47 protein-coding genes (1 of these 47 running past the window's edge) are annotated in these 57,671 nt (G+C 58.8%); 23 read left to right on the forward strand and 24 right to left on the reverse strand.

Annotated elements, in window-relative coordinates; all coding sequences use genetic code 11:
• Positions 1 to 106 precede the first annotated feature (106 nt).
• On the reverse strand, positions 107 to 4,108 hold the full coding sequence (locus SH664x_RS17575) for a hypothetical protein (RefSeq protein ID WP_437203095.1): 4,002 nt from the start codon (positions 4,106 to 4,108) through the stop codon (positions 107 to 109).
• Positions 4,109 to 4,553: 445 nt separating this feature from the next.
• On the opposite strand from SH664x_RS17575, the gene SH664x_RS17580 reads away from it, so the two are divergent.
• Complete coding sequence (locus SH664x_RS17580) at positions 4,554 to 5,978, forward strand: hypothetical protein (RefSeq protein WP_437203096.1); 1,425 nt, start codon at positions 4,554 to 4,556, stop codon at positions 5,976 to 5,978.
• A 282-nt stretch (positions 5,979 to 6,260) separates the two neighbouring features.
• On the opposite strand, the gene SH664x_RS17585 is transcribed toward SH664x_RS17580, so the two are convergent.
• The 5 genes from SH664x_RS17585 to SH664x_RS17605 form a co-directional block, all read right to left on the reverse strand.
• Complete coding sequence (locus SH664x_RS17585; RefSeq protein ID WP_437203097.1) at positions 6,261 to 7,076, reverse strand: hypothetical protein; 816 nt, start codon at positions 7,074 to 7,076, stop codon at positions 6,261 to 6,263.
• 433 nt (positions 7,077 to 7,509) lie between these two features.
• Positions 7,510 to 8,901 (reverse strand): sensor histidine kinase, encoded by a 1,392-nt coding sequence (locus SH664x_RS17590; RefSeq protein ID WP_437203099.1) that lies wholly within the window; start codon positions 8,899 to 8,901, stop codon positions 7,510 to 7,512.
• Between the two features lie 145 nt (positions 8,902 to 9,046).
• Positions 9,047 to 9,718 (reverse strand): response regulator transcription factor, encoded by a 672-nt coding sequence (locus SH664x_RS17595; protein WP_437203101.1) that lies wholly within the window; start codon positions 9,716 to 9,718, stop codon positions 9,047 to 9,049.
• Between the two features lie 357 nt (positions 9,719 to 10,075).
• Positions 10,076 to 11,101, reverse strand: a complete 1,026-nt coding sequence (locus SH664x_RS17600) for a C-terminal binding protein (RefSeq protein ID WP_437203103.1) — start codon at positions 11,099 to 11,101, stop codon at positions 10,076 to 10,078.
• A 218-nt stretch (positions 11,102 to 11,319) separates the two neighbouring features.
• Positions 11,320 to 12,096, reverse strand: a complete 777-nt coding sequence (locus SH664x_RS17605) for an SDR family NAD(P)-dependent oxidoreductase (RefSeq protein WP_437203104.1) — start codon at positions 12,094 to 12,096, stop codon at positions 11,320 to 11,322.
• Positions 12,097 to 12,396: 300 nt separating this feature from the next.
• On the opposite strand from SH664x_RS17605, the gene purD reads away from it, so the two are divergent.
• Positions 12,397 to 13,677: a phosphoribosylamine--glycine ligase gene (gene purD, locus SH664x_RS17610; protein ID WP_437203106.1), complete on the forward strand. Its 1,281-nt coding sequence runs from the start codon at positions 12,397 to 12,399 to the stop codon at positions 13,675 to 13,677.
• A 76-nt stretch (positions 13,678 to 13,753) separates the two neighbouring features.
• Here purD and SH664x_RS17615 read toward each other — a convergent pair whose 3' ends face one another.
• A complete protein-coding gene (locus SH664x_RS17615; protein ID WP_437203107.1) occupies positions 13,754 to 14,122 on the reverse strand; it encodes a gamma-glutamylcyclotransferase family protein in 369 nt (122 codons plus the stop codon).
• A 162-nt stretch (positions 14,123 to 14,284) separates the two neighbouring features.
• On the opposite strand from SH664x_RS17615, the gene SH664x_RS17620 reads away from it, so the two are divergent.
• On the forward strand, positions 14,285 to 14,668 hold the full coding sequence (locus SH664x_RS17620) for a hypothetical protein (RefSeq protein WP_437203109.1): 384 nt from the start codon (positions 14,285 to 14,287) through the stop codon (positions 14,666 to 14,668).
• A gap of 118 nt (positions 14,669 to 14,786) precedes the next feature.
• Complete coding sequence (locus tag SH664x_RS17625) at positions 14,787 to 15,311, forward strand: hypothetical protein (RefSeq protein WP_437203111.1); 525 nt, start codon at positions 14,787 to 14,789, stop codon at positions 15,309 to 15,311.
• 27 nt (positions 15,312 to 15,338) lie between these two features.
• On the opposite strand, the gene SH664x_RS17630 is transcribed toward SH664x_RS17625, so the two are convergent.
• Entirely contained in the window at positions 15,339 to 15,767 is a 429-nt protein-coding gene (locus SH664x_RS17630; RefSeq protein ID WP_437203113.1) for an acyl-CoA thioesterase, read from the reverse strand.
• A 266-nt stretch (positions 15,768 to 16,033) separates the two neighbouring features.
• Here SH664x_RS17630 and larB point away from each other — a divergent pair, with 266 nt between their 5' ends.
• Complete coding sequence (gene larB, locus SH664x_RS17635) at positions 16,034 to 16,822, forward strand: nickel pincer cofactor biosynthesis protein LarB (RefSeq protein WP_437203115.1); 789 nt, start codon at positions 16,034 to 16,036, stop codon at positions 16,820 to 16,822.
• Positions 16,823 to 16,949: 127 nt separating this feature from the next.
• Here larB and SH664x_RS17640 read toward each other — a convergent pair whose 3' ends face one another.
• Positions 16,950 to 18,371 carry an O-antigen ligase family protein gene (locus tag SH664x_RS17640; RefSeq protein WP_437203116.1) on the reverse strand — a complete coding sequence of 474 codons (1,422 nt, stop codon included), beginning with the start codon at positions 18,369 to 18,371 and terminating at the stop codon, positions 16,950 to 16,952.
• A 614-nt stretch (positions 18,372 to 18,985) separates the two neighbouring features.
• Between SH664x_RS17640 and SH664x_RS17645 the strand changes: the two genes are divergently transcribed.
• The 3 genes from SH664x_RS17645 to SH664x_RS17655 all read left to right on the forward strand — a co-directional run bounded on the left by SH664x_RS17645 (position 18,986) and on the right by SH664x_RS17655 (position 22,379).
• Entirely contained in the window at positions 18,986 to 19,834 is an 849-nt protein-coding gene (locus tag SH664x_RS17645; RefSeq protein WP_437203118.1) for a glycosyltransferase family 2 protein, read from the forward strand.
• Positions 19,835 to 20,018: 184 nt separating this feature from the next.
• A complete protein-coding gene (locus SH664x_RS17650; protein WP_437203119.1) occupies positions 20,019 to 21,371 on the forward strand; it encodes a lipopolysaccharide biosynthesis protein in 1,353 nt (450 codons plus the stop codon).
• Positions 21,372 to 21,461: 90 nt separating this feature from the next.
• On the forward strand, positions 21,462 to 22,379 hold the full coding sequence (locus SH664x_RS17655; RefSeq protein WP_437203121.1) for an FkbM family methyltransferase: 918 nt from the start codon (positions 21,462 to 21,464) through the stop codon (positions 22,377 to 22,379).
• 384 nt (positions 22,380 to 22,763) lie between these two features.
• Here the strand turns inward: SH664x_RS17655 and SH664x_RS17660 are convergent, their stop codons facing one another.
• Together SH664x_RS17660 and SH664x_RS17665 are read right to left on the reverse strand one after the other, a co-directional pair.
• Positions 22,764 to 23,960: a glycosyltransferase family 4 protein gene (locus SH664x_RS17660; protein ID WP_437203122.1), complete on the reverse strand. Its 1,197-nt coding sequence runs from the start codon at positions 23,958 to 23,960 to the stop codon at positions 22,764 to 22,766.
• A complete protein-coding gene (locus SH664x_RS17665) occupies positions 23,944 to 24,888 on the reverse strand; it encodes a hypothetical protein (protein WP_437203124.1) in 945 nt (314 codons plus the stop codon). The genes SH664x_RS17660 and SH664x_RS17665 overlap by 17 nt, the downstream gene beginning before the upstream one ends.
• Before the next feature lie 529 nt (positions 24,889 to 25,417).
• Here SH664x_RS17665 and SH664x_RS17670 point away from each other — a divergent pair.
• A complete protein-coding gene (locus SH664x_RS17670; protein ID WP_437203125.1) occupies positions 25,418 to 26,590 on the forward strand; it encodes a hypothetical protein in 1,173 nt (390 codons plus the stop codon).
• Between the two features lie 367 nt (positions 26,591 to 26,957).
• Here the strand turns inward: SH664x_RS17670 and SH664x_RS17675 are convergent, their stop codons facing one another.
• Complete coding sequence (locus SH664x_RS17675) at positions 26,958 to 27,692, reverse strand: FkbM family methyltransferase (protein WP_437203126.1); 735 nt, start codon at positions 27,690 to 27,692, stop codon at positions 26,958 to 26,960.
• A gap of 292 nt (positions 27,693 to 27,984) precedes the next feature.
• Between SH664x_RS17675 and SH664x_RS17680 the strand changes: the two genes are divergently transcribed.
• The 9 genes from SH664x_RS17680 (at position 27,985) to SH664x_RS17720 (ending at position 41,060) form a co-directional block, all read left to right on the forward strand.
• Positions 27,985 to 29,256 carry a glycosyltransferase WbuB gene (locus SH664x_RS17680; protein WP_437203127.1) on the forward strand — a complete coding sequence of 424 codons (1,272 nt, stop codon included), beginning with the start codon at positions 27,985 to 27,987 and terminating at the stop codon, positions 29,254 to 29,256.
• The gene (gene gmd, locus SH664x_RS17685) at positions 29,253 to 30,341 is read left to right on the forward strand and encodes a GDP-mannose 4,6-dehydratase (protein WP_437203128.1); all 1,089 of its coding nucleotides are present in this window, start codon (positions 29,253 to 29,255) and stop codon (positions 30,339 to 30,341) included. The genes SH664x_RS17680 and gmd overlap by 4 nt, the downstream gene beginning before the upstream one ends.
• Positions 30,342 to 30,347: 6 nt before the next feature.
• Positions 30,348 to 31,325, forward strand: a complete 978-nt coding sequence (fcl, locus tag SH664x_RS17690; RefSeq protein ID WP_437203130.1) for a GDP-L-fucose synthase — start codon at positions 30,348 to 30,350, stop codon at positions 31,323 to 31,325.
• Between the two features lie 545 nt (positions 31,326 to 31,870).
• Positions 31,871 to 36,037 carry a beta-1,3-glucanase family protein gene (locus SH664x_RS17695; RefSeq protein ID WP_437203131.1) on the forward strand — a complete coding sequence of 1,389 codons (4,167 nt, stop codon included), beginning with the start codon at positions 31,871 to 31,873 and terminating at the stop codon, positions 36,035 to 36,037.
• A 139-nt stretch (positions 36,038 to 36,176) separates the two neighbouring features.
• On the forward strand, positions 36,177 to 36,941 hold the full coding sequence (locus tag SH664x_RS17700) for a C39 family peptidase (protein WP_437203133.1): 765 nt from the start codon (positions 36,177 to 36,179) through the stop codon (positions 36,939 to 36,941).
• Positions 36,919 to 38,391, forward strand: a complete 1,473-nt coding sequence (locus tag SH664x_RS17705; RefSeq protein ID WP_437203135.1) for a RimK family protein — start codon at positions 36,919 to 36,921, stop codon at positions 38,389 to 38,391. Before SH664x_RS17700 ends, SH664x_RS17705 begins: the two co-directional genes overlap by 23 nt.
• 99 nt (positions 38,392 to 38,490) lie before the next feature.
• Positions 38,491 to 39,729 carry a carboxylate-amine ligase gene (locus SH664x_RS17710; RefSeq protein ID WP_437203137.1) on the forward strand — a complete coding sequence of 413 codons (1,239 nt, stop codon included), beginning with the start codon at positions 38,491 to 38,493 and terminating at the stop codon, positions 39,727 to 39,729.
• A gap of 33 nt (positions 39,730 to 39,762) precedes the next feature.
• On the forward strand, positions 39,763 to 40,506 hold the full coding sequence (locus SH664x_RS17715) for an N-formylglutamate amidohydrolase (RefSeq protein WP_437203138.1): 744 nt from the start codon (positions 39,763 to 39,765) through the stop codon (positions 40,504 to 40,506).
• 221 nt (positions 40,507 to 40,727) lie between these two features.
• A complete protein-coding gene (locus SH664x_RS17720; protein WP_437203140.1) occupies positions 40,728 to 41,060 on the forward strand; it encodes an FmdB family zinc ribbon protein in 333 nt (110 codons plus the stop codon).
• Between the two features lie 18 nt (positions 41,061 to 41,078).
• Here the strand turns inward: SH664x_RS17720 and thiS are convergent, their stop codons facing one another.
• Positions 41,079 to 41,279, reverse strand: coding sequence for a sulfur carrier protein ThiS (thiS, locus tag SH664x_RS17725; protein ID WP_437203142.1), 201 nt, complete (start codon positions 41,277 to 41,279; stop codon positions 41,079 to 41,081).
• A gap of 230 nt (positions 41,280 to 41,509) precedes the next feature.
• On the opposite strand from thiS, the gene SH664x_RS17730 reads away from it, so the two are divergent.
• Positions 41,510 to 42,055 (forward strand): type 1 glutamine amidotransferase domain-containing protein, encoded by a 546-nt coding sequence (locus SH664x_RS17730; protein ID WP_437203144.1) that lies wholly within the window; start codon positions 41,510 to 41,512, stop codon positions 42,053 to 42,055.
• Positions 42,056 to 42,059: 4 nt separating this feature from the next.
• Here the strand turns inward: SH664x_RS17730 and rfbD are convergent, their stop codons facing one another.
• The gene (gene rfbD / locus SH664x_RS17735; protein ID WP_437203146.1) at positions 42,060 to 42,917 is read right to left on the reverse strand and encodes a dTDP-4-dehydrorhamnose reductase; all 858 of its coding nucleotides are present in this window, start codon (positions 42,915 to 42,917) and stop codon (positions 42,060 to 42,062) included.
• Positions 42,918 to 43,386: 469 nt separating this feature from the next.
• Positions 43,387 to 43,632, reverse strand: coding sequence for a carbon storage regulator (locus SH664x_RS17740; RefSeq protein WP_437203147.1), 246 nt, complete (start codon positions 43,630 to 43,632; stop codon positions 43,387 to 43,389).
• A gap of 384 nt (positions 43,633 to 44,016) precedes the next feature.
• On the opposite strand from SH664x_RS17740, the gene SH664x_RS17745 reads away from it, so the two are divergent.
• Genes SH664x_RS17745 through trpD form a run of 4 tightly spaced genes read left to right on the forward strand, consistent with a single transcriptional unit; the run spans position 44,017 to position 46,725 of the window.
• The gene (locus tag SH664x_RS17745) at positions 44,017 to 44,694 is read left to right on the forward strand and encodes a 7-carboxy-7-deazaguanine synthase QueE (protein ID WP_437203149.1); all 678 of its coding nucleotides are present in this window, start codon (positions 44,017 to 44,019) and stop codon (positions 44,692 to 44,694) included.
• Positions 44,695 to 44,743: 49 nt separating this feature from the next.
• Positions 44,744 to 45,064 (forward strand): hypothetical protein, encoded by a 321-nt coding sequence (locus tag SH664x_RS17750; protein WP_437203151.1) that lies wholly within the window; start codon positions 44,744 to 44,746, stop codon positions 45,062 to 45,064.
• A complete protein-coding gene (locus SH664x_RS17755; protein WP_437203152.1) occupies positions 45,054 to 45,713 on the forward strand; it encodes a phosphoribosylanthranilate isomerase in 660 nt (219 codons plus the stop codon). Before SH664x_RS17750 ends, SH664x_RS17755 begins: the two co-directional genes overlap by 11 nt.
• On the forward strand, positions 45,703 to 46,725 hold the full coding sequence (trpD, locus tag SH664x_RS17760) for an anthranilate phosphoribosyltransferase (RefSeq protein ID WP_437203154.1): 1,023 nt from the start codon (positions 45,703 to 45,705) through the stop codon (positions 46,723 to 46,725). Before SH664x_RS17755 ends, trpD begins: the two co-directional genes overlap by 11 nt.
• 180 nt (positions 46,726 to 46,905) lie before the next feature.
• On the opposite strand, the gene SH664x_RS17765 is transcribed toward trpD, so the two are convergent.
• The 9 genes from SH664x_RS17765 to SH664x_RS17805 all read right to left on the reverse strand — a co-directional run.
• Entirely contained in the window at positions 46,906 to 48,591 is a 1,686-nt protein-coding gene (locus SH664x_RS17765; RefSeq protein WP_437203156.1) for a sensor histidine kinase, read from the reverse strand.
• 342 nt (positions 48,592 to 48,933) lie between these two features.
• Positions 48,934 to 50,211 carry an inverse autotransporter beta domain-containing protein gene (locus SH664x_RS17770; RefSeq protein ID WP_437203158.1) on the reverse strand — a complete coding sequence of 426 codons (1,278 nt, stop codon included), beginning with the start codon at positions 50,209 to 50,211 and terminating at the stop codon, positions 48,934 to 48,936.
• 395 nt (positions 50,212 to 50,606) lie between these two features.
• Positions 50,607 to 52,364 carry a phosphoenolpyruvate--protein phosphotransferase gene (gene ptsP, locus SH664x_RS17775; protein ID WP_437203159.1) on the reverse strand — a complete coding sequence of 586 codons (1,758 nt, stop codon included), beginning with the start codon at positions 52,362 to 52,364 and terminating at the stop codon, positions 50,607 to 50,609.
• A 210-nt stretch (positions 52,365 to 52,574) separates the two neighbouring features.
• On the reverse strand, positions 52,575 to 52,859 hold the full coding sequence (locus SH664x_RS17780; RefSeq protein WP_437203161.1) for an HPr family phosphocarrier protein: 285 nt from the start codon (positions 52,857 to 52,859) through the stop codon (positions 52,575 to 52,577).
• Positions 52,860 to 52,950: 91 nt separating this feature from the next.
• Positions 52,951 to 53,421, reverse strand: a complete 471-nt coding sequence (locus SH664x_RS17785; protein ID WP_437203163.1) for a PTS sugar transporter subunit IIA — start codon at positions 53,419 to 53,421, stop codon at positions 52,951 to 52,953.
• A gap of 169 nt (positions 53,422 to 53,590) precedes the next feature.
• Positions 53,591 to 53,950, reverse strand: coding sequence for a ribosome hibernation-promoting factor, HPF/YfiA family (gene hpf, locus SH664x_RS17790; RefSeq protein ID WP_437203164.1), 360 nt, complete (start codon positions 53,948 to 53,950; stop codon positions 53,591 to 53,593).
• A 223-nt stretch (positions 53,951 to 54,173) separates the two neighbouring features.
• Positions 54,174 to 54,917: a glycosyltransferase gene (locus SH664x_RS17795; protein WP_437203166.1), complete on the reverse strand. Its 744-nt coding sequence runs from the start codon at positions 54,915 to 54,917 to the stop codon at positions 54,174 to 54,176.
• 2 nt (positions 54,918 to 54,919) lie between these two features.
• A complete protein-coding gene (locus SH664x_RS17800) occupies positions 54,920 to 56,089 on the reverse strand; it encodes a 3-keto-disaccharide hydrolase (protein WP_437203168.1) in 1,170 nt (389 codons plus the stop codon).
• Positions 56,090 to 56,372: 283 nt separating this feature from the next.
• Positions 56,373 to 57,671: the 3' portion of an ATP-binding protein gene (locus tag SH664x_RS17805; protein ID WP_437203170.1), read on the reverse strand. 369 nt of this gene lie beyond the right edge of the window; only the last 1,299 of its 1,668 coding nucleotides appear in the window; its start codon lies off the right edge, out of view — the gene reads right to left on this strand; the stop codon is at positions 56,373 to 56,375.

Genomic DNA, 57,671 nt, shown 5'->3' on the forward strand with positions numbered 1-57,671 from the left:
CACTGATCCATCGCCGTCACCGTGCCGTGAACGATGCAGAGATCCCGCCACCCCGGACTGGCCACGTCTGCACGAAGCCCTCAGGTTTCATATCGGCCACTACCACTCAGGGCGCCACTCCCGACTGCCGAGAAAGCTCCCGATAATACGTCTCCACCCGCTGCTGATACTTCTCCGGAACGGGATCGCGATCGACAGGCACCAGCTGCTGCTGCGGATTGCGTCTCGCAAGTTCTTCTGCGATCCGACTTTCCAACTCCAGCATCGGTCCGTAAATCGATGTTCGTACCAGTTCCCAGTTGGGGGCCTGCGAGTGCCGTCTGACATCGACACGGACCTCCCGCGCCCGGTCCCGGATCTGTGCCGCACGATTCCTCAACTCCGGTGTCGGGAGCATCTCCTCGACATCACGCAGCCGATCCGAGAATTCCTGAAATTCATCTCCCGTCAAAGGAGCACGCGGTCCGGTCCGATTCCCCTCCGATTCGGGACCACCCCCACCCCCCCCTTCGCCGGACGGATTCCGCATCGCTTCCGACAACGACCGTGGACCACCGCGACGATTTCCACCCGCTGCCGGCGGCGTGCCTGCAGAGGGCGCCCCCTGTGATCCGGCCTGAAGAGGAGAATCCCCTTCCCGATTTCCTTCTCCGGACGGACGCCCCTCTCCCCTTTCGCCCCGTTCCCCAGACGGGGAAGAAGGCGAATTGGAGGGTGAATTCCCCTGCGTTGACCCGCCACGCGACTCGGGACTTTGCCCGGATTGTTCCTGCTCTCCCCCCTGCTGTCCGTCAGAGGGGGACTTCCCGTCCGACGTCTCCCCTTCAGTGACTGCCGGGGAGCCTTGTTGCCGGGAGGGTTGGCCTGACTGCTGCCGGGATTGGCCTCTCTCTGCGGAGTCACCCGCAGCCGGGCTGCGGTTCTGCGACGGGTCACCGTCTGGCGTTTCCCGGGAGGAACCGGACCGCTCACCCGGTTGGCCACCCTGCCCCCCTTCAGTTGGATTCCGGTCATCTCGCCGGTCCCCGGCATCCCGGTGATCACCGGTCCGTCCGGAGCCGGCCGAGGGTTCCCGGTTACCTGCTGGCGACTGCTGCGGATCCCCCCCCTTCTCGGCGAGTTCCCGACGAACCGAGTCGATCAGTTCATTCAGGTCAGCCTGAGCCTGCTGCAATCCGGCCTGTTCATCCCCCAGAATGCCGCGAGCCGCGTCTTCCACACCCGCCTGCAGCTTTTCAATTCCCTGCCTGACCTGTTCTTCCAGCTTGATCGCATCCCCCTGCAAGCCGTAACGGGACATCTGGGCTGCATTCTCCAGCGATTCTTCCGGCTGATACTTCTGCAGTTCTCTCAAGGTGTCATACAGCTTGCGGGACAGGAGGGGTTCACTGGTTTCCGACCGCTGCACCAGCTCGCGCGCGGAGTCCAGTGTCTCCCCCAACCGCTTGCGCTGTGAGAGAAACTCCCGGACGAGTTGATCCCGGTTCTGAGTGGCCGATTCCTCGGGCCGCAGCGTCGGTTGAGTTGCGGGTTGAGACTGTTTGCCTTGCCGGAGCGATTCTCCCAGTTTCTGTTGGGCTTCTGCCAGATCCCGAACCTGCTGACGGAGCTCGCGCACGTTCTCGTCGAAATCTCCAGCACTCTGCTTCCGAAAATCTTCCTGCAGGTTGCGGAGATCCCGCTCCGCACGGGTCCCTTCGGTTAAAGCACGGGACGTTTGCCCTTCCTTCAGAGCTTCGGAGGCCCGCATGACCCGTTCGCGGGTTTCATCGACCTGCTCTCGTGCATCGGCGAGATCTTGCCGCTTCTCCATGTTCTGCATCCGCTGCTGTAGATCTTCCACATTTCGCAGCATCTCCTGTTGTTCCGCCTGCAGACGCTTCAGCTGCCGTTCGACTTCTTCGCGAGCGGCAGCCGACTCCGCATTCCGCATCGCGGTCTCGAGTTCGCGAATCCGGTTGTTCAGGTCTTCCTGCCGCCGGGCCAGTTCCTTGAGCTGATCCAGGATTGCCAGTGACTCATTCTGCGCAGCGGAACGCTGCCCTCGCGCCTGCCGTTCGGTTTCGTAGCGATTGCGATCGTTTGCCAGCTGCAGCGCTTCCAGCTGCTTATCCAGTTTCGATTGGCCGCCTGCGGAGTTACCCTGTCGCCCCTGCGAGCGGACCACCGATTTCTCGCGCGCCTTCAGCTGCAACAGCCAACGAAATGCGTCCTGAGCCGAAACCCGGGCCTGTTCCAGTTCAGGCAGGGAGTCGTCCTGATGGGCCTTTTCGAATTGCCCGGCAGCCGCTTCCATGGACGTGACAGCCTTGGTCAAAAACTGCTTCATCAGCGGATCTTCGAGTTCCGTCTGCCCGGCCAGATCCCGCACCTGCACCTGAGAATCCGCCAGCAATCGAGTCTGAGGGAGGAACTGCGGCGATTTCCGGCTCAGCGACTCACGGATCGTGTTCCAGCTTCCGCTGACAACGTCTCGTTGCAATTCCAGCAGGCGCTGCGACGTGTTCTGCGGTTGCTGTTCCTGTTCTTGCTGTGCCTGCGATTGCTGATCTTCCCCCTGGCGATAGATTTGATCGAACGGACGAACCTCCGCGAAGTACATCGGGCTGATCGTTCTGCGCGGCTGGCCATCCGGGCCGAGATCGTCTGCAAAAAAGTAATAGGAGACGAGGTCGTGCACTTGCAGGTTCAACGATTCCAGTGCGAGGAGATGCTCGGCGCTCGCCTTCTGGTCCGGCTGTGTCGACTGCTCAAACTCGATGGTGGTCGGGGGAGCGTGACCGCCCGGCAAGGCAGCGGAATCCGACTCGGCCGAAACGGGGGCGCCGGCGAGTGTCGTCTCCACGACCAGCCCCATCCGCGTTAAACCGAAATCGTCCGAGGCGGTTGCCTTGAGCAGGACCTCCTGGAGCGAAGTCACTTCCAGATCCCGTGCCGGAAACGAGATTTTGAGATCGGGAGGGAGATTGGGAATCACCTGAATCCGGAACTCGGCTGGTTCCCGTCCGGTGCGTCCCGCATCGTCTACCAATTCGAGGCGAAACTGATACATCCCGGGCTCAGGCGGTAACCAATGATAGTGGGCCGATGGCTGGGCCTGATCAGTCGGCTGCAACTCAGAGCTGACCCCGTGATTGTCCACCAGTCGGGCAGATCGGACCGGCTTGTTGAGCAACAGCTTCAGATCGAGCTGCGTCCCTTCCAGCAGAGTCAGCTGGCGGACATCTTCCAATAATTTCTTTTCGAGCCGGGTATATTCGGGATACGTGAGTTCCGCATTGGCCTGCAACAGCTCCGGGAACTCGAACGTCTTGACGGTATAGTCCTCCGATCGGACCCCGTCGTACTCGATGTGATACTTCAGATCCGTTGTGACCGCAGCGATGCGTCCACCGAAGAGCGGATCGGCCAGACTCTGCTGCAATGGCTGTCGCAGTTCATTGCCGTCGGGATCTGTGGCCACGAGGTCGACCTGCCCCGGAGGAGTGCCATTGAAGCGGGCGAGTACCAGCAAACTGGTTCCGCGTTCGAGTTCGACATTCCCCGGCTCGACGGTCATGGTCCATGCGGCATCGCCTGCCTCGGTCGACTGCTGATCAGCGATCGGCGTCTTGGAAGAGAGACTGAAGAGCGGTCCCGAGGCGGCCAGCAAACAGGCGGCCACAGCCAGCCATCGCAGGATAGAAAATCGCTGTAACCGGTCCTGTGGAAGGCTGCCCGCCCAGTTCTGACGGCTGAACTGGTCGAGCACGTCGTCGACCAGTTCACACTCGAGAAAAGAATAGGTGTGCGGTGTGGAGTTGGATGTCGCCCGAATCGCTGTGAGAAGGCGGGCGTCCAGCTCCGGAAAGCGGCGTTCGACAAGCAGAGCGGCTGCCTGTCGATCGGAAGGACGTGGGCGACCAGCGATCCGCCCAACCACCCAGCCAGCGCAAACCACCCCAACCAGCAGAAGTGTCAGCCAGATTCCAGAGAGAAATGGAAAAGCGATCAATCCAACCACCACAGCCAAACCGCTGGTGGCCAGCGCCTGGGCCCGGAGTTGCCGTTCGAGCCGGACCTGGCTTTCCACCTGGCTCAACTTCCGAATCAGCCGAACATCTGCCATGAAACTCTCCCGAGGTCATGATCTCAAGGCGCCCGAAACGATCATACCTTCCCGCTGAAGCGTTAGCACCCGCAATAAAATCACAGTCGGCAATTTTCGCCAAGCTGAAGGGAGCCGGGGTTTTCCGCATCGGGGAGTCACGCAGGCTGAAGCGTACCGGAAGACTTTGACGGATGTGACATGGCGGGGTCTGCTGTTTGCCGTCCGGAATAGGGAAAGAAAGCTTTCTGCTCAAGTTTCCCCTGTGGACGCGGTAGGATCGATTGCCGCAATGAAGCCGCAAGGGCCGGCAAACGGGGAGACGCCCAAATCCCCACGGCATTTCGTTTGCAGATCGCAACCCGCTTTGGCAGCATGGAAAGGCGTGTGTTCGGATCAGGAGGATTCGAGGGATTCAGCGACGACTGAGAATAAAACTGAGAAGAACACTGGGAGGATTGCTGTCATGAGACATTGTCTGAGGGGAGTGGTGACCTTTGTGGTTGCACTCGCCACAGGTGGGGCAATTGCGCAGGCCGGCTGGTACGGCGGCGCCGGTTACAATTGCTGTCCTACGGCGAGTTGTGCACCGACATCTTGCTATACCGCGTGTAAAGTGGAACGCCAGACGTGCTACCGCACGGTCTATGATCAGGTCTGTGAACCGGTGCAGGAAACCTGTTACCGCACCGTGTACGACACAACCTATGAAGATGTGCAGCAGACCTGCTACCGCAATGTGGTCGAGCAGGCCTGCCGCGAAGAACAGTATCAGGTCAGCCGCCCGGTGGTCGAAACCGGCTACACCGAGCAGCAATACACCGTGCAGCGTCCGGTGTACGAAACCTCGTACGTCGAGCGGCAATATCAGGTTTCCAAACCGGTTTTTGAAACCGTCAATCAGCCGGTCTGCCGGACCGTCTATCGACAGGTGACCGAAACCGTGAACCGTCCCGTGACGCGAACCGTCATGCGGCAGGTTGTGGAAACGGTCAATCAGGAACGCTGCTACACCGTCATGCAGCCGGTCACCACCATGCAGACCGTGCAGCGCGTCGTCCCGCAGTGGGTGAACCAGCCGTACTACGTTCCGGGCCCGGTCGTTCCCCAGGTGGTCTGCGACCCCTGCGGTCGCCGCCGCGTCTGTTACACACAGGCACCGGGTTACACCGCCTGCCGACGGGTGTATTGTCCGCAGGTCGTGGCCTGTCAGGTTCCCTGCACTCGCCTCGTCCCGCAGGTCGTTCGCCAGAACTGCCCGGTTCAGGTCTGCCGCATGGTTCCGGAATGCCAGACGATCAACTGCCCCGTGCAGGTGTGCCGTGTTGTTCCCGAGCAGATCACCGAGCAGATTCCGGTTCGGACCTGCCGCTGGGTCTGTGAAACACAGACCTGCCGGATTCCCGTCCAGACCTGCAAGATGGTCTGTGAACAGCGGACCTGCCGCGTGCCGGTGCAGACCTGCAAAATGGTCACCGAAACCCGGACCCGTAAGGTTCCTTATTGCGTGACCCGTCAGGAGCCCTACACCGTCACCCATCGGGTGGCCAAGTGTACTCCGCGTCAGGAAGCGTACACCGTGACCCGCATGGTGAGCAAAGTTGTTCCCCGTCAGGTCGCCTATGAAGTCTGCCGGATGGTGCCGCAGCAGGAATGCTGCTCATTCAGCCCGTGCGGAACGTGCGGCGCTGCAGGAATTGGCTGTGACTGTGCGAGTGGAAACTGCCCCGGTGGAAACTGTGGCGTGACCCAGACCGACAGCAACGCCAACTACAACAATTACGAAGCTGCCAAGCCGGCTCAGAGCCCGGAAGCTCACGAAGCGAATCCGACTCCGGCCGAACAGGGTGGACCGAACCTCGGCGTTCCTCCCATGCGTCCGACCACGTAATCCGGAATCAGACATCGCCCGGCATCAACCGCCGCGAAGGTGACTGACCAACGCCAGACAGGCTGCCTCTCACACGAGAGTGCAGCCTGTCTGCATTTCATTAATCATGTTCTCGCCCGCTCAAGCGTGGTGCCTCTCACCGGACGCGTGCTGCGCGGGGACGGAAGCGAGCCAACGACACTCGAGCGAATCTCGCTGACGTTTGGCCACCTGGCGGCGGAAAACAAGGCGTTCAACAAAGATATTCCACACAAACGCCGCCACACTTCCCCGGGATCGGGGCTAGCGAAGGGCTCGATTCTCAACGTCGACAGCCGACGTAATCTCCGAAGGCTGCATTTGGCTTCCCGAACTCTTGTCGAGCACGACAGACTCGGTTCCCACAGGCAGCCTGCCAGGGCTCGCTTCTACGACCGGTCGGGCGGGCCGAATCACCATGTGCCAGCGGTCTGCCAGACGGACCACTTCGGGAAGATGTTTCGAATTGATTTCCACGGGAGGCGGAACAGGGATCGCCTGCGCCTGCACGGGAGCCGGCGGCGGTTCCAGTGGTACAGCAGGAACGGAGGGAGACAGGAGTTCCGGCTGACTGGGCAACGCACTCATATCGGCCACCGGAGGACGGCGAAATATTGACTGCAGCTGCTGTTCTTCTTCCAGTTCTTGCACCTGCTCGGACAGGTCCGCAAACCGCCGCAGGGCCGCTTCGGCCTCCGGGACACGCAACGCTTCCACTTCGATCGCCTGTCGCAAAGTCCGCAGCTGAATCACGGCATCCTGGGCTTCTTCAATCTGCTCCCGCTGCAGCCGCAGATCCATCAGAATCTGGGTCACGGATTCGACATCGCCATTCAGACCACGAAACCCTTTCAAGGAAGCATCCACGGTCGAGTCGACCGCCTGAACCTGCTGTTCGACTCCGTCGAGCCGCTTGGCAAGGGGCCGCGCCACAATGATCTGCACGCAACACAGACTGAAGGCGATCCAGGCCAATCGAAACCAGAGGGGATTTCGGGCAGGCTTGTCCGGTGGCGGAGGAGGAGGTGGTGGGACGGGAGGCTGTTGTTCAATCCGCGGCTTCATCGGCAGAACTGTCATCGCGCAGCCTCACAGAAGTCGTTGGCGATTCCGCTGAGCAATCGGCACCGCTTGCACAAAATTGGCCCCGAAGATCTTCTCGCGAACTGCCGCCGGACCTCCCTTTCCCGCGACCTTCTTCACGGAAGTTCGCCGGGGCAGGATGTGCAAACACGCAGCCGCCCGGCCGAACTCCAGATGCGAGTGACCCTCCTTCATCACATCGGCAGATCCTGCCGACCGACTCGAAGATCAAAGCGGCCGGCGGCATACTTTGCCGGTCCCGTGATGCCGTCACAATCGGTCGAATGCTCTGCAGCGACGCGGCCTCTGTGGATCGTCTCTCCCGCGCTAAAGCAGGTTGCGATGTCCGGTGCCCGCGCAACATGCGTTGAGTCTGGTGAGATTTTCGCCTGCGCGTGGCGAGAACAGGTCCGTCAAGTGTCAAAACGCTTTAGAGCCTCACGGCTCCTTCGTCGCGGGAAGTCATGGTATCCACGATCTCTTCCGGATTCTCCGCCAGCGGCAACAGCACGGTGAAGGTCGTCCCGATGCCGAGCTCGCTGTCACAGCGAATAAAGCCCCCATGCGCCGTCACCACCGCCTGACAGATACTCAGTCCCAGCCCCGTCCCCTGAGGGGCATTGTCCCGGTTCCGGGAGCGGTCCGAGCGAAAGAACCGGTCGAACACGTGCGGAACATCTTCAGCCGCGATTCCACAGCCATTATCACGCACTGTCAGTCGTGCGGTCTGCGTCTGTTCATCCCGACAGAGCGTGATCTCCACCTCACCCCCTGCCGAGTTGTACTTCACGGCATTGTCGATCAGATTGTTGACCACCTGCCTCAAGTGGTGTCGGCTGCCGGAGACCTCAACGGTGTCCATCCGTCCGGTTCGGACGCAGATCTCATTCGATTCCGCGACCCCCTGAAACATCTCGACAGCACGCATCACGACTTCAGCCAGAGGGACGACCTCGAGCCGATGCTTCCACTGGTCCGTTTCGGTCTCTGACAACAGCAGCAATTGATTGACCAATGTTTCCAGCGCGGAGGACTGGTCAATCACGTCCGCCAGAATACTTTCGTACTCTTCGCTGCTGCGATCTCCCGTCAGCGCCACTTCGACCGAACTGCGAATCGCCGCTAACGGAGTCCGCAGTTCATGGGCGGCATTCGCCAGAAAATCACGTTTCTGGTCCAGGTAATCGGCGATCCGGTCCAGCAGATGGTTGATGGTGCGGGCCAGCTGATCGAGCTCATCGCCGGTCCCTCGCAAGGTGAGCCGTTCTTCGAGATGGCTGGGACGGAGCCGGGCGGCGGTGCCGATGATCTCTCCCATGGTGTGAGCGGCCTGCCCCGCCAGCCAGTAGCCGGTCAGCGGTGCGATCACAACCAGACAACCGGTGGCAATCATGACCAGCCGATCGAGATGCTGCATGTCGGTATCAAGAAAGTCGAGCCGCGCCCCCACTCTTAGAAAATTGACTCCGTTGAGTGACGTGGGGACCCGCCGTTCCACGACCCGCAAGCCGTCAACGGTATAGGGGCCCGCGTATTGAGGATCGCCCGGACCCAGCTCTTCAGTCGGAGCATTCTGACTGATCCAGACCCGTTCATCCCCCGCCTTGAAGAATTCGACGAACCATCCGTGCTGACGATGCCCCAGCGCTTTGCGGTTGAACTCCGTCTTCAGCGAATCGAACGAATCCGGCCTCGTTTCGGCGACCGCGAGAGTGACTTCCTGCAGGTCTTCCAGCAGAATCTGGTCAATCTCCTGCAGCAGTGCCCAGCGAACCCCCTGCCGCACTCCGATCAGAATGAGCAGAGCGATACACGAGACCACCAGCGCATTCCAGACGGCCAGCCGAAAGCGCAGCGTCTTTGAAATCGGTCGTAACGCTGCCAGTACTGAGCGACCCCAATTGATCACAATCCCGCCTGTCACCCGGGCTGATACTGCGCCCGTCCGTTGGCCTCTGCAACACCGATCAGGCGACCCGCAGCACATAGCCGCGGCCGCGGACGGTCTGCACCAGCTGACCGTCGAAGTCCCGGTCAATCTTCCCGCGCAACCGATTGATATGAACTTCAATCACATTCGTAACACCTTCCCAGTCAGATTCCCAGAGATGCTCGCACAGCATTTTCCGGGTCACCACCTGGCCGGCATTGCGCATCAGAAACTCCAGCAGGCTGAATTCGGTCGGCGTGAGTTCAATTTCACGTCCGTCACGGGTGACGCGACGATTCGACAGATCGAGCGTCAACGGTCCGACAACCAGTTGCTGCGAGTGCGACTTCAGCGACCGGCGGGTGATCGCCCGGAGCCGGGCCATCAGCTCCGGGAGCGCAAACGGCTTCACCAGATAATCGTCAGCCCCCGCCTCCAGTCCGGTCACCCGTTCCTGAACCGAGCCCAGAGCGGTCAGCACCAGCACCGGAGTGTGGTTGCCCCGGCTGCGCATTCGCCGCAGGACATCCATCCCGTTGAGGTCCGGAAGCATCAGATCGAGAATCATGACGTTGTAGCGATGTGAGATTGCCTGCTCGAGTCCCCGAATGCCGCTGCGGACCCAGGTGCAGCGATGCCCGGCATCTTCCAAACCGCGCGCGAGGGCTTTTCCCAGGACCCCATCGTCTTCTATCAGAAGCGAATCCATCACAAAATTTTCGGAGGCAGCGGGTTCTTTGGAATCATGCATGAGGCTGGGCACCGGTTACCTCTTCGACTGAATGTGACGATGTTGTGGACGATGATCTCCATCTGCTGAATTCACCCGGCAGGAGTGCGTTGCCAGGGTGGTTCCGGGGATCTCTCCTCAAGCATCGTACCTGTCCGATTCTAGCACAGCCCGAACCCGGTTCGTCTAACAAAAATGTAATCTCATTACCCTGATTCCTGCCGCGGAAGCGATTCCGGCTCGTGGATTCTCCGGCGCCCTTCTCCGGCGCGGTCCTCCAGCCCGCGGAATCCCGGGCGCGCCCCTTCGGCCAGCGATCGTTACTCGAGCGGACATTCAGGAGCGCAGCGGAAGCGACGAGCCGGACAACTCGTTCACAACGTTGCGAGGAAAGTGTCCCAGCAGCACCCGGCGACAATTCTCACTCCCCTTGATGCGCATGTCGTCCAAACCCTCTTCTGAATAGAAGGCGGCATGCGGATTGATAATCACCCGGCCGTAGGCGGGATGTGCCGGATCACGCCAGGCACGGATCAACGGGTCGGCCGGATCGGGAGGTTCGACCTCCAGCACATCGAGCCCCGCCCCGCGCAGATGTCCCGACTCAATGGCTCGCAGCACCGCGTGCGCATCGACCACACCGCCCCGCGCTGTATTAACCAGATAGGCTCCCGGCTTCATCAGCTGCAGGGTGCTGTCGTTGATCATGTGATGCGTTTCGGGAGTCCGCGGACAGTGCAGACTCACAATATCCGCCTCGGCCAACAGCTCTTCCAGAGTCTCGGCCCGTTGAATCCCCAGCGACTTGTCCCGCCCATCGGGCGTGTACGGATCGTAGTACAGCACCCGCATCCCCAGTGCTTTGCCTCGCAGGGCGGTGGCGGTGCCGATCCGTCCCATCCCGATCAGACCGAGCACGCGATTCCGCAGCCGGTAGGTCGGCTGAACCTGCTCGTAGGTCCAGATCCCTCGTTCCTGCTGGCCATTGCTATTCATGTAATGGATGCCGCGGGCCAGGGTCAGCAGCATGCCGATCGCGGAATCGGCCACTTCTTCGGTGCCGTAGTCCGGAACGTTGGCGACTGGAATTCCCCGTTCCCGTGCCGCTTCCCGATCGACATTATCGACTCCGACTCCGCAGCGCACGATCAAACGGCAGCGCTGCAGGCGATCGATCGTCTTGCGAGTCAGCGGAAGAAAGTGATACAGCATGATGGCATCGGCATCTTCGATCCGCCCGACCAGGTCTTCTTCCGAGAACGCATTGAGTGCGCTGACCTCCGCCAGATCGCCAAGAATCCGCTCTTCATGCAGCAACGGCGGGTTGATGAAGTCCGTGATGACGACTTTCAGCTTGGACATGGCAGCGTTTCACCGTTGGTAGGGAAGTGGAAAACAACAGACGACGGCAGGACAGGCTAGCAATCAGATTTCTTCGATTAATTGGCCTCTGGCCTCGGGCCGGAATGGCTCGTGGCGGAGAGCCTTTCGACTTTTGGTTGCCCCCTCCCGCGTTACGGAACTCAGCATTTCAACAGACAAAACGCTGGCTGCGCGGAGAATGGAAAGAGCAATCTGTTCTAGCGGACGGCTCCTCCATTGGCGTTCATGACCTGACCCGTCAGATAGGCGGCGGCATCGCTTACCAGAAAACGCGCGAGCCGGGCAATGTCTTCCGGCTGCCCCCATCGCGACAGAGGAGTTTCACGGAGGACCCGCTCCTGCCAGACTGCCCCGACCTGCTCACCCCAGGCGGTCTGGATCCAGCCGGGAGCGATGCAGTTGACCCGCACCTCGGGCGCCAGACTGACCGCCAGCGAACGGGTGAACCCCATGACCGCACTCTTGGCGACGCTGAACAGCTCGCCACTGTCTCCTTCCATCCCGCGGTCCGCCTGATCCCAGCCGATGTTCAGGATCACTCCGCTTCCGGCCGTTTTCATTCGTGCTCCGCAGGCTTTGCTCAGCAGCACCGTCCCCCTGACATCAACATCGAGAAGCCGCGACAGTTTTTCGGAATAGGAGAGTTTCGGCCCCTCGCCGGTCAGCAGATCCACACCCGCATTGTTCACCCAGATGTCGACGCGGCCCGTCCAGTTCCAGCACCGGTCGACAAGCTGTTCGAACTCACCCTGCAGGAGATCGGCTTGCAGCGTGACACTGCGACGGCCTAGCGCTTCGATCTCCCGAACAACGGACTGCGCCCGATCGGCGGAGCGGGCATAGTGTACGATGACATCCGCCCCGGCCCGCGCCAGTTCAAGTGCGATCGCCCGACCGATTCCGCTGGACGATCCGGTGACGACCGCGACCTTCCCTTTCAGATTGGCAAACCCTGATGCCGGTTGCTGGCTCACTTGATTTCTCACCGCAAAAGAAATGATCGCATCGGTTTGAGTGCCTCATCGGTTCTTGATCTGACGGCCGGTTGCCGCTCGATCAGCAAAGCAGGCACTGGCCGACAGGGGGATCTGGGAATCCTCGGCAATCGCCGACGGGCCCGCTTTCCCCTCGCGAGCCCCTGCCGCGGATACTATACTGGGGTTTGCGAATTTCACAGAACAACGCGCGCTGATTCGGGCACATCCGTTTCGGAAATTACTGAGTCTGTCTGCGCATTCACGCGTCTGCAGAGACGCGGGCAAGGTTGACTGGATATGAAGGTTTTGGTCGTCGGTGCCGGCGGACGCGAACACGTTCTCGCCTGGAAATTGAAACAGTCGCCGCAGGTGACGCAGGTCTTCTGCGCTCCGGGAAATGCCGGAACCGCGCTCGATGTGACGAACGTCGACATCAGTGCCACGGACGGAACCCGCCTGGCCCAGTTCGCCAAGAACGAGAAGATCGACCTGACGGTCATCGGTCCGGAAGCACCGCTGGTCGCAGGAGTGGTCGATGTGTTTCGCAAGCAGGGTCTACGCGTCTTCGGACCGACCAAAGCCGCTGCGGCACTGGAAGGAAGCAAAGCCTTCGCCAAGGATATTATGCGGCAGGCGAGTGTGCCGACCTCTGACTACAGGGTCTTTCACGATGCGGAAAACGCCATCGGCTTCATTCAGGAGCGGGAAGAAACTCCGCTGGTCGTCAAGGCGGATGGCCTCGCTTCCGGCAAGGGAGTGATCGTCTGCGAAACCAAAGTGGAAGCAATTGCGGCTGTCAATTCCATCATGCAGAGCCGGGCCTTCGGCGATGCCGGCCGGACAATCGTGATCGAAGAGAAACTGGTCGGGCAGGAAGTCAGCATTCTGGCACTGGTCGACGGCCGCGCCATCGTCACGCTGGAAGCGGCACAAGACCACAAGGCTGCCTATGACGGCGACACCGGCCCCAACACCGGCGGCATGGGAGCTTACAGCCCCGCGCCATTCGCCACTCCGGAACTGATGGACACCGTGATCCATAAGATTCTGATTCCGACCGTGCACGCGATGAAAAAGAACGGCACGGAGTTTCGCGGAGTGCTGTACGCCGGACTGATGCTCACCAGTCAGGGCCCCAAGGTGCTGGAATACAACGTTCGTCTGGGTGACCCGGAAACGCAGGCCGTCCTGATGCGGTTGAAGTCGGACCTGTTCGAAGTCCTCTGCGCGGCTGCCGATGGCAAGCTGAAGGATCTCCCCCAACTGGAATGGGACCCGCGCACCGCTGTCTGCGTGGTCATGGCCTCCGAGGGCTATCCGAACGATCTCTCCACCGGCCACCCGATTCGGGGACTCGACGACGCCGCCAAACTGGCTGAAACCAAAGTCTTCCATGCCGGCACAGCCGTGCAGAAGGGGCAGATCGTTAACACCGGCGGCCGTGTCCTCGGAGTGACCGCGCTCGGAGAAGATGCCTCGGATGCCAAGCGCCGAGCCTACGAAGCTGTCAAATGCATTCGCTGGCAGGGAGCGTGGTGCCGCAAGGACATCTCCGACAAGGCCCGTACCGCGAACTGACGGCGTGAACTCGGAACTGAGGCGGGACGGACGGCCCTGGAGAGAAGGAAACGCCGGAGAAGTCGACGCCGTGATGTCACACCCATTCCGTCCCGCAATCCGGATACCGGTCTCGCGGATGGAGGGAGAAATAGGCGTCGACCGGTTCCGGCACGTCGATCAGTTGAATGGGCTCGCGGCAGTATTCCCCCTCGGCGATCCCCTCAATCTCATCGAGACGCGACAGACATTCGGCACTCACGTCCCAGACTTCCCCCACAATCGAGAGCCCTTCCTGCGACACCCGGAACAGCCCGGGATAGGTTCCCAGGTTCACCATGCGATACAGCGGCTGCGTGCGGGCTGTTCCGACAAACCTCTCCCCCACCAGCGCACTGTGCCGACAAAAACCACGCTTCAACGTTCCATAGACAAAGACACGATGACTTCGACTTGAGGTCGACATCCGGAGCTGCCTCACAGAAACTGAACAACGAAGACTGGACTCTCCGAGCGCGCATCACAGGGGGATCATAGAACGTGGCCTTCCACAGAGCGATCATCACCGATCCGAGCGCCGTTGATGATCCCTCTTGCGGACATCCCACCAACTCACAAAGAACATCCGATGGCCAGCTGTGATCAGGGTTACCTCTGCGAAGTCTGCGACGATGAAGTCGAAGACATTACCGACAGCGATCTGTACCTGCGGTTTGTCATCGGCGAGATTCCCGCACGGCAACTTCTCTCCGCCCCCGAACGCCACCAGCGCTGCAACCCCACGTTGTCGCAGTTTATTGTCGATCCCCGCTTTCCTCCGGTCACCCTCGACGGCCCGTTCGGAAAATCCGAACTCGATGCCGAATACGTCCGGTCACGGGAAGAACTCGTCACACGGGGCTGGCAACGGCTGCAGGAGGTCCGCGGCCTGGGGATTCCGATCAGCGAATACCCGCTCGAAGAATTCCGCCAGAAGAGACCGGATCGTGAGAACCCGGACGTCCCGGGATAAGCACCCCACTCCCCATTCCCGCGGTTGGCAAGCGATCTGGAATTACTGGCAACCAACGGCAACCTCTGATACGTTACCCTGCACACCTTTCCCCGCTGACTCTGAGGGATGACTGCCGATGTCCGTGATCACGGCACAGCCGATTGCCGGGGTTTCCGCCGGCCGGGAAACCGAGATTGAGAGCATTTATCCCTCTGTGGCGGGTGGATTTCTCGGTCGCCTGATTGGTGTGCTCATGGGGGCCGCCGGTTCCATCCTCCCCTTCACTCCGTTCCGTCAACTGCTGCAGTTGCTGATGGGAACTCTGCTGGCTCCCCTGGGGGCGCTGGCTTATCTGCTGACCAAGCTGCTGGGTGACTACTACGTCCTCTCCAACCGGACGGTGACCCGGAAAAAAATGATCGGCGGCAAGGTCATCAAGCAGGTTCCGCTCAGCGATGTGGCCCACATCTCCATTGCCACCCCGCCGGGCTCTGCGTTTCACCGGACGGGAGACGTCCAGCTGGAAGACGCTGCCGGAAATCTGCTGCTCGTCATCTCCGCGATCCAGTTTCCGCAAAGACTGCGACAGGTCATCCTCGATGCCCGCGATGCCCGCATCCGCAACGATGAGTCTCTCGCCACAATTCGCGCTCGCGCCTGAACCGATCTGATTCAGCCTGCCCCACGCTCAGCGTTCCACCACCGGCATTTCGTGAATGACCGCAAGGTAGGACTGCGGAATTTCAATCGATTTCAACACCCCTTCGGCGGCACAGACACAGCAGACCGACTTCATTCTGCCATAACTGACCCGCTGTCCGGACCGCCAGAACTCGATGGAAAACGTCAGCGACTTCACGCCGATTCTCTCGACCCGCAGACGCAGCTCAAATTCGTCCCCATACCGCAATGGGGATTCAAAATGGCAGCTGGCACTGACCCTCGGCCAGCCGACATAAGTGCCGTCCCCCTGCTTCTGCAGGATGCTCAGCCCGATCGAGCGGAAGTAGTCGTGCTCGACCTCCTCCATCCACTTGTAATAGTTGGAGAAATGGACAATCCCCGCCATATCGGTCTGTGCGAATTCCACCCGGCGACGACTGACAAATTCCGACATGCGCTGATCCAGATTTCCCTGCCGAACCACAGCACTGTTCCCGCTGCAGGTTCGGCTCAAGCAGAAAACAAACTCCCTCTGCCGCAGTATGCACAGTCTGAACCGCGAACGACAGCCATCAAAATTCCCGCCACGATTCGCCTGACATCGCCGAACTTCTACAATGCGTTGCCCCGCTCGCAGAGTGTCATCGCGGAAAGCGTCGACTCTTGGCGGTCTTCCCGGCTGCGATGCACTTTCGTTTCCGCTCCCCCAAATTGTCTGCCATGACTGCTCCTGCCGGCGCTGCCGAACTCCACTTCCTGCTCTCCGCCCTCGCACGGGGTGAACGTTCCGTCGAGGATGTCGGCGCGGCCCTCTCCCCGTTACTGAACAGCGGGGTGCCTACTCAACAGGAACTGCGGATCGATCTCGACCGCGAACAGCGTTGCGGATACCCGGAGGTTGTCTACGCACCGGGTAAATCGAACGAGGCCCTGCTGGAAGCTTTCGAGCGGTTGAACGCGGACGGGCAGGCCTGCCTCGCCACCCGCTGCAGCCCGGAGCAGGCGGCAATCCTCTGCGCTGCCTTTCCCGAGGCGATTCACAGTGCCTCAGGAAGGACGGTCCGCATCTCTCCGGAACGGCCACTCTCGGGAACGGTGTATGTCATCACCGCCGGGACCTCCGATCGACCGGTCGGTGAAGAGGCCCTGGAAACACTGCGGTGGATGAATGTCGAGACGGAACTGCTGATGGATCTGGGAGTCGCCGGACCGCAGCGGTTTCTGGCAATTAAACACCGGCTGTCGGCTGCAGACGCAATCATTGTCGTCGCGGGCATGGAGGGGGCGCTCCCGTCCGTCGTCGGCGGCTGGGTCAGCTGTCCGGTTTTTGCGGTGCCGACCAGTGTCGGCTACGGTGCTGCCTTTGGCGGAGTCGCTGCCCTGCTCGGAATGCTGAACAGCTGCGCAGCCAACGTCGCCGTGGTGAATATCGACGCCGGGTTCAAGGCGGGCTACCTCGCCGGCCTCGTCGCCCAGCGAGCCGCTGCCGGGAAGCGATCCGGAGAATAGGCTCCGGAACTGACGCCCGGATTGCATTCGGACTTCCTGACGCCTCCCCGCCTCCGTCGCAGCGCGTCCTCGTTCGTCACGAATCCAGACTCACCCTGTGAGTCTGTCGGGGAAAGAGCGATCTGCTTCAGCCCTTGAGCGGAGCAAACCGGGAGATCCCCTGGCGCGACGCGGGTGACCAGCGGGCGCCAACCGCAGGGTCGTCCATCAAAACTGCCGACGACAGGCCGATGGTCCAGAGGAACACAAATCCGAAGTCGGAACTCATCCAGACGGTGAGCAACACCATCGCATATGCGATCAATGTTGCTGCCATCCACAGGCCAAATCGCTGCAATTCAGGAATTCTTCGCCACATCAAAAACTGAACAATCCCCGCAATTGTTGTCAATACAAACGCCAATGTCCCCAGCCAGCCGAAACGCAGCCCCTGTAACAGGTAGGCATTGTCGACCATCGGCAAAATCTTCAATGTTTTTGCACCGGGCCAGATCCCTGGAACATTCGGCGGAAACTTCGCGGTAGCTTCCGTTCCTGAGCCGAGCAAGCCCGCGTGCAGGAAGGCCGGTCCCCAGATCTTCAGAATGTAAAATCGTGCTCTCCCCGCAGTGAATGGGACAGTTTCACCATCAACCTCAACCGTTTGCGGAACGGGAAACTCACGGTCTCCCAATAAGGCCAGAAGTCGATCGTCAATCCGCTCCCAATAGAGGGTACATCCCGCAGCTGCCACCAGCAGGATGACTCCTGCAATGACCGCTCGTCTGACGGTTGAAATCGCAAACACAATTTCCGGAATCGCCAGCGCTGCAATGACCGGAGCTCGGGAAATCGTCGCCATCAACCCTGCCAATGTCAGTGGCAGAGTCAAGAGGACCAATCCTTTCTGCCAAATCGCCCTGACCTGCGAAAACAATTGAACGGTCCAAGGCAGACAGAGCAGGATCAACGTCCCATTAAAGATGGCATGGTGCGTTGATCCGAAGGCCCTTTTCCATCCCCAACGGACAGAGTTGCGAGGATTGAACGGATCAGTTGGCCGATTCCCCCAGACAACCTCAAAGTAATTGGTCCCTGAGACAGCTTCGACAATATTCCACAGCGAAAGGACCGCCGTCACCCCGACCACGAACGCCGCGAGGAACTGCACATCGCGGGGAGAGCGCACGGCATAGCGTCCCGCGACGTAGGGAACCGCCCACTCTCCGTACGCCCTCAGGAAGGTCCAGAAGGGCTGGCCCCCTTTGTTCACATCACTGATCCAATGCGTGATGACCAGCAGCCCAATGCATAAATCCAGCAAGGTTAATTTTTCGAACAGTTTGCCGGCAGGATGCACGCAAAAGAGGCCCAGACCCGCCAATGCGATGGACGTCCGCAGATTGAGAGGAAGACCGAAGAGTGAGAACTCCACCCAGGCGGGCACAAGAAACGAGAGAACAACCGCTATTCCCAATGCCCGATGCGGCCCTTGTCGCCAGTACAAAAAACACAGCACCGCCAGCAGGCCCAGAAACGGCAGTCCCCATGCGGCTGAGGGCATGTTCATCAGTGAAAACGTCCAGACAGGCTTGGAACCAGTTCTAGGAGACCATATCATCTGCAGCCAGATCTGACCAACACGGTTTCCTCAGGTTGCCCGACTTCGCGGGGTAAGTGGTAATTCCTCTCCACCAGTTTCTAGGTCCAATTTTCGACGAGATCAGAATGGCCCCGGTCCACCACACCAGCCCTCGAGCTTTGCTTCCAGGCGGTTGGGACCTATTCCAATCCGTATTGAGGCTGGTTCAATCTCCGAATTTCCTTTCGAGACGGGCTCTGACTCGGCGCTGTCCAGCCCTCGACAGCCCCCTCAGACATCAACGCTCACCAATGCCTCTACTTGGTGAAGCGATTGATTCTGGCCCGATACCGTGCACTCCTCCATTCATGATTCACGTTGCACAACCCTCCCAGCCCTCCCGTCAAGCGCTCCTGTCAGAAAGTGCTCTTTTCCCCTTCGAGGCTGAGTTTTGATGCTCCAGTGGTAGATGACATTGCCCGGCACTCAATGACAACACCTCCTCCTGTCCAGAATGAGGAACTCAGCTCACTGCGAATCAGGTTTGCACCTTTTGAGCACGAAGTTAAGCACGGATCATCTCAACAGGAGATTTTTATAAGATGCGGTTTTCGATTGTTACGATTTCTTTCAATCAAGTGCAGTTCCTGGAAGCTGCAATCCAGTCAGTATTAAGCCAGGAGTACGACGACCTGGAATACATCGTCGTCGATCCGGGCTCAACGGACGGCAGTCGTGAGCTGCTGGAGAAATATCGGGATCGAATCACAACATTGATTCTGGAACCTGACGAAGGTCCCTCCGATGGACTGAATCGGGGCTTTGCCCGCGCCACCGGCGATGTCTACGGATTCCTGAACGCCGACGATATTCTTTTGCCAGGTGCGTTGAGGGCAGTTGCCCCCCTGTTTGCCGCTCGCCCCGAAGTCGATGTAATAACTGGCCACTGTTACATCATTGACGGCGATGGCAGAAAACGACGCGTTCTTTATTCCAACCGCTTCAACACAACAGCCATTCTTTATGGGGGAGCCAACCTGGCTCAACCATCAACCTTTTTCCGTCGAACAGCTTTCGAGAAAGCTGGTGGATTCAACAAAAAAAATCGCCGCAACTGGGATACGGAATTATGGCTGGAAATGGGCCGAGCCGGCTGTCGTTTTGAGCTGATCGACCAGTTCCTCAGTGGTTATCGCATTTATGCTGGAACGATTACCGCGGCTAACCAAGACCCCAAATCCATCTTTCAACCAACAGATGACGCCCGCCAATTGCTACAGCGACACCTGAATCGTCCATGGAATCGCTGGGACAACCTGTTGCAAGGTTACCACTTTGTCAGCAAATGGCTGATTGAACCTCGCAATCTGATCGAGCGACTGACGGCCGGGCGGGTCAAAGGGGAATGGCTTTCTGAACCGCCACACGAAGCACCATCTCACACAAAATGATCCCTCGGCGACACCAGAACAACGATCGAGATTTCGAAGAAGCCCCCCTTTCCGTGTGATCCCGCACCTCTTCCCTGGATTTATTTTCACTAACCGCAGAGCTTTTCGAGCCCTCACAATGTCCCATGTTCAGCGATTGCTCAGAAGCCGCTCTGTCGCCAGCGCGGCAGGCGTCGCATTACGTGTGGCCATCAATCTCATTTCACTTCCCATACTCGTCAAATCCGTTGGACTGGACGTTTATGGAATCTGGGTCGTACTTCGCACCACAGTGGACCTGTGCCAACTCGGAGACCTGGGGCTCTCGACGACAATCACGGTCTTTCTCGCTGCAGACCTGAAATCCGACAATCGCAAATCCACGACACAAACATTAGTCGTCTCGTCCGGGCTCATGTTGATGATGTGCCTGATACTCGGACTTGCACTCGCCGCACTGGCCCCTTTCTGCGCGACATTTTTTCACGGTCTTCCAACCCAGCAGTTTTTCACAGTCCGACATGCCTGGCTGATTTTCGCCCTCATCGCGCCGCTTCAATTGATGCATCGTTTCGCGGATGCAGTTTTGGAAGCCAAGCAGAATTACCAATTGATCACAGTGTTGATCACAGTTTCGACTCTGCTCGAACACGGAATTGTGATTATCACCGCATGGCTGTCACAACAATTGATACCGATGTCGCTGGCATTACTGGGAGCCAGTCTATTCGTTCTCGCATTACGGCTTTTGGCCGTCTATTTTCTCGTGATTCGTCCGATCGGGCCAGCCGAGCTGAAGTGGAGCACTTCCCGCCTGAAAGAGATCGCCACACACGCCGGCGGTACATGCTCAGTGTTTATTGGAGCTTTTCTCTTTGGAACGGTAGACAAGCTGATTGTCGGGGCCACGCTGGGAAGTGAAGCGGTCGGTCTCTACGGAATTGCCAGTTCTATTTGCCGGCAGGTGACGGCGCTCGCTTCAGCTTTCCTGAGACCAATCTTGCCCGCCATCGCGGCAACCACCGCACAACCTGAAACTCCGGAACGACAGGCCTACCGCCACCAGTTGCTCAAACGCGGGATCTGGAAAAACTCACTGGCATCAGGCGCCCTGGCCACTGGCCTGTTCGCGATTTCCCCTTTCCTGCCATTACTCATCAAAGATGTCGATGGCATCCTGCCTGAAATTCGAGCCATGACCTTCATTTACACAATCAACTCCATGAATGCTGCAGGATTCTACTATTGCCTTGGGGCACGCATGGCTGGGGCAGTCGCCCTGGCAACAATCACCGGAGCATGCCTGTCACTGGCAGGTATGTATTTCACCGCCCCTATTTGGGGATTCAAGGCAGCGATTTACAGTAATGCTCTCTATTGCGTCTCTTACATATTAACAGACCTGGCGTGGCAGAACTCGGGGGGAAAGAGACTCAGCTGGACTCCCATTGCAGGCGGAGTCCTTGCAGTCCTCGCCGGAATCTGGCTATTCACCGCCCGTTTTGGCGATCAATTGAACACATCTGTCATGAATACGATCAGATTTTTTCTTCGGTAGTACAGCATTGCTGATCCACCACTCCAACTACAACGCTTAGCCTTTTCCAGCGACAACCGCAAACACCTTCCAAGAGCGAAAGAACCTTCCATGAGCGCCAGCTTTATTAAGACGTTGCGTACCCGCTATGCACTCGTTGACTCCGCACTCTACCCGCTGATCGCCGTGAAGCGCTACATGACGAGAGGGCGTCTTGCCGAGCAGCAGAGAATCGTCGACAACCTCAAAGAGATCATTGTGGGCGACCCGATTGTGCGACTGCAGGAATTTAGCGGAGAATTTGCTCTCGATGTCCGCAGCGATGTCTTCCGGCGGGTGGTTCTGACCAAAGGCTATGAATCAAGCCTGACTCAACTTTGCCTCAAACACCTGGACCCCAACCGGGATGTCATTGACGTGGGAGCAAACGTGGGCTTTTACTCGGTGCTGCTTGCCAAAGCCATTGCCCCCCAAAGAAAAGTTCTCGCTTTCGAACCAACACAAAGAGCCTTGAAACGACTGCGAGAGAATCTTGCATTGAATCACGTCACGAATGTCGAGATCTTCAACGGTGTCGCCTCCAACAGCGAAGGGACCGCGGAAATCAAAACCATCGAAGGGAAAGAAGAGTACTCCAGCCTTGGAGCCACCTGTCATCCCGACATTGCCGGAGAACGTTTTGTCACGGAGTCTGTTGTCAGCCGCACCCTCGACACGTTGGTCCCGGAAAAAGGAATCAATCCGGGATTTATCAAGGTAGATGTGGAAGGCGCCGAGCACCTTGTCTTCTCCGGTGCACTGAAAGTTCTCAAGGAATACCGCCCAGTGGTTCTGTCCGAATTGTCAAACTTTCTCTTAGCGAAAAATGGCTCCTCGTCACAGGAAGTTATCCGGATGATTGAATCACAGGGCTACGACGTCTTCAATGCCCGTGATTCGCGTGCACAACCTGGCAACAAAGGCTTCGGGGACATCATCTGCTTTCCAAAGGAAAGCAAGGTTAACTTTTTTTCAGACGAATATACTTAGCCGATGTCGCTAGGCCGCCAATTTACTGCATGTCACAGCATCCCGCGCCCAGATGAGCCGCCCGCCCCGGTGCCAAACATGGGTCGCGCGAGTCGCTCGACAGCCTTGGGAATCCTGGCAGCCGGAAAGGGTGCCCGGCACCAGATCCTGGCAGCGATCATCATCTAATTTTGACTGTGCCAGCTGCGATTCACCCGAATGGGGCTGGCGCAGTTGGCGGCGAGATCCAAGAGATCAGAAACCAATCGACCAGTTGGGCGATCGTGTTTTCCAACCTCTGTGACAGCCTGAACTCGCCAGACAGAGATCGAGAACGACTTGCCGATGAAATCTATCACACAGACGAAGAGACTGGGTTCACCTCTTCCAACTGTGACAGCCGCTTCATGAGGTGGCTGCCGCTGGAGGAATCTGAAGCAAGTCGCGATATTGCTGATCCAGTTCTTGAGAACGGCTGGGCCACTGAAAGCGAGCATCTGTCGCTCGATCGGGAGCGCTCACCGTTAAATCCTTCAAGACCGCCGCAACGGCTTCCCCAACATTGAACTGAGGATCGTACTCTTCCTCTGAAATCACAAACATCGCCTCCTGACCAAACAAGATGGCCTTCTCTTTGGGAAGATGAGTTTCCGAAAAAGTAGTGCGGGGGCAAATGATCCGCAGGCCCGTGGCCATAGCTTCCCAATAAGAAAGCGAGAATGTTGTAAAGAGGGCATAGTCCATGCCCGCGTAAATCTCATTCAATCGGTCAGGCGTCACATGCCCCAAAATCTGCAAACGTCCCCCCTGAATCGACTCCAACTCCTGCTGAATACGCGGAGGAACGCGGCCTACAACAATCACTGTCACCCCTGCTGCCAGCAAGGCCCGGATCGCCTCAGGAGTCCGCTTAGGTTCTTCGATCTTGCCGCTCACGACGACCGTCACCTCATCCGGAGTCAAATTCAATTCCCGGCGAGTCGCAATTCTTTGCTCGGGCGAGAAGTGGAAAATTCGCTCGTCAGCAGCAAGCGGCCCAAACACCAGCTTCCCGCGCGTGGACCATCGGTTTCTGACAAAATGGTCACGGTTGGCATGAACAGTGTGACGCACTGTATCAACGAACAACGATCCAATTCGAATACAGAGTCGCCTGACCAGGCTATCGATGCTATGCAGCCAGGTATAATGCCGATCACCCCGTTGCTCGTGATCATAAACAACAGGTTTACCCAGCATCTTAGCAATTGCCGCCACAATCACCGGATGCCCAACGCGAAACTCAATGACGTGCACCACGTCTGCCTCGCGAATCAGCCGAAACGGAATAGGCAGCAGCAAAAAGTCCGCATACCGCAGCAGCGTGCGACAACGGACAATGTGAATGCCAAAGTCACGCCTTAAATTCTCGTCATTGGCACAGGGATTCGTAGGAGCATGCCCTGCCCGGTTATGCTTCCAGATGTAAGACTGACTCGAGGCATACACGACGACGTCCCAGCCTCGCAGTGCAAGATTTCGTGAATACTGGATTTCCCGAAATGCATTGATCTCGGTCTCCATGTATCCCGATGTGATCAAAACTTTACCTGGCTTGGACATCAAAACCCTCTTTCACCTGTCGGTCCCAGGAAAAGTGTGAGAAGCAGCTGTTCTGAAAAATCCGATATGCTTCCAGATTGGCCTGTCCGGCCTCTCGGATCACTTCGCCGAGCGTGGCAGCATCCTGAAAGCCGCGGATAAATTCATCCGCATGGGGGATTCCATAGAATTCGTCCCCCAAAAAACGCGGAGAAGCGACCACGCAGTTGTGGGCGATATACCACAACACCTTGAGCTTCATGCCATTCAAAAACCGGTCGGGAACAACCCCGACCCGCAGCTGACCATCCGCTGGTAGTTCTCGAGTGTCCCGCCAATGAGGAAGAACTCCCCGAAAAGACGCATCAGCATACAAATATCCAATAGACTGATGATCCAACTTGGAGAGTACTTCTGCCTTTAACCAATCCGCATCTCGCCTTTTCACCGACCAGTCATAGGTTCCCGAGATCACCAGATCGACCTTGTCCGCCTGAACCAGGGGGCAATTCAAATTGACAGGTGGCATGCCCGGCTGAATCAACCGGGGAGGCCGCACCGGCCCCATGGACTCCGCCAGCTGCAGTTCGCGCCGAGACAGAAAAACAGGGTAGATGTTCGGACGGCGCAGCAACCAGCGATCGGAAGAACGAAGAAAAGGCTTGAGCGCTACCCGTGTCCCGAACCGGTCCTCGTCATCAAAACCTGCCGGAAAGTTGTGAAAGATCAGCCAAATCTTTTCTTGCTTCAGGAATTCACACGCAAGGGAAGCCAGCCCTTCATGTGACAAGACGATTTCCTCGTCAGCCTGAAGTGACTGCGGCACGGATGCCATCTGATACCGTGTATAAAGAGGCATCAACCGCTTACTCAGCATCCTCCGCAGAACGGCACCAGACTGAGCCTTGCTGGTTTCAAAGACCCGGATATTCGGGGTCACCTGCTGCAAGACCTTCAAGACGCGATCATCATAGATCGTGCCGCCGTCTTTCTCCGCAGCAGGACGCCGTAAAAACAGAAACCGCCTTGCGAGTTGCGGATCGCTCGTCTTCGACATCAATGAACTCTCAGAGGTGCAACATCACCGGACGAGAAATCTCGTCGCCGCGGTGAGCAGAAAACGAATTTGCCAGGGCCGTTTGATTCCGGGCGAATCCGGGAAAGCATAACGACTTGCCTGATTCGCGGTAGACGACGAGTTGTCTTGCCAGAGCCCACCGGTCGTCAAGACTTATTCCAAGTTTCCACAACATTTTCCATTTCAACAGGGAGTCAACGGCGGCGCGCAGCAGATTCCTGCAAAAGGGGTCACCGGAATCTGGCCCCCCAAACATCGATTTCTCAAACCATCCCGGCTTAGAGTAGAATGAATTCCGGCGACCAGCCAGAAGAGGCCGGCCCAACAACAGAATTCGTGGGTAACATTCTCTTCAGCAATGTTGCAGCCACCTTTCGATGGACCAGGAGTCGGATCAGGGATGCCAAATACATTGAATCTCGTCGTGCTTTATGTTTACTTCTCCACGGTCTTTCTGCAGAGCATGTACGTCGGCGGGGTCCCAGTCTCCGTGCTTTCCTTTCCATTGGTCTTTGTTTTGCTGGGCCTAAACCTTCAATACCGACGCATCACCCTGATTGCCATGGCCCTGCTCGCCATCATGTCACTGCTGCTTCTCTTCACCACCAACTCACGAATTCCCTTTCGTGAAACACTGAAGGCAGCCATCGGCATCATCTCATTCTTCACGACGCTGTTTGGACTGCCGGTCATTTTGCGTCTCTATCCGGATCAGGTAAAACGCCTGACCCAAATCTGGATCGTGATCTTTGCAGCCTTCTTTTTTTTAGAATTTGCGGGCGTTCTTTCACTACGAGAACTCGGGATCACCCGAGGATGGTCACGATATGAAATCTCGCAGATCGAGAATCCTCATGACTTGCGCTCCGCGGGAATGTTCAGCGAACCTTCCTGGCTTTGCCTGGCCATGGCCCCACTTGTGTGGATCGAATCCGTTTTCGCAGGCCGGTTTACCTGGGTGGGCGTTCTGGGCCTGATCACGATGCTTTTTTCCGGATCGTCAATCGGTCTTGTTCTCGCATCAACACTGGCGATCATCACGTTCCTGAGCTCAATCAGGCGATTGTCGCTGACAACCGTCGTTTCAGGGATCACCGGACTTCTGGGGCTTCTCATTGGTTTGGTTTATATGCAGAAAAACGATCCCGAACGAGTCGAACAGGTCTTTGCCAAAGTCCTGGACCCGATTTCATCCCAGTCGGGATACATCCGATTTTTCACCCCTCTGAGACCTGCCCAAATGGTGGCACAGGAATCGCCACTCACTGGCCTGGGAATGTCGTCCATTTCCGAGGGAATGCTGGGAGGAATTGGAACCGCAGTGCTACCGATTAATGTTTTTATTGAAATGGGGGCACTGGGACTGCTGATCTATAGCATTTCCATCATTGGCCTCGCCATTTCTGAACGAACAACTCTGGGGGGGATCGTTCTGACTGTGCTGACATTGCTGACACTGGGCCTGAGTGGCTCTCCGTTCCAGGCTGCGATGATCGCAATCTACATCACGGTAACGCCGGCGCTACGGCAATGGGCCACCGAGACACACGGGGGGCCATTTCTGGGCACTTAAGAAAGCCCGCACTTGCGAGCCAGAGCAGATGACACTTTCCAGCCTCTTCGCAGCAAGATTTTCGCTTGCTCCGAAGCACTCCCACGTCCCGGCACAACAAGAACCGGGCCGATCAAAAACCGGATGTCCTGAAACCGACTGAGCACTCCCAGCGAGAATCGCCCGGCAACAGGCACGCTTGACGCGCACAGCAACGGCTTGTCACGTCGTCGTCACGATCCTGCCAGCCAGTTCCGGGAACCACGAAGTCCGTTTGCAGGTCCCTCAGCTTGCAGGTCCCTCAGCGACAAACCACAAGGCCACGAAACGAACCGCTCACGGACTCGATCCGTGCAGCAGCCATTTATTCCCAACGAGTAACGGGTTGTTATCGACGTCGAAACAAAGCATCCATCTGAACGACACGCCCGGTGTCTTCTTTCAGAAATGCGAGCGGACGCACAAAAACAAATCCCTGAGCTTTCAGGTACTCGAGAATATCGTCAATTAACGGTTCACCCTCATAGAGGTGCTCAAAAACCGATTCTACGAGAATGCTATGGCAGCGAGGCAATAGAACTTCAGCTGCCCCCTTGAGTGCTTCAAGCTCATAGCCCTGAAGGTCCAGCTTCAGCAGCAGAGGCTCTTCCAAAGCAGTCTTTCTGGCAAAGTCATCCAGCGTCGTGACCGGAACTTTGACTGTTTGAAGTTCGCGAATTCCTTCGTGGATGCCTGACTTCTTTTTGATGGACAGGATCGAGGATGTCTGTGTGTTTGAATTACAATGAAATTCAACTTCCCCTGCCTGGCTCCCCAAGGCAAATTCATGGATCTGAACGCGGGTGCATGACTTCAGATTCTCCCGCAGGACGGCAGCGGTCGAAGGAGAGGGTTCGAAAGAATGTATTGTTGCCTCCGGAAATGCGGTGGCAACGGCCCGGGCAAATTGGCCGACATTCGCACCTCCGTCGATTATCGTGCGAAAGCGAACTCCCTCAGATTGCAACTGCGTGGCTAACAGAGTCGATGCAATTGATCTCGGCTTAGGTGCCAGAAGCGCCGAACGCCCACCAGGGGTTGCCAAGACTTCACAGACCCGACCGATTTTCCGCAACAATCGCATGAAACTTCCCGGTTGGCACCTTGCAGTCGACTTTCTTCAGGGTCGACCTTACTTCAGTAGTTACGCGAAAACTTTTATGCAACGCAACAGCATGCCTGAAGTCATGAAAAACATTGTTCGCCAATATGACGTGCTCGTTGATTCGAGTCAATCAGATGTCCGCCGAGTCTGAAGAATTCAGACATCGGTCTGGACACATTCTGAAAAATCTGTAGAACGCTACGAATCATCTCCCACTGAATGGGGCTTCCGTGGTTCAGCCGCCAACCAGGAAGCATCACCCGCAACCGATATGGTCGGTTCTTCAGCGCGACCCCCTTCTTTGAAAATCCTGATTTATTCGATGAATTTCTGGCCCGAACCGACGGGAATCGGCAAGTATTCCGGAGAAATGGGAGCTTGGCTCGCCCGGAATGGCCATGAAGTTCGCGCAATCTGCTCTGCCCCCTATTACCCCCAGTGGCAAGTGCAGCCCGGCTACTCGGGCGCAAAGTATCAGCAGGAGTCCTGGGAGGGAGTCGACGTTCGTCGTGCCCCAGCCTGGATCCCCGCTCGCCCCAAGGCGCTCACCAGGATTCTCTATCTGTTGATCTTTGCTATTACGAGTCTCCCGAGCCTGATCCGTAGCCTGTTCTGGAAACCTGACCTGATCTTCGTTGTCGAGCCTCCGTTCTTCTGTGCCCCCGCCGCTTGGCTGGCCGCCCGCTGCTGCGGTGCAAAGTGCTGGATTCATATTCAGGATTTCGAAATTGATGCCGCACTCGATCTGGGAATTCTGAAGGCCCCCGGACTCCAGCGACTGACGTACGGGCTGGAACGCTGGCTGCTGCGTCGCTTTGACCGCCGATCGACAATTTCTCCCCGGATGCTGGATCGCCTGAACCAGAAGACGGGGACCGACGTGACGAATGTGCACTGTCCGAACTGGGTCGACATCAGCCAGATTGCGCCACTGTCCCGCCCCAGCAGTTTCCGGGCAGATCTGAACCTCCGCAGTGATCAGAAGGTCGCCCTGTACTCCGGCAACATGGGGGACAAGCAGGGGCTGGAAATCGTGATCGAGGCAGCCCGCATCCTGCAGTCGCGAACCGATCTGATTTTCGTCATGTGTGGCGCCGGAGCGGCGTACGAACGGTTACGACAACTGGGGAAGGAACTGCCCAACCTCATCTGGCTGCCCGTGCAGCCAATCGAAAAGTTAAACGAGCTTCTCAATCTTGCCGATGTTCACCTGCTGCCACAGCGTGCGGATGCCGCCGATCTCGTCATGCCCTCCAAGTTGACGGGAATGCTGGCGAGTGGACGCCCCGTGCTGGCAACCGCTCTCCCCCAGACCCAGGTGTATGAACTGGTCCAGCAAGTCGGACGCCTGACCCCTCCGGGAAATGCAGAACAATTCGCATTGGCACTCACGGAAATGATTGATCAGACCGATGAACGGTTGCGACAAGGTGGAGAATCGAGAAGAATTGCCGAATCAGAACTCGGCCAAGACGCCATACTTCAAAAGTACGCTCAACTTTTTGAACAATGTCTGACATCAGAACGGATAGTTGTCACGTGAGAAAAAAAGCACTGATTACTGGCATCACCGGACAGGATGGGGCCTATCTGGCTGAGTTTCTGTTAAACAAGAACTACGAAGTGCACGGCATCAAGCGCCGGTCATCTTCTTTCAATACCGATCGCATCGATCACCTCTATCAGGATCCCCACGAGAGCGACCGCCGGTTCGTCCTCCACTACGGCGATCTGACCGATGCCACGAACCTGATCCGGGTCGTTCAACAGGTTCAACCGGACGAGATCTATAACCTGGGCGCGCAGAGCCACGTGGCGGTCTCGTTTGAAACCCCCGAATACACCGCGAACTGCGATGCACTGGGAACCCTGCGGCTGCTGGAAGCAATCCGCATCCTGAAGCTGGAAAAGAAAACCCGGCTGTATCAGGCCTCCACTTCGGAACTGTACGGCAAAGTCCAGAAAATCCCGCAGGATGAGGAAACACCGTTCTACCCGCGCTCCCCGTATGCCGTCGCCAAGCTGTATGGCTTCTGGATCATCAAGAACTATCGCGAAGCGTATGGAATCTATGCCTGCAACGGGATTCTGTTCAATCACGAATCCCCGACCCGTGGTGAGACGTTTGTCACCCGCAAAATCACGCGTGCCATCGCCCGCATCAAGCTCGGACTGCAGTCCTGCCTGTATCTGGGCAATCTCGACGCCAAGCGAGACTGGGGTCACGCCCGCGACTACGTCGAAATGCAGTGGCTGATGCTGCAGCAGGATGAGCCGGAAGATTACGTCATCGCGACCGGCCAGCAGTATTCGGTGCGGGAATTCGTCGATATCGCCGCCCGCCAGCTCGGAATTGAAATCCGCTGGGAAGGGGAAGGCGTCAACGAACGGGGCATCAACACCGCCAATGGCGAGTGCATTGTCGCTGTCGATCCCCGTTATTTCCGTCCGACGGAAGTCGAAACGCTGCTCGGTGACCCAACGAAGGCCCGCACCAAGCTGGGCTGGGAACCACGAACCACCTTCGCGGAACTGGTGCAGGAGATGGTCGAGCACGACCTCGCCATCGCCCAGCGCGATCAGGTGGTCAACAAGGCGGGCTTCAAGACGTTCAATTACCACGAATAACTCGTCATGAACAAATCATCTCGCATCTTTGTTGCCGGACATCGCGGTCTGGTCGGTTCGGCCATTGTTCGCCGGCTGCAGGAAACCGGCCACGACAACCTGCTGCTGCGTGGACGGAACGAACTCGACCTGACGTCACAGGCGGCGGTCGACTCGTTCTTTCAGGCCCAGCGGCCGGAGTATGTGTTCCTGGCTGCTGCCAAAGTCGGCGGCATCCATGCGAACAACAGCTACCCCGCCGACTTCATTCGCGAAAACCTGCAGATCCAGACCAACGTCATCGACTCCGCCTACCGGGCCGGAGTCAAGAAGCTCATCTTCCTGGGCTCCTCCTGCATCTATCCGCGCATGGCGCCGCAGCCGATCCCGGAAGCGGCGCTCCTGACCGGTCCGCTCGAAGCGACAAACGAGTGGTACGCCATCGCCAAGATCGCCGGCATCAAGATGTGCCAGGCGTATCGTCGGCAGTACGGGTTTCTCGCGATCAGCCTGATGCCGACCAACCTGTACGGACCGGGCGACAACTTTGATCTCGCCAATTCCCATGTCCTGCCCGCTCTGATCCGTAAGTTTCATGATGCCAAACTGCGCGGGGACCAGACGGTCACTGTCTGGGGGACCGGCACACCCCGTCGTGAGTTCCTGCATGTCGACGACATGGCGAACGCCAGCGTTTTTCTCGCGCAGAACTATGAAGACGAACAGCTGATCAACGTGGGGACCTCCAGCGACGTGACGATCGCTGAACTGGCCAGCCTGGTTCAGCAGGCGGTCGGGTTCGCAGGGAAAATCGTCTACGACACGAGCAAGCCCGATGGGACACCGCGCAAGCTGATGGATTCGAGTCGACTGCTCTCATTGGGATGGGCTCCCCGGGTCTCACTGGCGGACGGTATTGCGTCGACCTACCAGTGGTTTCTGCAGCAACTGGAGCAGACTCCGGACTCACTGCGGTTTGAACAACCCGCCACCGCGGCAGGGTAAGGGTTTTGCAAGAAGATCGCCCCGAGCCTGTTCGGGTCAAATGGATGCCGGGTCAGTCATCCGGAAAAACCTACACCGGCATCGCGTGATCCTCGCGAATGGACAACGCCTAACCCTGTGTGGGGAATGCGATTTTCCGAATCTGGGGGAGCAGGTGATGCCCCGAAGACTCCTGCGGATCAGCGTGGCGTTCTTCGCAGCCTGCAATCTCACAAAACCGCCGACGTCAAATGGCGCAGCGTGAGATTTGAGCAGAACACCCGGTCCATCCGCCTAACGTGCCACCTTTACCGCCCCTCGGGATTCTTCCCGAGAGACGCTTCCGCGCGATTTGTGGCTCTTTCACCACGGTGATCACTTGCCCCCGGGGTGATGTGTCAATCTGCACCAGATCATTCCGCGCCGTTTACGGAACCTGAACTAGGGTGGAACAGTGAGGACTGCTGCGCGGTCTGCGTCGAGTCCTCGGGCGATTCAGTTCCGGGAAGTCGACTCGCTGTCCACCTCCCCTGTCTGTCGTAGAAACAGAATTTTCTGGAGGGGAAATGATCTTCGGGGCCCAGTTCATCCAGTCGCCTGCCAATCTCCTCCCCCGACGTCGACGTCGCGCGGTCGCCTGTGCAACAGAAACGGAGATCTTCGAGTCGCGCATTCTGCTAGCCGCCGGAACTCAGTTGCCCCTCGTCAGCGGTCAGACCACTACATTCACCGATGCCGATGGCAGCCGTGTTTCTCTGCGGCTCCGGGGTCCGGGGAGCGGAACCGTGACGATCCACGAGGGGATGATGGAATCCCTGGAACTCCACGACACCACGTCCCGCAGCAGCCTGACGATCGTCTCGCGCGGGGGCCGTGTCGCCGGAACGACAATTCAGTCGGTCACCATTCACGGCGCCGCCGGGCAAACACAGGTCTTCGGAACCTTCAAAGGAACAGCCCTCTCCCTGAATGCCAATGGACAGTTCCACGCCGACGGTGGAGTGGGCAAAATTCATGTCCAGAACCTGGAAGCCGGGTCGCAGGTTCACATCGACGGATCATTGAACCACTTTTACGCTCGCGATGTTCTGGCCCAGATTGACGTCGCCGCCACACTGGAACGCTTTACAGCACGGAACCTCGGGCCCGGCGCGGCAGTCCACGGCGGCACCCTGAAGACGGTCCGGGTCACTCAACTGGTCGACGACGCCACGATTCAGGCGGGTGATGGGGGCTGGAGTCGTGGCTTCTTCAAAAATGTGGAGAACTCACATCTCGCATCCCATTCCGTCATTGGCGGCATGCACATTCGAGGGGAGTTCATCGGATCGACGCTGACGGTCAACATGATCGCAGGCACCGACGGCAACTTCTCCTCGCTGGATGATCAGGTCTACAACACGAGCTTTGCGGGCTCGATCGACACTCTGCACCTCAAAGGTCCCCTGTCGAGCGATAGCCGGATCGTCACCAGCGGCAAGATTCACAAAACATCCGGCAAAGGGATGAAGCTGGCGGAAGAACAGAATGCCTGGCAGTTCGCAGCCAGCACATTTATTCCACTGAGCGTGGTTCTCGACGAGGGAGCCAATCTCGGTTCCGGAGCCGATGGCATCTGGATCGCCGTCTTCGGACAGGAAATTGCGACTCCCGGCCCCGGACAGGTCCCTCCCGTGGGGACGACGTATTACCTCGTCGCTTCAGAGATCAGTTCCGGAAATCCAATTGCCCAGTCGACCGCCGGGCTCTACCCCGGCCCGTCGACGCCCGATCAGGCGATTCTTCCGAGCTCCACTCTGGCTGCGTGGGGAAACCATCTCAGCTTGCCGGTTCCCCCTCCCGGGAACCAGTACACAGGCCGGATCCTCATTTCTGTCGGAGCGCCGATTCAGGCTCAGGTCTCGCCGTCAAACGGAACCGTCGCCTCTCCGAATCCCGCGAACGGAACCGACCCCAGCAACGGCACCATCTACGATTTCCTCGAGTTCACTGTCACGAACTTCAGCGGCGTGCCGAATCTTGATATCGACACGTCACAGGTCGATGCCTTCGGACTGCCGATGCAGCTGCAGTTCTTTGAGGACTCCGCAGGGACCAAGCCGTTCAACACGACGTTCACCGGATCGACGACCAAGGGGAGCAACGTCATCACCGGTATCACGAACACGACGAACCTCGGTCAGGGGGACTTCATTACGGGACCAGGCATTCCCCCCGGAGCCACGATTCAGACACTCGTCGGTGCTTCCAAAAACAGCCCGGGCTCCGTCACCATCAATCAGTACGCCACCGCCACCCAGACCGGCGCTTCGTTCGTCAGCCACGCGGGAGGTCCGGTCGGTGTGCAGGCGGCACGCAATGACATCCTGGCCACCACCGGCAAGGACTCGTACCTGAGCTTTATCAACTCGAAGATCACCAGTACCAATCAGGCTGCCCGTCCGTTTCTCGAAAGTTACGCCGCCCTGCCCACCTTTGCCGCCACGCAGCGCAGCGGGCCCATTCTCTCTGCTTCGAATGCAGGACCGATTGTCGTCAACAGTCCGAATCATGGCCTGACAACAGGCGATGTGGTGACGATCAGAGGAGAACTCGGCAACACCGCAGCCAACGGAACCTTCCAGGTCACCGTCGTCGATTTGAACAACTTCTCGCTGAACGGCAGTCACGGGAATGGAGCCGACAATGGAGGCGGCACGTGGCAGCAAGGAACGATTACGGGTGCAACTGCCTCCGGCGAGATCGTCATCACCACGCTGTCTACAGCGGGTCTGGAGAACGGCGACCTGATCAAGATCGAAGGGATCCTCGGCAACCCGGGGGCCAACGGCCTGTTCACGATCACCGACGTGACCAGCACCACGTTCAAGCTCGTCAACTCGCAGGGGACCGGAACCTACACAATGGGAGGGATCTGGTCCCTCTACGATTCCACCCCGCCGCGGCTGGTCTCGCCGAAAGATGTCGTCGAGCAGTTCCTGAACGCCTCCAATCCGGACGCACTGAACAACTATTTCAACGAGACGATCGACGCGTTCTTCCTGAAATATTTCACGGGCACGATCGGCAAACACACCGGAGGCGGAGAAACCTTCACGCTCATCTCCGACGCGTCCACGAGTGCTGTCGTTTACAGCGGGCAGACGGTCGCTGTCGGCAACAATTATGTGCTGCGGCTCAACGCCACCACCGGCACCGCTGCGGAGAAAGCGGTCAACTACGATATCTACTATCCGTTCTTCGAGACCAATCTCCCGGACCCCTCCATTTACGAGCCGATTTTCTACGTCACGGGAGCGACTGCCCCCTCGTGGATCATCAGCGCGGGACAGCAATACGAGTCCGCCTCGCAGATGATTTTCGCCTGCGATGCGGTCTTCGCCGACAACAACTCCCGCGGCTTTACAGGAACGGCGTCCCTCGTACTGGGAGACCTCGAAGACTCCATCTCCGCCGCCTTCAACCGCGGACTCGCGCTCTACAACTCCAGCAGTTGGGGTGACCCCCGCAACTGGTTCCTGAACACCGACGTCAACAATGGCATCTACAATTACTGGGTCGAATACTGGCATCAGACCGGCCTGACGTCGGGCGATCTGGCCTACGCCTTCCCCTATGACGACAAGTTCGGAGCCAGCACCAACCTCAACCAGAACAACGTCGGTCTGGCGAAAATCACGCTGGGAACATGGACCAGCACCGCGCAGGCCTCCTCGATCACCGCATTCAAGGATTTCCCGGTCATTGCCCAGCAGGGAGGCCAGGTCACGCTGACGGCCCAAGTCACCAGCACGGGGACGCCAAGCGGCACGGTCACGTTCTACATCAATGGGGTTCCGGTCAACTCAGTAAACAGCACCGCGACCCCGCCGCTCCAGCCCGTGTCGATCAACAACGAAGGGATCGCCACGCTGACCGCCACCCTGCCAGCACTTCCTGATGGCAGTATTACCCATACCTACACGGTTTCGGCCGTCTACTCCGGCGATGGCACGCATCTTCCGAGCGTCTCCACACGATCACTGCAGCTGGTCGGCTCGAACGGTGATTTCCCGATCGCGGTCAGCCCGTCGTCCGGTTCCGCCGGAGCGACCGTGACGATCACCGGCACCCTGCCCGGCACGAATCCTGCGGGAACGGTTGAACTCATTTTCGCCCGCAGCGATGGCTCCGAGCCGCAGTCCCTCAAGACGCTGACTGTCTCAGGAAACAATCTCAACACCCAGGTGACCCTTCCCGACACCGTCATTCACATCACCGGCACAATCGCCGCCGGCACGCTGACACAGGTCGACGGGGTCACGAACCTTGTGGACATCATCCCGGGACAGGCCATTGCGGCCTCCAACATTCCCGCCGGCACCACTGTGGCCGGATCAGTTCCCGGGCAACTGACTCTCTCCCACGCCGCGACCCAGAGTGGCATCGTCATGCTGCGGATTGGGAACCAGACCTTCCAGGCGACCCTGACGGAGGGGAGCAACGTCCTGACCGGTGTTCTCAACGTGGACTGGCAGGCGACGGGAGACATCATCCACGGACCGGGAATTCCGGAGCACACGACGATTCAGGGAATCACCCCCGGCAGTCTGACGCTAAGTGCCGCCGGGACGGCCGGTGCGGTCTCCGCCACCGTCAGCGGCGTGAATCAGGTCTTTCAGATTCAGGCGTTCTATCAACCGACAAGCGGATCGGCATTGACCGGCCTGACCCAGTATCAAATCACCTCCTGAGCATATTCGCGCCGGTCCGCAAGCGGAAATCCGGGGATTCGCCACAGTCAAGAAACCGAATAAATTCCCCCCCGTCGATCCATTCTCAGCCGGTTGTACAAACCGTAGAATCGGCAGCCATTCCTATGGATTGGCTGGCATGGACCCGCTGCGTCTGGACATACTTCCACAACCGAACGATACGACCTGCGGGCCGACCTGCCTGCATGCGGTCTATCGGTATTTCGGGGAAGACATTGCTCTCGACAAGGTGATCCGGGAAGTCGGCCAGCTGGAGCAAGGGGGAACGCTGGCGGTGATTCTGGGGTGTCATGCCCTGCGCCGCGGCTACGATGCGACCCTCTACACCTACGACTTGCGGGTGTTCGACCCGACCTGGTTTGGTTCCGAGGCCCCGATCGATCTGGCCCAACGGCTCACCGCTCAAATGGCGGCCAAGGCTTCTCCGCGACTCCACACCGCAACGATCGCCTATATCGATTTTCTGCGGCTGGGGGGCAAACTGCGGATGGAGGTCCTGACGATCGACCTCATCCGCCGCCATCTGAAACGGGAAACGCCGATCCTCACCGGTCTGAGCGCCACGTTTCTCTACGGGGAAATGCGTGAGTATTGTCCCGAGAATCCGCCGCCGGGACGAACGACTGTCCAGGATGATGTCCGGGGATTTCCCGCCGGACATTTCGTCGTACTATGCGGTTACGACCCGGAGACGCGGACGGTCCTCGTCGCGGATCCGCTCGAAGCCAACCCATTTGCCAAGGACCGGCAGTATTCAGTGGACATTGATCGAGCATTTTCCGCCATCATGCTGGGCATTGTGACCTACGACGCGAATCTGCTGATCATTCGTCCGAAAGCCCAAAAGGGAGTGATGCGGCATGCCCGCAGTGATCGTGACTGATAACGTCGACGATTGGCCCGAAGACATCCCCAACGTTGAAATCGTCGATGCGTGGCGCTACGTCACGGACGAAGAATTCGCCGGACGCCGAAACGTCAAGCTGTTCAACCTCTGCCAGTCGCTCAAATACCAGAGCACGGGATACTACGTCTCGTTGCTGGCGGAAGCCCGCGGCCACAAGCCGATGCCGGGCGTCATCGCGCTGCAGGACCTCAAGTCTCCGGCGATGATCCGCTTTGTCGGCGAAGAACTCGATGATCTCATCCAGAAATCTCTCGGACCGCTGCAGTCCGAAGAATTCGAGCTGAGCATCTACTTCGGCCGCAACATGGCCCGACGCTACGAACGCCTCAGCCGCCAGCTCTTCAACATGTTCCAGATCCCGCTGATGCGGTTTCGATTCGCCCGCAACGGCAGCTGGCAGATCCGCAGCGTCAAGGCCCTCGGCACCAACGAAGTCCCCGAGATCCATCACGCCTTCATGATCGACGCCGCCGAGAAACACTTCGCGGGGGGAGCCACCGCACGACATAAACCCAAGCCGATGCGGTTCGATCTGGCTATTCTGCACGATCCGGATGAACGGGAAGCGTCCCCTTCCAACGAAGGAGCCCTGAAGAAATTCGTCAAGGCAGCGGAAAGCCTCGGCATCGCCGCCGAACTGATCACGCGCGATGATTACGGCCGTCTGATGGAGTTCGACGCCCTGTTCATCCGCCAGACGACCGGCATCAACCACTACACCTATCGGTTCGCACGGCGGGCCACCAACGAGGGGCTCGTCGTCATCGACGACCCGGTCTCGATCGCCCGCTGCACGAACAAGGTGTATCTCGCCGAACTGCTGACGAAACACAAAATCCCGACTCCCCGCACCCTGGTCGTCCATCGCGACAACGCCGAGGACATCGCCCGGACACTCGGCTTCCCCTGCGTGCTCAAGAAGCCTGACAGCTCCTTCTCGCAGGGTGTGGTCAAGGTGCACAACGAAGAGGACCTGTACGTTCGACTCAAAGAGTTCTTCAATCAGTCGGAACTGCTTGTCGCCCAGGAATTCCTGCCCACAACGTTCGATTGGCGCATCGGAATTCTCGATCAGCGACCGTTCTTCGCCTGCCAGTACTTCATGGCTCCCGGGCATTGGCAGATCATTCACTGGTCCAAACAGGGGGATGACCGCTACGGAAACTTTGCCACGGTGCCGATCGAACTCGCCCCGCGCAAGGCGGTGCAAATCGCCCTCAAGGCAGCCAACCTGATCGGCGACGGCCTGTACGGCGTCGACGTCAAAGAGTCGGACGGCCAGTTTTACATCATCGAAGTCAACGACAACCCGAACATGGATTCCGGTTGCGAAGATCAGGTGTTGCGAGATGAACTCTACCGGCGTGTGATGGAATCGTTTCTGCGACGGATCGAGCAAAAGAAAGCTGGGCTGCCGCCGCGCTGAGAGGAGACCCCTCGTTCACGCTTCGGGCTCCGTTCTGATGCTTCGGGCTCTGCTGAGTTTCCTGATCTCTTTCGACCGATGCCTGTTGGCCACCCCCCTATGACGTACCACCTCTTTGACGCCTTCGGCATCGAACTCGAATACATGATCGTCGACGCTGACACGCTCAACGTCCGGCCGATTTCCGATCATGTCCTGCGCGATGCGCAGGGAGAGATTGCCTCGGATGTCGACCACGGGCCGATCTCGTGGTCAAACGAGCTGACTCACCACGTCATCGAGATCAAAACCAACGGACCGACTGCCGATCTGTCGCCGTTGGCTACGGAATTCCAGGCGAACGTCAACCGACTAAACGCACAGCTCGCGTCCGCTCACGCCTGTCTGCTGCCGACAGCCATGCATCCCTGGATGAATCCCGACCGGGAAATGCAGCTGTGGCCTTACGACTACAACGTCGTCTACGCAGCCTTCGACCGCATCTTCAACTGCAAGGGGCATGGCTGGGCGAACCTCCAGAGCATGCACATCAACCTCCCCTTCGCCAACGATGCGGAGTTCGCACAGCTGCACGCTGCGATCCGGCTGGTGCTTCCGATCCTGCCGGCGCTCGCAGCCAGTTCTCCGTTGATGGAAGGACAGACGACCTCCACCCTCGATTCCCGGCTGGAGGTCTACCGCAAGAATTCGCGCAAGATTCCGTCCATCGCCGGTCGGGTGATTCCCGAACCGGTCTACGATCAGGCCACCTACGACCGTGAAATCTTCCAGCGCATGTTCGCCGAGATCGCTCCTCATGACCCTGATGGTGTCCTGCAGGAGGAGTTCCTCAACGCCCGGGGTGCGATCGCCCGCTTCAGCCGTGGAGCCATCGAGATTCGCGTCATCGATCTGCAGGAATGTCCCGCCGCCGATCTCGCCATCGCCCAGCTGACGGTCGCCACCTTGAAGCAGCTGGTCGCCCAGGGCTGGACCGGAACCGCCGAGCAGCAGGCCTTCAGTGTCGATCAGCTGGAACCGATCCTGCTCGCCACCATTCAGCAGGCTGATGCGGCGGTGATTCGTGACGCCGCGTATCTGCGGCAGTTCGGGTACTTCGGCTCCACAGCCACCGCGCGAGAACTGTGGCAGCATCTGGCAGCGCAATGTTCCCTCGATCTGCCTGCGTTGCAGACGATCCTGAATCAGGGTTGTCTGTCCCGGCGAATTCTGCAGGCGCTCCAGACTTCGGCGCAGCCGACAACGACACCCGAAGCTGTCCCTGCCGACCGGTTGCGGGAAGTCTACCAGGAGCTCGCCCGGTGTTTGTCAGCGGGTGAAATGTTCCTCGCTCACTGAGCAATCGTTCCCAGTCTTTTTGCGGGCAGAACCGTGAGTCGACAGCGGCCGCTGCAACTCGTCATCACCTGTGAGCACGGCGGCAACGAGATTCCGTCGGCCTACCGCACAGCGTTCCGCGCGGCCCGCGAGGCCTTGAACTCACATCGTGGCCACGATCCCGGGGCACTGGCACTCGCCCAGTTGCTCGCCAACACCTTTCAGGCGCCACTCTGCTCGGAAACCGTATCGCGTTTACTGATCGAACTGAACCGCTCTCCCGGGCACCCCCGACTCTTTTCCGAGTTCAGCCGCGTCCTCCCCGCCGACGTGCGGCAGTCTCTGGTGGAGACATTTTATACTCCCTATCGCGAGCGGGTGGAGGCGACGATTCGCCGCTCGCTGAAAGCGGGTCCGGTCCTGCATGTTTCAGTGCACTCGTTTACCCCGGTGATGAACGAGAAGACCCGCCGCACGGATATCGGCCTGCTGTTCGATCCGGCGCGGGAACTGGAGTCCGCCATCTGCCGACACTGGAGGAAGACGCTGCAGGGAGAACTCCCGGATCACAAAATTCACTTCAATCTCCCCTATCGCGGCACTTCCGACGGTTTCACCGTCACGCTGCGGAAGATGTTTGCCGACCGCGATTACGCGGGGATCGAGATCGAGGTCAATCAGAAGTTTCCCCTCGGCAACCGGGGGGAGTGGAATTGGATCCAGCGGGGAATCTGCGAGTCGCTGGGAACACTGCTGACCACCTGGCAGAAATCGGACCGCCCCGCCGCATCACGCTGACTCCGGACAATCCCTCCGATTCCTTCCGGAACGTCCAAGAGACGACGAATCCGGTGAGCGCTCACTTTCCCCGCAGCCGCACAGCGGTAAAATTCTGGAATCGCAATTGATTCTGCATTCCGATGCAGGCGGGATTCGAACCTGCCACGTCGACGGGAACGTTCACTTTCTGGACGGGCCGCCACGAGGCATTCCCCAGAGTATCCTCGAGACCGATTCGCATGCCTACCTATGTTTATGAAGTCGTCAACGCCGACGGTTCCGGCGGCGAAACGTTCGAAGTGATCCAGTCCATTTCGGAACCCCCGCTCACCGAGCATCCGCGCACGCTGCAGCCGGTGCGGCGGGTCATTCAGCCTCCCTTTATCGGTGGCAGCTGGACCGAAGCGTCGATGAGCAAAAACGTCAAAGATGACAAAAAGCTCGATCGACTGGGCTTCACGAAGTATGTGAAAGCGGGCGATGGGATCTACGAAAAGCGGGCGGGCAAAGGCCCGGATGTGATCTCCCGCGATGCCCCGCTCCCTGGCGACAGCTTCAAGCATCTCGACTGAACCACGGCGTGGGTCTGTTCAGCCGCCGCCGACCAGGGTCACGATTTCCAGCTCGTCTCCCGGATGAATAACACACTCGGCATGCTTCTGCCGGGGGACGAGATCGCGATTCCGCTCGACAGCGAGAAACCGTGGATCCAACTCCAGCTCTTTCAATAATTCGGCGATCGTGATCCCCTCCGCCAGCTCGCGCGGAGCACCATTCAATTGAACCTGCACTCGAAACCCCTGCTCCCAGAGCGTACTGAATCAGATCGATCGGTCCTCGCCACGCGGACATCCGCCTTCATCAAGCGTGATCCGCGGGCCGGGAAAAGAGCCATCGGCTCAAAGACGCTCGACTCATTTTGTGGAACGTGCCCTCCGGTCCTGAAACAGCGACTGGCACGATTCCTTCCACCCGATAGCATAGAGAGTGACCACGACTCTTTCCCATCGAGGCGGAGAAAATGACGATGGCAGCGTTGCCCCTTCACGGCCGGCGGATTTTGTGCTTCGTCGGCGACATTTACGAAGATCTGGAGCTGTGGTATCCCAAACTCCGGCTGGAAGAAGCGGGCGCGCAGGTCGTTGTCGCCGGGGAAGAGGCGGGGCAGAAATATTCCGGCAAGCACGGATACCCCTGTGTCTCGGACGCCGCGATCCGCGACATGAACGTTGACGATTTCCAGGGAGTGCTTTGCCCGGGCGGCTTCATGCCCGACAAACTTCGTCGCGACGCCAAAGTCCTCGAACTGGTGCACGGGTTTCATGAGCGGGGACAACTCGTGGCAGCCATCTGCCACGGAGGCTGGATTCCGATTTCCGCGAAGGTCTACCGCGGGGTGCGGGTCACCGGCTCTCCCGGTATCAAGGACGATCTCGAGAATGCCGGCGCCGTGTGGGAAGACGCCAGCGTCGTCGTCGACCGACATTTCATCAGCAGCCGCAAGCCGGATGACCTCCCCGACTTCTGCCGGGCGATTATCGAGTTTCTCGGTCGCTCAGCCCAATAGCACCTCAAAGGGCCGCCGCTTCCTGCTCCAGATAGCGACGGAGGGCATCCTGCCAAGGGGGGAGGACATGGCCTGTGACCGCCGCGAGCTGTTCACAGTTCAAGACGCTGTAGCCCGGCCTTTCCGCTTTGGTCGGGTATGCCGCCGAGGGAATCGGATTCACCCGCGTGGGGAGTCCGCTCAGACGCAGCGCTTCCCGGGCGACGTCGTACCACGTGGTCGAACCGGAGTTTGTCGCATGATACAGACCGTAGGCCTCGGTCCTGATCAGAGCCTGAATGGCCCGCGCGAGGTCAGCGGTGTAAGTGGGAACACAGTGCTGATCGTTGACAACCTTCAACTCCGGTCGTTCCCCCGCCAACCGGAGCATCGTCTTCACGAAGTTCCCTTTGCTCCGCGTGGCTGCGCGTCCATACAGGCCGCAGGTCCGCACAATGAAATGCCGTTCGCAGTGAGAGCGGACCGCCTCTTCCCCTGACAATTTGCTCCGACCATAAACCCCCAGTGGAGCTGGTTCATCCGTTTCCCGGTAAGGGATGGAGCGTTCCCGATCCCCCCCGAAGACATAGTCGGTGCTCACATGCAGCAGCGCGGCTGCATGAGACTGACACCACTCCGCCAGCAACCGCGGACCGGTTGCATTGACGAGCAGCGCCTGTTCAGGTTCGACCTCTGCCTGATCGACGAGATTGTATGCTGCGGTATTGATCACCAGTGCCGGGCGAATCGCCGAGAGTGTCTGCGACAACGAAGCCGGATCAGTGATGTCGATCTGCTCGTGAGTCAGCGGCACGACTTCATCGAGAACGGCTGCCAGATCGGTTCCGAGTTGGCCTGCTGCACCGATCAGCGCGATCCGCATGAATCTGTTCCGCAAGAAGACGCCCGGTGCACCTGTGGGAGCCGGGAGAGAACGAGGAAGTGTCTGCACAGACAATAAAAAAACCGCGTGATGATTTCACGCGGTCTGCGACACACTCGCATGGCGACGATTCAGCGACATTGCCACTGAACGGGCTGGGGAGAAAGGCGCCCCCCTTGAACCTTCCCGAAGGAAGATTCTCACCGATCTCCGAGCCACCATTAAAATCGGCAGAGTCGAACGTGACATTGAGATTTTTCAAACTTCCCCTTGACGTTCTCTGAAGATTGCCGGCCCCCGCCACGGGGAGAGTGGGGTTCCACTGAAATCCTGAAGTTTTCACGCAATCGCTGATCAAGATTGCAAAAAATTTCTCCGGAGAACTCGCTCCTGCAGCCGGTCTGGTTGCAGCACTGACATTCCGCCGCGTCCGGAGCCCCGCCTGCCACAGTTCTTCTGCGGAGACATTTCAGATCGCCTCGACTGCGGCCCGGACTTCGGATTCGCGGTGCTCACGCGGCAGCTCCCGACGGGGGCGGGGAGCTTCGGCAGTCGGGTCCAGTTCCAGAGCCGACAGTTCCCCTCGCAACACCCGCACACCCCCCGGAGCATCGATACCGATCTTCACCGAACCGCTCGCCGTCCGGATCACCTTCACGATGATGTTGTCGCCGATTTGCAGATATTCCTGAGACTTACGTGAGATCACGAGCATGGCTTTTTACTCCGCAGATGAGAATTCGTAAGGAAGGGACTCGGGAGAGGATGAGTCGGTGTGATGCAAAAATCATTATGCACCCGTCGTGCCAATTCCGAATTTCCCGTCAGCGGACGAACCAGGTAATTTCACGAAGACAAAAGACGGCGAAGGAGTTACGTCTCGCCTAGAATTTTGGAACGAACCTTTTTCAAGCGGTCTGCTCCCTTCGGAGCAGCCCCTTGGGTCTGTAAAATCGGGAATCGATCACTGCAACAGATGCAATCGGCTGGGCGAGCAGCATGCTCCCTGAAATCGCGGCGGCCTCGCTGTCTGCGGCCACGGCCCGGCACAACAATGCAGATCTCACGCGTCATTGCTTCAGAGGAACGGAAACCGGGAATGTGGATCTCAGAGGTCTTTGAATCCGTACAGGGAGAAGGGCGCTGGCTCGGCGTTCCCAGCGGTTTCATCCGTTCCAGTGGCTGCAACCTCCGATGCTGGTTTTGCGACACTCCGTACACCTCCTGGCAGCCCGAAGGGTCCGAGCGTTCGCTGGAAAGTCTGCTGGAGGAAGTGAGCCACTATCGGGCCCAGCACATCGTTCTGACCGGCGGCGAGCCGCTGCTGGTTCCCGATCTGGTCCCGCTGTCGCAGGAACTGAGCGCCCGCGGTTACACCATCACCATCGAGACCGCCGGCACGGTGTTTCGTCCTGTCGTCGCCGATCTGATGTCCATCAGCCCCAAGCTCTCCAACTCCACACCCCGCGATTCCAGCTGGTCGGCCCGACACGACCAGCGCCGACATCGTCCCGACGTTATTCGTCAGCTGACGCAGAACTACGACTACCAGCTCAAGTTCGTGATCGATACCCCTGCCGATCTGCAGGAAGTCGAACGCTATCTGGAAGAATTTCCCCACCTGAATGCGGAGCAGGTCTATCTGATGCCGCAAGGTGTCGAGGCGGAGATCGTGACTCCGAAACTGGAGTGGTTGAAGGACGCCGCCGCCCTCCGGGGCTGGCAGGTCACCCCTCGACTGCATATCGAGCTGTTCGGTAACACCCGCGGTACCTGAAGTTCCCGGTGCATTGTCGATCCTCGCGTTTACCCCATAAACTGGGTTCATGACGACCCCTTCCCAGCCCGATCAGACCCGACAGGACCGGCTGGTGTTTTACCCGGTGGCTGTCGTCGGAGCGGTTTTCTGCATCACGGTCCTCGCCAGTACCGTCTCCCTGTTCAGCGATCCCGACCATCCTCTGAGCCGCTGGATGCAGAAATACGGAACCCGGGCGCTGGTGCTCGAAACCATTCTGCTGATTGCGACCGCCCTGCTTGCCATGACCATTGACCGTTTCAAGACGTTGAAGCAGCAGCAACTCCGACGTTCGCCTGCCCTCCGCTCTCCGGCAGAGCAGCCTGCGGAGGTGCCGCATGTGGACTAAGATCTGCGGCGTGACTTCTCTCGATCAGGCCCTGCAGATTGCAGCGCTCGCGCCGGATGCCCTGGGACTGAACTTCTACCCCCCCTCTCCCCGCAGCGTCACTCCACGCGTGGCACGGGAGATCATCAGCCAGCTCCCTTCTTCGGTCAGGCCGGTCGGCGTCTTCGTAAATCACTCGGTCGACGAGATCCGCGAAATCTGCCACAGCACGGGACTGCGCACCGTCCAGCTGCATGGCGACGAGCCCATCGAAACCGCCGCCCAATTGCAGGAGTTCGATCTGATTCGTGTCTTCCGCATCACGGGTCAGGACTTTTCCGGAGTCGCTGCAGCACTCGCCGAGTATGCCGCCCGACAGATCCCGCTGCTGGCCTGTCTCGTCGACGCCAAAGTCGACGGCGCCTATGGAGGGACCGGACATCTGGCTCCCTGGCAGGCACTTGCGGAACATTGGGACCCGGAATGGCCGCCCCTCATCCTGGCGGGGGGCCTGACTCCGGAAAATGTGGCGGACGGCATTGAAACGGTCCGTCCTTTTGGAGTCGACACCGCCAGCGGTGTTGAAGATCGTCCCGGTCAAAAGAATCTCGACGCGGTGCGACAATTCCTGACACGAGCCCGGCAGACCACTGAGAATCATGCAACCTGAAATCCGCACCGCTCTCGAACAACTGATTTCCGGCGAGTCCCCCGATCGTCTGCAAATGGAGCAGGCGACAACCGCCATCATGTCGGGCCGCTGTGACGAGGTCGAGATCGCGGCCCTGCTGACCGGCCTGGCTGTGCAGGGAATCCAGCCGGCCCATCTGGCGGGAGTCTCGTCCGTCATGCGGGCGCGCTGCACGAAGATCCGTTCCCGACGGCAAGGGTTGATGGACACTTGCGGCACGGGGGGCGACCGGTTGCATACGTTCAACATCAGCACCGCCACCGCACTGGTCGTGGCGGCCGCCGGTGTTCCCGTGGCCAAGCACGGCAACCGGAGCGTCAGCAGTTCGAGCGGTTCGGCGGAAGTGCTGGAGACATTGGGAGTCAATATCTCGCTGACCGCCGAGCAGGCGGGGGCGTGTCTGGATGAACTTGGCATCTGCTACTGCTATGCCCGGCTACTACATGAGGCGATGAAGCATGTCGGCCCCGTGCGGCAGAAACTCACGGTCCCGACCATCTTCAATCTTGTTGGTCCGTTGACGAACCCCGCCGGCGCCGAGTTCCAGCTACTCGGCTCGCACCGGAACACGAACGCAGAGAAAATTGCCCACGCGGTCCGCGAGCTGGGAACCACCCGGGCCTTCGTCGTCTGCGGAAACAACGAACTGGATGAAGTCGCGCTCTGGGGATCGACCCGCGTCTGGGAGATCGAAGGAGACCAGGTCCGCACACACACCTGGACCGCCGCGGACTTCCACCTCCCCGAGTGTCGGGTGGAGGACCTGCGGGTGAACTCGGCTGCCGAAAGTGCGGCGATCATTCGTGGGGTCCTCGCCGGAGAACAGGGCCCCGCCCGCAATATGGTGTTAGCCAACACAGCGGCGGCACTGCTCTGCCATCGTGCGGTCGCCTCGCTGGAAGAGGGAGTTGCGGAAGCGGCCCGGACCATCGACAGCGGTGCTGCGGCGGATCTGCTGCAGCGTCTGATCACCTGGACCAATCAGCAATAGAGCAGGTTGCTCTTTCCCGTCCCAGCGCAGCAGGCGTTTCATTGGGGGATTACGGACATCCGCGTGGCGAGAATGGGGCCAGCAACAACTTTCAATGCAACAGGTCGGGACAAGACGTTTCCCGGCAGTGGCGGTGTCGCCGCCACGAAGCACCAACCGGCAGACCGGAGGGCATCACGCTCAACCGGCGTCACGCTGTCCGGCCACTCCCAGCGAAGCCGCCTGACGCATCAGGTCCGACGGAGCATTCTTCACAAGGGCGACCTCTTCGAACGAACTCTTTTGCGACAGTTCGATCGGCAGCCGAACGGTAAAGGTACTCCCCTTCCCGAACTCGCTTTCCAGAAAGACCTCTCCCCCCAACAGCTTGGAAAGCTCCTGAACGATCGAGAGCCCCAGTCCGGTTCCCTCGTATTCGCGGGTCAGCGAATCACTTCCCCGCAGATTGCTACCCTGACGGAACTTTTCGAAGATCAGCGTCTGATCCTCCAGCGGAATTCCAATTCCCGAGTCGGCTACGACAAGATCAAACCGGTTCCCCGGCGCGTGCTGCGCCGCGACCCGGATCCGGCCCCCCTCCGGAGTGAACTTCACCGCATTGGAGAGCAGATTGAACAGAATCTGCTGCAGCTTCCCGACATCCTGCGTGATGATCGGCAGTGTCTCATCCACGCTCCACTGCATATCGATGTTCTTCTTTTCGACAGCAGGCCGCATCGACAACGTCAGCCGGTCGATCAGGTCTTCCATCGAGAACTCGACCACGTTGATCTTCATTCGACCGGCCTCGATATTGGCCAGATCCAGAATATCGTTGATCAGAATCAGCAGGTTCTGTCCCGAGGTCCGGATGTTCTGCAGATACTTCCGCTGCTTGTCGGAGAGGTTCGGGGCATCGGCCAGCACATCGCTGAATCCGAGAATGCTGTTCAACGGCGTCCGCAACTCGTGACTCATCGTCGCGAGGAATTCGTTTTTGATCTTGTTCATCTCGTGCAGCGACAGGTTGGCCCGCGCCAGTTCATCGACCTTGCCATCGAGGTCGGTGTTCACGAGCCGGAGCTCATCCTGCGTCGAGAGCAGTTGCCGCAACATCCGGTTGAACGCATGGCTGAGTTCCTGAAACTCATCGCCTGTGCGGATATCGGCGCGCTGGTCCAGTTCGCCATGGGCAATCGCGTCACTCACGTCCTTCAGGTGCATCACCGGCTTGACGATTACATACCGGACAATGGTCAACGCGGCGAGCATGGCCAACGTCGCGGTCACAATCGCCATGATCAACAGGATCGCGTTGTTCTTGGCCACGTTCGCCTGCGTCGCTTCCAGAGGAAACGTGACGCGGGCCACACCCATCCGGTCGCCGACCGCCTTCACGATGGGAGCCTGCGCCTGGTGGCATTGCAGACAAACGTCGGCTGCCACCACCGGCTGAAACACGTGATACAACAGCGATTTGGTGTCTTTGTAAACGAATGACGGCTCGTTCCGCAAAACGATGCTGTCGTAGGCTTCGTGCTCGAACGGTTCGCTGGCCCGGCGTTCGGGCGACCTCTCGGTGTCGACCGGAATGAATTTCCAGGTGTCGTCCCGCAGCTCTTCGGGCTTGAGCGTGTTACTCAACTTCTTCACATACGCTTTCATCGAATCCGGAACATCACTCGCGTAGTGAATCGTTTCGATGTTCTGCGCAATCAGCAGCTGGGCCCGCTCGAGATAGGTTGCGTTCACGATCCGCAGCGTCAGCTGGGCATAGAAGTAAAAGCTCCCGGTGATCAGCATCGCCAGCACAAGGCCGAACAGCAACCGGCACTTGCGTTCCAGGCTGTTCTCGCCGAGCAGTTTTTTGAACGTGCGGTAAGACATATCAGCTGTGGGCGGAGAACTTCCGCCGGATCATGATCGGATTCGAGGAACGCAGGGTTTCATGCAACCCCGATGGTCGGCTGAACCTGGTCATCCTCCTCTCGCATCCCGGTGTGACCGCGATTTGAGGAATTTTCCTGCTAGAGGAATGGACCTCCTCAGCGACGGACACGGACTGTTCCAGTATGGCGGTCCCGTCGGTGAACGACAACAGGAACCGCCTCATCCCGCATTTTGACGGTTGATGGCCGCTGTCAGGAGAGTCCCTGTCTCGCAGTGAGGTCCCGAGCCTTTCAGCCTGCGCCAAGCTGCCTGCCCGGGCCTTGGAAAGAACCACCAATTCTAATCGAAGTCATGAATGGGCTGATCCACCAGTCGACGTCGCAGCGGATCGATACGATCACGCGGCTGTTTGAATCCGAAGGGGATGCGAATGCGGGCAAAGCCGCCGATCTGGCCGTCGTGCACGCGGTCGTAGGACGTCTCCAGGCCGAACTCGAGTCGCGATTGTGCTCCCAGCCACTCCAGATCATAGACCCTGAGCTCAACACGGGTCCGGGGTCCTCCAAACGATTCAAAGTTCGACGAATTGCCATCGAAGAAGTAGCCGCCCCAGAACCAGTAAACCTGATAGCAGTCGTTCCAGCCCCAGTGCAGGACCCGCTTGCCGACTTCCGCATCGAAGCCGCCATACGCCCGCTCCTGAAAGTTGTGGGCGATGATCGTGCCGTAGCTGGTGTTGTTCCGGACCGGAACGTTCTTGCTCGAAGAGGTCGGGAAGTACCCGTTCAAACGGAGATCCCAGTCCAGCGAGAGAAGCTCCACGCCGAGGGTCGCCTGATGAAATGTGTGGTCAAACTGTGAATTCAGTACGTCGTAGTAGACATAAGCACCGAAGATCCAGCGGGGATCGATAAAGCCACGATAGCCGAGACCAAAGTTTCCTTCTCCCCCGCCATCATCATCGAAGTAGCCGCGCACGTCGGCGAACACGAGCCGGTCTTCCTGCTGCCAGAAGGGCCAGAACAGCTCCGCTGTCCCCATGGCACGGTCGGTGTTCGCGCGACCGCCGAAGACTCCGAATGGCACAAACTTGCCATCGGGAACTGTTTCGCAATCGGAGAAGCCTCCCGGCTCCCAGGCCCCATTCAGACCATCGCAGAGGATACTGTCCGTCCCGTAGCTGGTCCCCGTGTCAACGAGTGCTGCGTCAAAGGCGGCAGTTTCGCCGGACCAGGGGGTGCTGTCGTGTTCTGTCGGAGTCTGATCGAACGTGGGCGTCAGGGTTTTCTGTTCGCTGATCGGCAAAGGTTTGGACGAAGAGGTATGCACCGCTCCAAAGTCGAGAGCCTCGGGAATCGGCGGCGGAATGCGGGGAATCTCCGGCATCGGCGCCATTTCAGGGGGGCGAACCGGTCGGCTTCCTTGGCTGGGTGGCAAGGTCGAGGGTGGGGCCAGATAACCGGCCTCCTCATACCCCGTCTGCATGATTTCCAGAAGTTCAGGATAGTTCCGGGGCTTCCAGCCACCGTCCACGGGCCGTGAGCCCCTGACGTCCTGAGCGGTTACGCCCCGGGCGGCAGTCAGCAGCAATACGGCGGCCACAACGAAGCGGCGCATGGTTCTGTCCCTGGAATTATGCAATTCGCACACTGCGAAATTGCGGACATCCTGTCTGTTGCAGAGTGGCCCCCTTCTCGGGCGGCTCTTCGCTCCGCAACTTGATTTTCCGGAACATTCTCTAAAGATTCGGCGGCAATGGGGTCAACAGGGCTGCCCCGACAACGCCCCCAAGGCCCCGGAGGAACGCAGTTTCTGCCGAAGTCGCCCCGGTAACCCGCGTGAAACGTGCCAGTCGTCGAGCCCGCGCTCCGGATTCTCCTACAGATGAATGGAGAGCCGCAGGCCGCTGCAACCTGCTTCAGAGAGCTCGTGGCGCCACCGCGCAGCATGAATTTCGCTGCACGAAAGCACGACTCCAGATGGCGACGACCGCGGATCGAAGGACAACAGCACTACCGAGAAACAGCACTACTGTCGGGCAGAAACCGCTTTTCTTCGCCCCGGAGGAACGACTCAATATCCCGAGCCAGCTCAAACTGCGAGACCCGCTGGGCAATCGCCTGGGCATCGCTGAGAGACATGTTCCGGATCAATTCCTTGATCGTCGGCAACGACTGGGGAGTCACGCTGATCTGCCTCAAGCCCATGCCGACGAGCAGTGGCACGAACTTCGGATCCGAGATCATCTGACCGCAGACCGTCACCGGGATCCCCGATTGCTCCGCTGCGTTGAAGACGCGCCGCAACAGCATCAGGATCGAGGGATCGGCGGGGTTATAGTACTTCGCGACCAGCGGGTCAGAGCGATCTGCCGCCAGCGTATACTGGATCAGGTCGTTCGTCCCAATGGAAAAGAAGTCCACTTCACGGGCGAATTCGTCAGCCATCAGCGCGGCGGAGGGGACCTCCACCATCATGCCGACCGGGAGATCGCCGTTGAACGGAATCCCCTGCTCTTCGAGATCTTCGCAGACATCGCGGAAGACCATCTTCGCCTGTCGCAGTTCACCCAGTGACGAGATCAGCGGGAACATCACCCGCACATCCCCTTCCGTCGCGACCCGCAGGATCGCGCGCAGCTGGGTCTTGAACAGTTCGACATATTCGAGACTGACACGGATACTGCGCAGCCCCAACTCCGGATTTTCGGCATCGCGGAAAACATGCCGCATGGCCCCCGGGATTTTGTCCGCGCCGAGATCCAGGGTGCGAATGATCACCGGCTTATCCGGGAAATTGCGGACCACCTGCAGATAGGCGTGGTAGTGGTCTTCCTCGGTCCGTTCCGAGTTCGCCCCCAGATACAGAAACTCGGTCCGGTAGAGGCCGATGCCGTCCGCCCCCCGGTTGGCACAGTGTTCGGCTTCCTCGGGAAACTCGATATTGCCGTACACGAAAATCCGTGTGCCGTCTTTGGTCGTGGCCGGTTCTTCGACGCGGGACTGCAGGTGTTCGGTCTTGGTCCGCTGCTGGGCCTGCATCGCCTGATAGCGGGCGAGAGTGGCCTCATCGGGGCCGACGATGACCCGTCCTTCGTTGCCGTCGACAATGACGCGCTCGCCCCCCGAAACATCCGACAGGAACGACCCAACGCCGACAACTCCCGGAATTTCGAGAGCCCCCGCGAGAATCGCGGTGTGACTGGTGCTCCCCCCGACTTCCGTCACGAATGCCTGAACAAAGCTCCTGTTCAGGTTCGCGGTTTCGCTGGGTGTAAGGTTGTGTGCCAAGACAATGACCGGGGCTGTGAGGTGGGTCAGTTCTTCACGCTGCTCGCCGAGCAGGCTGCGAAGCAAACTCCGTTCCAGGTCAAAAATGTCGTCGGCCCGTTCGGCGAGGTATTGGTTCCCCAGGTTCTGGAGTTCTTTGGCAAAACGCCGCAACACCTGAGCCGAGGCGTATTCGGGGGACTGATGGAGATCGCGAATCCGCTGTTCGATTTCCTGAATCAGCTTCGGATCGCGCAGAAACTGCAGATGAGCAGCAAAGATCGCGGAGTATTGCTTGCCCAGATGTTGCGCAGCGAGCGATTCGTTTGCTGAAATTTCGCGCGCCACGTTATCAATGGCGGCCCGCAGACGATGAATCTCTGATTCGGCGGCTTCAACGCTCACATAGTGCTGGGGAATACGAAAATCTTCCACCCCCAGCACAAAAGCCGGTCCGATGGCGATTCCCGGCGCGACGGCGATCCCATGTTTAATCTGCATCGGTTACCCTGGTTGAGCTTGCGCCCATTGTGAACGAAGAGAGCACCGATCTTCAACGCCACGACTCAAGCAGGTCACTCATCCCGGTTCACCGCGCAGTTCGACTCTGGAATGATGCCGTGGATCGATGAAGACCGAGTGCCGCGTCGCCGGGTCGGGGAGATCCCCAAATCAGTGCTCTCACAACCACGCCTGGAGCGGTCGGGATAGCTATTCTTCCGGCTCTGCTGTCAGGGAGAACAGTTGCTCCAGAGCATCCAGTACCCCTTCGGCCCCGTCGCCGTTTGCTTCCAGCACCAGTTCGGAACCGGGCACAGCCGCCAGCTGCACCAGATCGAACATCGAACTCGCGTCTGCCGTCCGGTTGCCGTAACGAATCCGCACCTGACCGTTGAATTTGCCGACAATTGCCACCACTTTCGAACAGGCCCGGATATGGAGCCCCTGCGAAAGATTGAGTTTGACAGTACGGCTGATCAACGTGGAACCACTCATTCGCGAATCACAGAGCTGGAGGACTTCCCTGAGTCAGCGAATCCCGCGCCGCGATGCGTTCGCCGGTCGCTGATTTCAGGGATCCGCAGTGTTAGGCCTGGCCTTCGTCCGCTTCCTTGAGCAGATCAACCACCTGGGTAATGGTTGTCGCCTGCTTCAGGAAGTTACAGAAGTCGTCATTCTTCAGATGCCGGGTAATTGTTTCCAGACCACGCAGGTGGTCGCCCGGACGATCGGGGGGCGAGATCAGCAGGAACAGAATATAGACATCCTCACCGTCGAGGCTTTCGAAATCCAGTCCATCGTGACAGATCGCCACGGTGGCAATGATCGATTCAGCGGAAGGATGTTTGGTATGGGGAACGGCCACGCCCCGGCCAATGCCGGTCGAACCCAGTTCTTCACGCTTCAGGATCGCCGAGATGATTGTCTCTTCGTCCGTTGCCCGGATCTTGCCGGCGTTCTTCAGACTGGCCACCATCTGACGGATTGCCGATTCCTTATTCTCGGCCTGCAGCGTCGGGAGAATCGCATCCGGTACCACGAACTCAGTGAGTCGCATTCGTCACTTCCTTATTCAGTCACTCGGCTCCGTAGCGAAAACGCCGCCGCTTGCGGAGGTCAGGGTATCAGCCGTTCAAAGCTTGACCAGTCAGGATCCGGACACGTCCAAATTTTGTCCAGGGTCGTCTGCTATCGGCAGCGAGCGGTCGTCTGCCGGTACAGGGGAATCAGGCTGTCGTCTCTTCAGAATCCAACCCGTCTGTCACCAGATCATTCATGGGCTTGTCGCGGCGGTGGTCCTGAACTTTTTCCTTATACTTCTTGATCTGCTGTTCCATCTTGGCCAGCGCCTGATCAAAGCACGCGTTCACGATTTCCCGACCACCTTCCTGGCTGGTGACGAAATCGTGCTTGTGTTCGGCGTCCACAAGAATTTCCACCTTGACCCGGTCACCCTCATAGTCCAGCGTCACACGAATCGCCGTCACCCGCTCGAAGTAGGTGAGCAGCTTCTGGGTTTTACGCGTGATGTATTCCTGAAATTCAGGACCGATCGAACCATGACGGCACGTGATCTCAACCTGCACTCGTCGTCTCCACTGGAGCGTCTACACCACCGGAACGTGCCGGTGTCTCTGTCATCGAAATTGAAACGAACCGATGATTCTACTGGACAGGGGTGCGACGTCAATTCCGCGCTGTTCTTTCTCAAATCGAATCCCCCAGACACGATACGATCGATACGATCTTACAGATTCGACAGCTTTCACTCCCCCGGCAATCGATCGGCTTCGGGAAAGCGGCTCCCATTCACTTCCCCTGTGACGGCGCGTGACTCTCCCGGGGAGCATCGTACAGAATCTCCAGACCCTGCCGATCGGTCATCCGCCCCCCCTTCAGCACCAGCCCTGAAAATGCCACCTTCAGCAAATGGGCCGTCGAAAAAATGCGCAGCTTCCGGGCCGACGTGATGACCGCTTCCCGGAGAATGACGAACTTCCCCTGCTGTTTGATCGCTTCCGAAAGATACTTTTCCTCCGCGGCGAAATATTTCGGATCAAATCCCCCCGTCGCCTCGAATGTCTTCCGCAGGACAAAGATATTGCAGCCCGCGGCCCACTGGCAGACACGCAGCCACAGAAAGGAAAACGCTGACGCCAGCACTGTCTGAAACCACGTCAGCGGCGCATCGAAACGGACCGAGCCGCCTCCCCCGACCGCGCCGTTCCGCAGAGCCTGCCGCGCTGCAGCCAGGGTCTCTTTCGGCAGCAGCGTGTCGGCATCGAGGAAATAGAGCACTTCCCCTTGTGCAACTGCCGCCCCCGCATTCCGCACCGCACCGATATTGTGCAGTTCGACAGAGACCAGCCGCGCTCCCTCACTCGTGGCGACCCGAGCTGTCTGGTCGGTTGAGCCATCGTCCACCACGATGATCTCATACGTGATGCCATTCCCTGTGGCGGCTTCACGAATCGCGGCGAGGGTCTGCGCGAGGAGCAGTTCTTCGTTCCGGGCGGGAATGATGAACGAAAACTCCGGGGCTGCATCCGACACGGTCACGATTTCTGGTCCTGCCCGCGCGTGGGAGTCGTGGACGGTCCCTGGTGGGCGGAAGTCGCCCCCGGTCGTGTCTCGGATGGGTCTTTCGGGACCAGCCAGATGTTTCGAAACTCGACCGGCGAATTGTGATCCTGCAGTTTCGTCGGCAGGGGGAGAGGGCCTTCCGGGGAGCCGTTTCCGGTCTTGTTAAACAGCACCGCCCCCTGATGGATCGGCACTCCATTGTGCCAGACACTGATCTTCATATCCGCGATCTTCTTCCCGTGGTCATCGAACTTCGCGCTGCTGAAGTCGATGTCATACGTCTGCCAGCGATAAGGGGGATAGCACATGTTGATTCGCGGCGGGAGTGTCCGGTACAGCGAACCGCATTCATTGAAGATGGCAGGCCGACCGAATGATTCCAGAATCTGCAACTCGTACCGGCTCTGCAGATAGACACCGCTGTTCCCCCGATTCTGCCCGGACAGATGCGGCACAAAGGGAATCCGGAATTCCAGATGCAGCCGGCAATCCCCATAAGCATCCCGGGTGATGGTCCCCGCCAGCAGATCGCGGTCCGGTGTCAACTTCGCATCGACGAGAAGTTCCGGAGTCCGGCCATCGAACAGGATAATGGCGTCGCGAGGGGGTCGCAGACCTTCCGTCGGACTGACGCGGTCCACTTTCTTCAGCTCGCCCGCGGGCCGCCCATCGCGGGTGAAGACCGATGCCGTTTTGCCGTCCACAACAATTTCGTAATCGTCCGCCACGAGACGGACTGTCTCGCCCTCGCGTTGACCGACATAGTCAAACCGTTCTCCCCCCTGCCAGCCTTGCCCCGGCAGTCCACCGTAGAACTTCACAGCGGCAAACTCACCGGGCGTCGGGCAGAAGACCTGCAACGCAACCGGCTCACTGCTGCGGGAGGAGGGACGTGAGCGCTGCCAGCCCCGGTATTCCCCCTGGAGGAAATAATCCAGATTCCCTTCCACAGGCACCGGCTGAAACGGTTCTTTTTTTGGCTTGGGGGCCTTGGGGGTCGGCTTGGCGGCGGGCTGGGCAGAATTCCCGGCTGGTGGATCTTCGGCCGCCAACGCCGACGATGTCACCCACGTGACGACCGCCAGGGCCAGAGTGACGGGGAAGAACCGACGGGAAGATCGAAAAACACAGGAACAGCTCATTCGGCATTCCACATCAGATTGAGGTCGCCTGGACACCGGTCGCTCCACGGGAGGACCGGTTACACGTCATGGCCTCCTGCCGATCGCAGTGACCGGTAAGACATGATCCCTTCTGAAAGCAGGAATCGTGTCGACCGGTCAGTAAGAAAACGTCCGCCTGCGGCGGGGAGATTTATTTCAATTCAAATTGCCCTGACTGCCAAGTCCACCCCTGCAATTTGATGGCTAATGATCAAAAACTCAGGAAAATCGGCAAAACGCCAGTTTCCACCGCTGCAATCGTTCACATCGATTCGGAATTTTCGCCGTCGCTCCCCTGATTCGGCCACTCCATATGAAAACAGGTTCCGACCTCGATCTGACTGGCCACGGAGATTGTCCCGCCATGCTCGGTCAAAATTTTCTGACTGACCGCCAGTCCCAGACCGGTCCCCTTGGAGCCCTTGCTGGACTCAAAGAGCTGAAACAGGCGTGGAATCGCTGCCTCTTCAATCCCCAGACCATTGTCTTCGACCTCCACCCAGAGATGGTCCAGCTCCGGGTGGAATCCGTAGCGGACCTCAACGCGCGGCGACTCCCGTCCTTCCACCGCGTCGATCGCGTTGGCCACCAGATTGAGAATCGCCCGGTGCATCCCTTCCGGATCGAAGTAAGCCGCGGGCACCGGCGACACTTCGCGCAGCTGGAGCTGCGCGCCTGTGGCTTCAGCGCGTGACTGCATCAGTTCGAGAATTTCGTCCAGCAACTTGCGCAGGTCGGCCTTGCGAAGTTGCGGTCGCCGCTCCTTGCTGAAGGTCAGCATGTCCATCACCAGATCATAGATTCGCGACTGGTTTCGATCGACAACACCCCAGCCCTTGCGGATCAGATCCTCGTTCTTGTCCCGCAGGCCCATGTCGATCAGATAGCCGCCGCCTTTGATCCCCTGCAGAATGTTCTTGATGTGGTGATTCAGAATCGCCACCGTCTGGCCGACCGCAGCCAGTCGCTCTGCAGTCACCAGCGATTCCTGATAACGCTGATTTTCGATCGCCAGCGCCGACTGTCGACCAATGGCCAGCAACAACCGCAACAGCTGGTCGTTGAACTGGCTATGTGCATTCGACGTCAGGACGGCGGGGCGGGCGGTGCTGGTGGTGTCGACATAGATGACCCCCATCAGCTCATAGCGTCCCTGCATCGGCACGCACATCGCTTCCCGAATTCCGGATTTCACAATGCTCTGACCGGCATCGAAACGACTGTCATGCTGAGCATCGGAGGTGCGAACCCCCTGCCCCTTCTGAATCACGTACTCCACAATGCTGGTCGAGATCGGCATCCGTTCATTCACATTGATGCCCGGAACGTGGCAGACCACGCGCGGCTCGATGCGGTCGGTCTTGGAGTCGGTGACCAGCATGCAGCCCCGGTCAGCGCCGACGGCCCGCAGCGTCAGATCCAGAATTCGCCGGAGCAGCTCGTCCAGAGACGTGGATGGCCGAACGGCCTCTTCCGTGATCTGATAGAGCAACTGGAGGTTCGCACCCGCCTGCGCCCAGCTCGCGAATGACTCCGATTCGATCGGCGGAGCCTTGCCGAC

The organism is Planctomicrobium aquicomposti (assembly GCF_051466325.1).
Classification (GTDB): Bacteria; Planctomycetota; Planctomycetia; order Planctomycetales; family Planctomycetaceae; genus Planctomicrobium.

Coding starts and splice junctions, on each gene's coding strand:
- SH664x_RS17575 (WP_437203095.1), bottom strand. CDS start 4,108: ATGGCAGATGTTCGGCTGATTCGGAAGTTGAGCCAGGTGGAAAGCCAG.
- SH664x_RS17580 (WP_437203096.1), top strand. CDS start 4,554: ATGAGACATTGTCTGAGGGGAGTGGTGACCTTTGTGGTTGCACTCGCC.
- SH664x_RS17585 (WP_437203097.1), bottom strand. CDS start 7,076: ATGACAGTTCTGCCGATGAAGCCGCGGATTGAACAACAGCCTCCCGTC.
- SH664x_RS17595 (WP_437203101.1), bottom strand. CDS start 9,718: ATGGATTCGCTTCTGATAGAAGACGATGGGGTCCTGGGAAAAGCCCTC.
- SH664x_RS17600 (WP_437203103.1), bottom strand. CDS start 11,101: ATGTCCAAGCTGAAAGTCGTCATCACGGACTTCATCAACCCGCCGTTG.
- purD (WP_437203106.1), top strand. CDS start 12,397: ATGAAGGTTTTGGTCGTCGGTGCCGGCGGACGCGAACACGTTCTCGCC.
- SH664x_RS17615 (WP_437203107.1), bottom strand. CDS start 14,122: ATGTCGACCTCAAGTCGAAGTCATCGTGTCTTTGTCTATGGAACGTTG.
- SH664x_RS17620 (WP_437203109.1), top strand. CDS start 14,285: ATGGCCAGCTGTGATCAGGGTTACCTCTGCGAAGTCTGCGACGATGAA.
- SH664x_RS17625 (WP_437203111.1), top strand. CDS start 14,787: ATGTCCGTGATCACGGCACAGCCGATTGCCGGGGTTTCCGCCGGCCGG.
- SH664x_RS17630 (WP_437203113.1), bottom strand. CDS start 15,767: ATGTCGGAATTTGTCAGTCGTCGCCGGGTGGAATTCGCACAGACCGAT.
- larB (WP_437203115.1), top strand. CDS start 16,034: ATGACTGCTCCTGCCGGCGCTGCCGAACTCCACTTCCTGCTCTCCGCC.
- SH664x_RS17640 (WP_437203116.1), bottom strand. CDS start 18,371: ATGAACATGCCCTCAGCCGCATGGGGACTGCCGTTTCTGGGCCTGCTG.
- SH664x_RS17645 (WP_437203118.1), top strand. CDS start 18,986: ATGCGGTTTTCGATTGTTACGATTTCTTTCAATCAAGTGCAGTTCCTG.
- SH664x_RS17655 (WP_437203121.1), top strand. CDS start 21,462: ATGAGCGCCAGCTTTATTAAGACGTTGCGTACCCGCTATGCACTCGTT.
- SH664x_RS17660 (WP_437203122.1), bottom strand. CDS start 23,960: ATGTCCAAGCCAGGTAAAGTTTTGATCACATCGGGATACATGGAGACC.
- SH664x_RS17670 (WP_437203125.1), top strand. CDS start 25,418: ATGCCAAATACATTGAATCTCGTCGTGCTTTATGTTTACTTCTCCACG.
- SH664x_RS17675 (WP_437203126.1), bottom strand. CDS start 27,692: ATGCGATTGTTGCGGAAAATCGGTCGGGTCTGTGAAGTCTTGGCAACC.
- SH664x_RS17680 (WP_437203127.1), top strand. CDS start 27,985: ATGGTCGGTTCTTCAGCGCGACCCCCTTCTTTGAAAATCCTGATTTAT.
- fcl (WP_437203130.1), top strand. CDS start 30,348: ATGAACAAATCATCTCGCATCTTTGTTGCCGGACATCGCGGTCTGGTC.
- SH664x_RS17695 (WP_437203131.1), top strand. CDS start 31,871: ATGATCTTCGGGGCCCAGTTCATCCAGTCGCCTGCCAATCTCCTCCCC.
- SH664x_RS17700 (WP_437203133.1), top strand. CDS start 36,177: ATGGACCCGCTGCGTCTGGACATACTTCCACAACCGAACGATACGACC.
- SH664x_RS17705 (WP_437203135.1), top strand. CDS start 36,919: ATGCCCGCAGTGATCGTGACTGATAACGTCGACGATTGGCCCGAAGAC.
- SH664x_RS17710 (WP_437203137.1), top strand. CDS start 38,491: ATGACGTACCACCTCTTTGACGCCTTCGGCATCGAACTCGAATACATG.
- SH664x_RS17720 (WP_437203140.1), top strand. CDS start 40,728: ATGCCTACCTATGTTTATGAAGTCGTCAACGCCGACGGTTCCGGCGGC.
- SH664x_RS17730 (WP_437203144.1), top strand. CDS start 41,510: ATGACGATGGCAGCGTTGCCCCTTCACGGCCGGCGGATTTTGTGCTTC.
- rfbD (WP_437203146.1), bottom strand. CDS start 42,917: ATGCGGATCGCGCTGATCGGTGCAGCAGGCCAACTCGGAACCGATCTG.
- SH664x_RS17740 (WP_437203147.1), bottom strand. CDS start 43,632: ATGCTCGTGATCTCACGTAAGTCTCAGGAATATCTGCAAATCGGCGAC.
- SH664x_RS17745 (WP_437203149.1), top strand. CDS start 44,017: ATGTGGATCTCAGAGGTCTTTGAATCCGTACAGGGAGAAGGGCGCTGG.
- SH664x_RS17750 (WP_437203151.1), top strand. CDS start 44,744: ATGACGACCCCTTCCCAGCCCGATCAGACCCGACAGGACCGGCTGGTG.
- SH664x_RS17755 (WP_437203152.1), top strand. CDS start 45,054: ATGTGGACTAAGATCTGCGGCGTGACTTCTCTCGATCAGGCCCTGCAG.
- trpD (WP_437203154.1), top strand. CDS start 45,703: ATGCAACCTGAAATCCGCACCGCTCTCGAACAACTGATTTCCGGCGAG.
- SH664x_RS17765 (WP_437203156.1), bottom strand. CDS start 48,591: ATGTCTTACCGCACGTTCAAAAAACTGCTCGGCGAGAACAGCCTGGAA.
- SH664x_RS17770 (WP_437203158.1), bottom strand. CDS start 50,211: ATGCGCCGCTTCGTTGTGGCCGCCGTATTGCTGCTGACTGCCGCCCGG.
- ptsP (WP_437203159.1), bottom strand. CDS start 52,364: ATGCAGATTAAACATGGGATCGCCGTCGCGCCGGGAATCGCCATCGGA.
- SH664x_RS17780 (WP_437203161.1), bottom strand. CDS start 52,859: ATGAGTGGTTCCACGTTGATCAGCCGTACTGTCAAACTCAATCTTTCG.
- SH664x_RS17785 (WP_437203163.1), bottom strand. CDS start 53,421: ATGCGACTCACTGAGTTCGTGGTACCGGATGCGATTCTCCCGACGCTG.
- SH664x_RS17800 (WP_437203168.1), bottom strand. CDS start 56,089: ATGAGCTGTTCCTGTGTTTTTCGATCTTCCCGTCGGTTCTTCCCCGTC.